Source organism: Flavobacterium nitrogenifigens (assembly GCF_003254565.1).
Classification (GTDB): domain Bacteria; phylum Bacteroidota; class Bacteroidia; order Flavobacteriales; family Flavobacteriaceae; genus Flavobacterium; species Flavobacterium nitrogenifigens.
The window spans coordinates 173,014-214,900 of record NZ_QJRI01000174.1; the positions used below are offsets into that span (position 1 = coordinate 173,014).

Annotated in this window: 20 protein-coding genes (1 of these 20 cut by a window edge); 7 read left to right on the forward strand and 13 right to left on the reverse strand. The window is 35.2% G+C overall.

Features of this window, described 5'->3' with window-relative positions:
- From DM397_RS11850 to DM397_RS11875, 6 genes are all read right to left on the reverse strand, one after another.
- On the reverse strand, positions 1 to 16,143 hold the 5' portion of the coding sequence (locus DM397_RS11850) for a T9SS type B sorting domain-containing protein (protein WP_111377736.1). The gene continues 2,163 nt to the left of window position 1, outside the view; only the first 16,143 of its 18,306 coding nucleotides appear in the window; its start codon is at positions 16,141 to 16,143; its stop codon lies beyond the left edge, outside the window.
- 122 nt (positions 16,144 to 16,265) lie between these two features.
- Positions 16,266 to 20,954, reverse strand: coding sequence for a PorP/SprF family type IX secretion system membrane protein (locus tag DM397_RS11855; RefSeq protein ID WP_111377737.1), 4,689 nt, complete (start codon positions 20,952 to 20,954; stop codon positions 16,266 to 16,268).
- A gap of 1 nt (position 20,955) precedes the next feature.
- The gene (gene sprC / locus DM397_RS11860; protein ID WP_111377738.1) at positions 20,956 to 22,419 is read right to left on the reverse strand and encodes a gliding motility protein SprC; all 1,464 of its coding nucleotides are present in this window, start codon (positions 22,417 to 22,419) and stop codon (positions 20,956 to 20,958) included.
- Positions 22,416 to 22,826 carry a hypothetical protein gene (locus tag DM397_RS11865; protein WP_239457844.1) on the reverse strand — a complete coding sequence of 137 codons (411 nt, stop codon included), beginning with the start codon at positions 22,824 to 22,826 and terminating at the stop codon, positions 22,416 to 22,418. The genes sprC and DM397_RS11865 overlap by 4 nt, the downstream gene beginning before the upstream one ends.
- 100 nt (positions 22,827 to 22,926) lie before the next feature.
- The gene (locus DM397_RS11870; RefSeq protein WP_111377740.1) at positions 22,927 to 24,219 is read right to left on the reverse strand and encodes a hypothetical protein; all 1,293 of its coding nucleotides are present in this window, start codon (positions 24,217 to 24,219) and stop codon (positions 22,927 to 22,929) included.
- Between the two features lie 178 nt (positions 24,220 to 24,397).
- Positions 24,398 to 24,850: a hypothetical protein gene (locus tag DM397_RS11875; RefSeq protein WP_008465732.1), complete on the reverse strand. Its 453-nt coding sequence runs from the start codon at positions 24,848 to 24,850 to the stop codon at positions 24,398 to 24,400.
- Positions 24,851 to 25,298: 448 nt separating this feature from the next.
- Between DM397_RS11875 and DM397_RS11880 the strand changes: the two genes are divergently transcribed.
- The 4 genes from DM397_RS11880 (at position 25,299) to recA (ending at position 28,532) form a co-directional block, all read left to right on the forward strand.
- Positions 25,299 to 26,447, forward strand: a complete 1,149-nt coding sequence (locus tag DM397_RS11880) for a DNA polymerase III subunit (RefSeq protein ID WP_111377741.1) — start codon at positions 25,299 to 25,301, stop codon at positions 26,445 to 26,447.
- A 6-nt stretch (positions 26,448 to 26,453) separates the two neighbouring features.
- The gene (locus DM397_RS11885; RefSeq protein ID WP_111368295.1) at positions 26,454 to 26,837 is read left to right on the forward strand and encodes a DoxX family protein; all 384 of its coding nucleotides are present in this window, start codon (positions 26,454 to 26,456) and stop codon (positions 26,835 to 26,837) included.
- Between the two features lie 32 nt (positions 26,838 to 26,869).
- On the forward strand, positions 26,870 to 27,379 hold the full coding sequence (locus DM397_RS11890; RefSeq protein WP_111377742.1) for an acyl-CoA thioesterase: 510 nt from the start codon (positions 26,870 to 26,872) through the stop codon (positions 27,377 to 27,379).
- Between the two features lie 145 nt (positions 27,380 to 27,524).
- The gene (recA, locus tag DM397_RS11900; RefSeq protein ID WP_111377744.1) at positions 27,525 to 28,532 is read left to right on the forward strand and encodes a recombinase RecA; all 1,008 of its coding nucleotides are present in this window, start codon (positions 27,525 to 27,527) and stop codon (positions 28,530 to 28,532) included.
- Between the two features lie 557 nt (positions 28,533 to 29,089).
- On the opposite strand, the gene DM397_RS11905 is transcribed toward recA, so the two are convergent.
- Entirely contained in the window at positions 29,090 to 29,833 is a 744-nt protein-coding gene (locus DM397_RS11905; protein WP_111377758.1) for a lysophospholipid acyltransferase family protein, read from the reverse strand.
- A 287-nt stretch (positions 29,834 to 30,120) separates the two neighbouring features.
- Here DM397_RS11905 and trpS point away from each other — a divergent pair, with 287 nt between their 5' ends.
- Entirely contained in the window at positions 30,121 to 31,095 is a 975-nt protein-coding gene (trpS, locus tag DM397_RS11910) for a tryptophan--tRNA ligase (RefSeq protein ID WP_111377745.1), read from the forward strand.
- A gap of 245 nt (positions 31,096 to 31,340) precedes the next feature.
- Here trpS and dprA read toward each other — a convergent pair whose 3' ends face one another.
- Positions 31,341 to 32,441 (reverse strand): DNA-processing protein DprA, encoded by a 1,101-nt coding sequence (gene dprA / locus DM397_RS11915; protein ID WP_111377746.1) that lies wholly within the window; start codon positions 32,439 to 32,441, stop codon positions 31,341 to 31,343.
- Between the two features lie 238 nt (positions 32,442 to 32,679).
- Between dprA and DM397_RS11920 the strand changes: the two genes are divergently transcribed.
- Positions 32,680 to 33,651: an HU domain-containing protein gene (locus DM397_RS11920; protein ID WP_111377747.1), complete on the forward strand. Its 972-nt coding sequence runs from the start codon at positions 32,680 to 32,682 to the stop codon at positions 33,649 to 33,651.
- A gap of 121 nt (positions 33,652 to 33,772) precedes the next feature.
- Positions 33,773 to 34,210 (forward strand): hypothetical protein, encoded by a 438-nt coding sequence (locus DM397_RS11925; RefSeq protein WP_111377748.1) that lies wholly within the window; start codon positions 33,773 to 33,775, stop codon positions 34,208 to 34,210.
- A gap of 114 nt (positions 34,211 to 34,324) precedes the next feature.
- Here DM397_RS11925 and DM397_RS11930 read toward each other — a convergent pair whose 3' ends face one another.
- The 5 genes from DM397_RS11930 to mnmG form a co-directional block, all read right to left on the reverse strand.
- Positions 34,325 to 35,086, reverse strand: a complete 762-nt coding sequence (locus tag DM397_RS11930; RefSeq protein WP_111377749.1) for a hypothetical protein — start codon at positions 35,084 to 35,086, stop codon at positions 34,325 to 34,327.
- Positions 35,087 to 35,164: 78 nt separating this feature from the next.
- Positions 35,165 to 37,444 carry a helix-turn-helix domain-containing protein gene (locus tag DM397_RS11935; protein WP_111377750.1) on the reverse strand — a complete coding sequence of 760 codons (2,280 nt, stop codon included), beginning with the start codon at positions 37,442 to 37,444 and terminating at the stop codon, positions 35,165 to 35,167.
- A gap of 103 nt (positions 37,445 to 37,547) precedes the next feature.
- Positions 37,548 to 38,132 carry an OmpH family outer membrane protein gene (locus DM397_RS11940; RefSeq protein ID WP_066033199.1) on the reverse strand — a complete coding sequence of 195 codons (585 nt, stop codon included), beginning with the start codon at positions 38,130 to 38,132 and terminating at the stop codon, positions 37,548 to 37,550.
- Positions 38,133 to 38,369: 237 nt separating this feature from the next.
- Positions 38,370 to 39,218: a class I SAM-dependent methyltransferase gene (locus DM397_RS11945; protein ID WP_111377751.1), complete on the reverse strand. Its 849-nt coding sequence runs from the start codon at positions 39,216 to 39,218 to the stop codon at positions 38,370 to 38,372.
- Between the two features lie 436 nt (positions 39,219 to 39,654).
- Positions 39,655 to 41,526, reverse strand: coding sequence for a tRNA uridine-5-carboxymethylaminomethyl(34) synthesis enzyme MnmG (gene mnmG / locus DM397_RS11950; RefSeq protein WP_111377752.1), 1,872 nt, complete (start codon positions 41,524 to 41,526; stop codon positions 39,655 to 39,657).
- Between the last annotated feature and the right edge of the window lie 361 nt (positions 41,527 to 41,887).

Below are 41,887 nucleotides of genomic sequence, written 5' to 3' on the forward strand. Positions count from 1 at the left end.
GCCTTGAGCGCTTATACGGATTTCTCCGTCATCACTAGTTGAAATACAAGTAATGTCTTTTTTAGACGCTAGAATTTCTAATTCTGTAGCTGGACCATCAATGTTAAATTCAGTTTGAACGTCACAGAAAGGAGAACCTGCTAATGTTGCCACAACAGTATACTTACCTCTTTTCAGATTCGAAAGTTTTAATTCTGTTGTTGTAGTTGCTCCATTTATAACTGTTCCTGATTCATGTGTAATCACATAACTAAATCTACCTGCGTTATCTTTTGGAGTTGGAATATTATCAACTAATGTCAATGTAATTGCTCCATCTTCATCGCTATAGCAAGTAAGGTTCTTAATTTCAGAAGCTACAAATTTGAATGTGTTTGGCTCGTTAACAATATGGAATCTTTCGATACTACATCCTGTTACAGGGTTAGTCACAACAATTTTATAGTTACCTACTTTCAAATTAGTCCATAATCCATCTACACTAGGTGTAAGAGGATATGTATTACCGTCTATTCCAACAATAGTATAAGTTAAAGTTGGCAATGTTCCTGTCGTAGCAATTGCAGTTACCTGAATAGCTTCATCGCTTTTACAAGTAATTTCGGTAGCAACAATTTTCAGATCAGCAATTCCAATATAAGGATCGATTGTTACTGTAGCATAAGAACCCTGACATCCTTTAGAATCAAATACATTTACGATATAGTCACCACCTAAATAATCAGATTCAGTATAAGTGTTTCTATCATCATTTTGTACCTGAACTCCATCTCTCAAGAATTCATATCTGATATAATCATTTGAACCGCCTGTTACAGAACCTGGCGCCACTGTAATTGTAGCATTACCTATATTATTTGTTCCTGTAGAACAAATGTATTGTGTAACTGTAGGTTTGTTAACCACTATAATTGCAGGTTGTCCTACTGTTACAGGAGCTGTTGCACTACATCCTCTTCCAGAAGTTACTGTTACAACATAATTACCAAATGGTAAATCATTGAAGAACGGAGAATCCTGAGGTAATCTGTTTACTGGTCCAGCAAGACTGTACATGTAAACTGGATTATTATTTGATGCTCCGATTGTTACTGAGATACTACCATTAGCATAGCCATTACAAGATGTAGGAGTTGCTGTTGCAACAATTCCTGTAACATCCGTTGGAATATCAATTGTTTCATTAATCTCTATCACACAACCTGTATTGACATCTCTTACTTTAAAAGTATATGTTATTCCAGGAGCTAATCCTGTAAATACAGGACTTGTACTTGTATTTGTCCAATTGTCTCTTGTGTAAACATAACTTGGGGTTGGCACTTTTCCGCCAGAAGCGAATAAAGTGATTGTACCATCGGCAGCATTACAAGTAGGCACTTTTGTAACCTTTGCAAGTACCGCAAGAGGCTCATAAATTATTACTGGAGCCGAAGCTGTAGTTGTACACTTATTAGCATCTCTTACAGTTACAGTGTAATTTCCTGCAGCAGTAACAGTAAAGAAATTAGCACCTTGGAATTGTACTCCGTCTAAACTATATTCTAGAGTACCAACACCATTTGCTGTAACGTCGATTCTGTAACCTGCAGCATTATAACATTGACTCGCAACCGCAACATTTGTAATTGCAGGTTTTGGATCTAATGAAATATTTACTGTTTTAAACTTAGGACAACCGTTACCGTCTTTAACATAAACATCATACGAATCAAACAATGGTGCTACTTGAGTAGTTGCAATTGTTATAGTGTTTGCAGATGAATATTGACCAGCTGTTGGAACTGTTCCTGCTGGTACGAAAGCAAATGTAAATCCTGATCCAGGAGTTCCACCTACAATTGTAGAAGCATCAGCAGTAATAACTGCTCCCGTTGTCCAACAATTTTGGTTTTTAACAGTCACTACCATAGTCGTTAGATCTAATACTGGCGGTTCAGTTATGTTTACATCAGCAGATGTAATATCACAATAAGGATATCCAGTTTCAGTAATTACAACTGTGTACTTAGCGCCCACTGAAAGTCCGAAAGGAATTGTAAACGGATTCGCTGTTGCAGTAGTTCCAGATCCAGAAGCACCTGTAACCGCTATTCCATTGTTGTAAACCTGATATGTGTATGGACCAGTGTAATCTACAATATTAAATGTGATTTTACCATCGCTTAAACCATTACAAGAAACTGACGAAGAAGCATTTGCAATAACCTTAGCAGTATTGAAAACTGGCACTTCATAAGGATCAGTAGTAATAGAACATGATGTTGTCAAGTCAGTTATTTTAAACTGATAGAAATGACCAACAGTTGGAGCTGTATAACTAAATGTATTTCCAGTCACAGCATATGGACCACCACTTAATAAAACGCCATCCTGATATACTTCGTATTGGAAGTTAGCCGGACTTGCTCCACCATTAATTACAACATTAATAACTTCACCAGCGTTGTTGCAAGCTGCTTTTGTTCCTTGTGTAACTGTAGCTTTTTGCAATTTTGGGAATGGATCAACTGTAATCTGAACGTCATCAACACATCCGTTTGCATCTTTAACATAATATGTTAGAGTTTGTGCAGATTCGTTATCAATTACGACAAATGTATTGCCTGTTCCCCAATTTGTTCCGTTATTACTATAAGTATAATTTGGCCCTGCACCATATTTACCAGTAACGGTAACAATTGTTTCATTAATATTTGTTCCTGTACAAGTGAATGGTGTAGCCTTAGCTTCAGCTTCAACTGCAACTGGAGGATTAATCACAACGCTTGTTGGATTATCACACATTCTGTCTGATGTAACATTTACTGCATATGTACCAGCACTTAATCCTGTAAACAACGGATTGTTTACTTGTGTTAATACTAAACCAGTAGTAGGTGCCGTAAGTTGAACAGTGTATGTGTACGGTGGGTTATCATTACTTGTCGGTAAAGTGAATAAGATAGAGCCATTATCAACATTTCCTTGAGTTCCTGAACAGTAAGGAGACGTTGGCGTTGCAGTAAACGTAACTGCAGTAGGCGCTTTCATAGTCACAGATCCCGCCGGCATAGGACAGCTATGAGCATCTAACACTACGAAATCGTATGTATTTGTAAGAGGCGAAACAACTGTATAGTCAGAATATGTTCCGTTTACAAATGTAATTGGAGCAGAAGGTGTGCCACCATTAATGGCTACAGTGTAGCTATAAGGTGCATATCCACCAGATGCTTTTACTCTAATTGTTCCCTCAACAGGAGCCACACAGAAAATTTCTTTTTTAATTTCTGTCGAAGCATAAAGCTGCGATTCAATTGTAGTAATTGTAGTAGTACCAGTACATCCAAATTTATCTCTAACTGTAAATGTATAATCTCCAGGAGTTAAATTAACGAATGTATTGTTATTAATTTGCCATGTCTGACCACCATCAATACTATAATCATAAGTATCTGTTGGCAATGCGAAAGGCGATGTAGATGAAGCAATTACAACAATAGTTGCTTTGTCAGCAGCTGTATAACAATAATCTGTTGCAGGGTCAATAGTAGCTGTAGGAGGAACCGGTGTACTTAAATTAAATGAATCGGTTACCTCACATCCATTAGCGTCTTTTACAGAAACTTTATAAGATCCTGCAGGCCCTACTTGATTAAGATTATCAAACTTACCATCTTTATTTGTTACAACTGTTAAATCTGGCTGAGTTAAAGTATAGGTGTAATCACCCCAACCATCTTTAGCATTTACTACGACAGCTCCCAAAGTAGTACAACCTAATGGTGTAACAACTAATGGATTTAAAGCTAATGCAGCCGCTGGTTCTTTGATAATTACTGCATTTGAAATCGAAGGACATTTTGGATGGCCTGTCTCTTGAATATGTACGGTGTAATTATTTCCTGCAGGTAATCCGAAAGGAATAACAAATGGATTTGAAGTAGCAGTATCATGAGAACCGTTTGCTCCTACCACTGCTGTTAATCCATCAAAAATTTGATAATCATATTTACCTGAATAACCAGCGATGTTGATTTGGATAGTTCCGTTATTATCTGATATACATTTTACATCAGAAGCCGTAGTAGCTGTTACGCTAATAAGATCGAATAAAGGAACCTCATAAATGTTAGTTAAAATCTGACAACTTGTTACATTATCAGTAATTCTAAACTGGTATTTACTACCCGCTGTTGTAGCGTTGTAAGTAAATGGTGTTCCAGCTGAATTTGTCAGAACTATATAACCATTTCCATCAACTGAAACTTCGTATTTGAAATCAGCTGGAGTTGATCCTCCAACTACATCAATTTGAATTAGCTCTCTACCGTTTTGACAATCAATTTGAGAACCTGCTAAAAGAGATCTTTTAGCTGTAGCTGAAATTAATTTTGGTAATGGGTCTAATGGCGTAACTAAACCATTTGTTTTGTAAACACATCCATTAGCATCTTTTACCCAATAGCTAGGGTTTTGAACACTTCCGATTTCAGGCAATTCAAATGTGTATTTATCGTCTGAAGGTATGCTATTACTTGTAAAATAATTAGTACCATCTTTACTGAAAGTAAATGTTCCAGTCCCTGTACCACCCGCAGCAGCGACAACAACTGTAGTTTTAGTAGGGTCAACTACACAACTAAATGGTGTTGCAGTAGCAGTTGCATAAACTGCACTTGGAGCAGGTACATTAGCAGGTACCTCAAATTCACAACCTCTAGAAGAAATAACTTTAACTGTATAATCTCCTGCTGTTAAACCTGTAAAATAATTATTATTATCTTGTGTAATAGCAGGTCCTGCAGGTAAAACAGGTGTTAGGATAAATTTATAATCCGGGTTGTCATTAACAGCTCTTAAATTAACCGTAAGAGTTCCGTTATCGTTTGTTCCTTGTGTACCATTACAATCTACTGGAGTTGTCGTAATATCACCTGGAACTAAATCTACAAGAGTTGGTACAAGTAAATCAACAACAACTGATTTAGAACAATTTGTGTTTAAATCTCTTACCGTTACAGTATAATTGCCCGCTGCCAGACCTATAAATTTTGGATCGCTATTTTGTAAAACATCTGGAGTAACTACTGTATTATTTTTTAAAGTATATTCAAAATTATTTGGTGCAAAACCACCGGTTACAACAGCAGTAATCGTACCATCAGTATCTCTACATGTAGGCTCCGTAGTAAATTTAGCTGTTATGTTTAAAGGTACAGCAATAGGGTTTAATGTTACTTTATTACCGCAACCATTAAAATCTCTAACTTCTACAGTATGATTTCCTGAATGAAGATTAGGTATAGAAAATGATGTTAAAGGCATTGGCATAAAATCAAGACCATCTAAACTATAAGTATATGGAGCAATACCAAATGTTGTCATATTAACATCGATTACAAAAGAATCTTCAGCAGCACAAGCACTGTTTACCACAGCTGTTATCACAGGAGTTGGATCTAATTTCACTTCAACAAACTCAACCTGGATACAACCGTTTGCATCTTTTACATAAACTAAATAGTGACCCCATTCTTTATTAAAAGTACTTCCAGTATGAAGAGCTGGGTCGAAAGAAGCAGAAAGCGCAGCATCGGTCACCGGTTTATCTGAACCATCGATAACACCAGCTACACCCGTATCAGCGAAAATTTGATATAAATAAGGAGCTGGCACCGTAATAGTTTTTGTAGGATCAGATGGATCAACAACTACCTTGGTAACCGTTCCTCCTTTTCCAAAAGCTTCAACTATACCTTGATTATTTCCACAATTATCATTTTTAGGAGAACTAACCGATAATGTTAAAGGAACAACTGATTCACTGATCGTAAAAGTTTTAGACGTATTCATACAAACTACAGTTGACGTATTATCCAACTCTGTAAACAAGATATAATATGTCCCTGGAACCAACGGTCCTACATTGGTCGCCGAATTGCTTGGTAATGTCACAGTGCCACCAACTGAAGGAATAACAAGTGTATTACTTTGCGAATTATAAACGTCGTATTTAACTGCTGTTGTTGTTGGTTGTGTGCCAGTAAACGTGAATGAAACATTTCCGTCTTTGGCTCCCTGACAAGTTACATTAGCAGGTGTTACGTTAGTTTTTAAAGTAGACGAAGTCAATGTCGCAGCTTCTGCTTGTTTAAAGAAATAACAATCTGTTGCTTCATCATAAACGATAAACGAATAGGTAACACCCGGAAGTAAACCGTTGAAAGTTGATTGTGTATATTTCGGATCTGTCGGATCAGTTGAATCTGCATCTTGGTAAGATCCCATATTATCCGCGTATTTATATGGCGGTGTAGAACCTGAATTGATCGGATAAAGAGCAAAATGATAAGCTCCTCCAATAATTGGTGTATTTACAGTCACAATAAGACTTGCTGTTGTACATGATTCTGTTCCTGCTTTAACCTCAATTTTTAAATCTTCTGGTTTTGATGCCATTGGGATCGTTTTGGTAATAGAACAACCATTTTTATCAGAAACCGTTAATTCATAAATACCAAAATTTAAAATATTAAAAGTATAATCACCTCTAACATCTGAGATTGCATGTGGTGCAACTTGCGTTGGCTCTCCAACATTATTTGTCAAAGTATAAGTAAATGGTCCTAATGGAGCTGTATCACTTGAACCTCCTATAAAATTCTTAACTGTAATAGATCCGTAAGAAATTCCACTACCGCTAGAATCACAAGTCATAGGTTTAACATCAGCATCGAATTCAATTTTCTTTGGTTGTACAATAGTTGTCGTTTTCTCAAGATAACAACCTTTATCATCTGTTACTCTTACAGTATAATCGCCAGCTGGAAGACCAGTTGTTTGTGTGCCATAAGAGGTAGATGTTGTTGTATTGTAAACAGAGATCGTATAAGGAGCTGCTCCTTTTGTTTTGTCAATTGTTACTGTAATAGAACCCGTTGCATCTCCGTTACACAAAATAGTTGAATTAGGAGTTAATGCAAAATCAGGATCTGTTCTTGGTCCTACAACAACGGTAGATGTAAGGCTACATTTAGCAGCCGATGCATCCGTTAAAGTAAATACATAAGTTGTATTTCCAACTTGCGGAGGATCTACAGGATCTGTATAAGTAAAGGTTGTACCTGTTACCGGTATAACTGTTGGATCTAATACTCCATTTTTAGTTACAGTATAAGAATAATTAGGTTTTCCTCCTGAAATAGTACCTTTTATCTCAGTATTCTGAGTAAGACAGTTTGCTGATTTACTTAAAGTAGCATTGAATTTCAATTCAGATTCAATATATATTGCTGACAATGGTAAAATACAACCTGTAGCCATATCTTTTACTTTAACAATATAGTTTCCTGGCTCCAAATTAGGGAATGTACCACTAACTTGATATGTACCCTCATTAATATTGTATCTGTAGGTTGGAGACACAACTGTAGGTGTAACTACAATTGTCGCTTTACCAACTGAATCATAACATAAATCTGAAGCTGTTAAATCGATACTCGCACTTGGCAATACTTTTGCACTAACAGTAAATGTATCTGTAACCGTACATCCATTTCCATTCAAATCTGTAACAGAAATACCATAAGTACCTGACTGAGTAATATTGGCAAAAGTTGAATTTGCTTGAGGTCCAACTACAGTTCCATCAGGCTGAGTTAACGTATATCTATTGTTACCCCATCCTCCCGTTGTATTAATAACTATTTTACCATTATTTGGAGAACAAGTAATAGGTGTAATTGATGGTGCTAAAAGAACCAATGGCTGTGCAGGCTCTTTAACTTCAAGAACTTTTGTTGCAGAACAAGTAGTTGTTGAGTTTGTAACTTTAAATGTATAAGTATCTGCAGATAACCCAACATAATCAATAACATTTCCTGTTTTTGTAGATTGAGCAATTGGTACAAGTGCGTTTAAACTGTTTCTTAGTTCGTAAGTATATGTTGCACCTACATTACCAGAAACTGTAAAACTAAGCTTACCATCTGATGCACCTTTACAAATTACATTTGAAATTACTGAACCGTTAGCGATCGGTAATTCAACTTTTTCAATTTTGTAATCTCCAGTCGTTGTACATTTATTAGCATCTGTAACTTTAAAAGAGTAGTTACCCGGAGCTAAATCTTTAAATACATAAGACTGAGCCGTTACACCAGTTGCAACAGTAACTACTGGAGCAGGAACTGCATCTGTAGATGTAATTTCAACTTTGAATGGTCCTACACCACCTGTATAAGATACTGTTAAATCTGTATCTAGTTGTGTAGCCATACAAGAAATAACATTGGCTTGTGAAAAAGCCATATTTGATGGCGGATTCAACGTATTAACCACTGGTGAAACTGGAATTCTATAAGGGCAATTATTTGCATCAAATACATCAACTGTAACTGGACCAGAAGTGCTAGTCGTGTAAGTATTTGATGTTCCCGCTGGTAAAACTCCATTGAAACTGTATCTGTATTTATCAGTTCCGCTATATGGTGTTCCTGGCAATAATACCGTAACTGTAATAGTAGCAGCTTGTGTAGCATTTGATGTTCCACAAGTTAATGGTACAGATACATCAGCTTTAGCGGTTAATTGTGGAGGGTTTGAAACAGTCGTTTTTGCCGTTACAAACTGACATTTTTTAGAATCAGTAACTCTAAACCAGTAATCTCCAGCAGTAGCATTCGAATATGTCTTACTAGTCATAGTAGTAAACGGTCCTGTAGAAGAAACTGTCGAAACTTCATAAGTATATGGTGGCAAACCTAAACTTGCATTTACTATAATAGAACCATTATTTCCATTATAACAAGTAGGATTTGTTGGTGTAGTAGTAGCTGTTGGAGATACTCTCGCCGCGATATTTTGCGTTACAGTAGTTCTACATCCTTTACTGTCAAATATTTCAAATTCATAAGTTGCAGCCGCAGCACCTGTAGTTGTCTGATACGTAAATGTAGTCTTACCAGCTCCTACTGGAATATTAGAACCACTAAATCCACCTCCATTTGTATTTACTCTGTAGCTATAATCTGGATAACCATCTTTTATAGAAACTTCAATAATTGCATTTGGGTTTGTAGCATCACAAGTTAAATCTTTTACTAAAGGATTTAATTTCGCAGATATTGGTGCGTTAATTGTTGGCACAGTTAAATCAGTATAACATCCTGTAGAGGTATCTGTAACTCTAATAGTATGGCTAATTCCAGGAGTTACTCCTGTAAAAGTTCCATTGTTTTGAGCTGTACCGTTATCTAATTTATACATATAGTTAGGAGCACTATTAGGCGATACTACAATTTTTGCTCCACTACCTGTTACACAGAAATCTGAGTTTGTAAGATCAATGCTAGCAGTTGGATTAACTTTATCATTAATTTTAAAAGTTCCTGTTACAATACAACCTTTTAAATCTTTTACAGAAACAGAATAGTCTCCTGCATTTAAATTAGAAAATACATTCGTTGTTTTAGTAATTGCTGACCCTGATGGAGATGTAGGTGTAACTGTATATTCATAATCTCCCCAACCTCCGACAACATTAATTGTCGCTTTTCCTTTATTATCACAAGTTACGTGTTCTAATGATGATGGATTTAATACCAATGCAGTAGACGGAGCCGCAATCGTAACTGTTTGAGATTGTTTACAAGTTGTAGCCGTGTTTGTTACTACAATTGTATGAAGTCCTGCACTTAAATTTGATACAGGAATTTCAAATGAACTTCCCGCTGCAGGAGATGTTCCACTAACTGGTGTTAAAGCATCTACTTTATAGCTATAGGCAACATTGTTTCCTAATCCTGTAACTGTAAAGATCGCAGAACCATCAGTTGAAGTAGAACAACTAATATCATTCTTAGATGTAGAAGATACTGTGAATACCGGTAATGAAGGCACATCAAGTATTTGTTCATACACACAGAAATTAGCATCTCTAACTTCAAAAGTATATGTTTTACCTGCTGCCAATCCAGTAAAAGTATTACTAGTTTGGTAAGTAGAAGTACCCGGTGGTACAGGAAGTTTTATTCTATATTCTAAACCAGCCGTAGGTACAGCAACTCCAGAAGCATTAACAACATTTGTAATCGTTACATCTGTTGTATTGCTTGGACATTTTACTGCCGTTGGCGTAAGTGTCATTCCTTTTGGAGGATTCAACGCATTAATAGTTCCAACAACTTTTGTTATTGGACATGATTTACTGTCTGTTGCTGTTACTTCATAAGTTCCTGCAATAGTTAAATTATTAAATATACCAGTAGTGTTAGTTTCTATAGTAGCGCCAGTAGTTGTATTTTTTAATACATAAGTAAAACCACCGTTTCCGTTACCTGCGCTTGCTGTAATAGTAGCCGCATTAGTGGTACAATTATAAGGCGTTGTAATAGAAGCTGTAAGTGTAACAGCAGCTGGTTGGGTTACATAGAAAGTATATTGTTGTTGACATCCTAAGGCATCCTCTACAATATAAGTATATTTTGTACCGGCACCAACAGAACCTGGTAATAAACTGTAACGCACAGGTGTTGTAGTTACAGCTGTAAAAGCTCCTGTACCATTAAATTGAATCTTGAATGGCGCTACACCATTTTGTGGTGTAATATCAACATAACCATCTCCTTTGCCAAAACAAGTAACCGGATTTACAGAGTGACTAGCAGTAACTGCAACTTTAGCAAGCACTTCTTTTTCTACAGTAATAGGACAACCGTTTTTGTCTTTGATAGCAAATACATAAGTCGCAGCTGTTGTAGCAGAATAAGAGAATGTTGGACCAGCAGTAGTACCATTGTTTACTAGTACCACACCTGTTCCTTTATTTGTAACAGTATAAGTATAAGGTGCTGTTCCGCCGTCTATAGTAACATCTATAGTAGCGTTTGCTGCTGTGCCCGTTTTACAAGATAATGGAACGGTAACATCTGCTTTCGCTGTGATTGTTTTATTAATAGTTTGACTAGCTGTAATCGCATCACATTTATTATCATCTAAAATTAAAAATTGGTATGTACCTGTTCCTTTAGCGATATAATCAAAAGTAGGTCCGTTAAAAGTTGCACTTGGATTACTGTATGTTAGACCTCCGTCTGTACTTACTTGATACGTGTAAGGCTTAAGACCGCCAGATACACTAACTCTAATAGTAGCATTGCTACCATCAAAACACAATCCTACATTAGAAACTATTGATGCCGTTGGTTTACTTGGTGCACTAATAACCAAGTCTTTACTCATAGCAGCGTTACATCCATTTGCATCAGTACCCGAAACAATGTAAGTTCCAGCCGGAACATCATCTATTTTCCAAGTCGTAGTTGGGAATGTTTTTATATATGACGAATTTTTATCTTTAAGTGTAACCACATAATCTGGAGTTCCTCCTGCAACAGTTGCTGTTACAGTTGCCCCTTTACACGTAGCAGCCGATGCACTTGCATTTACTACAAATGCAGCTGGCGACGTAATTTTAGTTGGAATGTCGAAACTACAAGAAGATGCATTATTTGCAAAACGTACTTTAATATTATAGGTTCCTTCACCTTTATCATTAAAGGTAATCGGAGAAGTCGTAGATTTTACCCAAGTTGGATTAGTAGCATTTCCATTTAAAGTATAATAGAAACCATTTACAGTATCGAAATTTTTAGCTACAATACTGAAAGTACCATTTTTATCTCCTTTACATTTAACTCCGTTCACGCCTACTACCTCTGCAGAAAATTCTTGTCCGCTTTTAACTTGTAGATTTAAAATCTTATCCTGCAAACATGATTTTGGCAACTGACGTACCCAAATATCGTCGATCACTAAGTCGTTTCCATCAAATATTTCACTTCCTGAACGTACCACAAAAGTTAAATTGGTATTTGCTCCAGGATTTAGTTTAATGCTAATCGGAACCCATTTTTTTCTATCAGGATGATTTAAACCAGGCGCGATTTCACCAGTATTATCTCTCGCTACTACATTACCTTTAGAATCAATTAATTCAATTCTAATAATTGGAGCCGCACTATTATAAGTAGGCATTAATAAATTTCCTACATAAAAGTCGACAATAACATCTTGATTAGGTATAACATCTACAATTGGCTTACTGTATAAAATACCATATTTTCCAGCAGCATTACCAACATTTACTAATAAATATCTACCATTAGGATCTCCTGTGTTATCTAAATTATTAGGGTTTGTAGTATGATCTTTATAGTGGAACCAAGCTCCAGAATTATTACTACTTGGGTCGTCTCCTCTCCAGAAGAAACTCGCTACAGAATATTGATTATCTTCAACAGATTGACTCGGAACCCCGTAAGGATCCAAACAAGTAAAAGGTTTCGTTGTTCTCTGGTCATTAAAGCAATAAGCAGTCGCAATTCCAGGTGCTGTTGTTGGTGGTCCGCTTCCAAAATCTTCTTTTAATAAATTACTAAAAGTTGGAGCAGATACCAAATTGTATTCTACTTTAATTTTATAATCTCCTACCGGAATATCTTTAAAGATATTAGCCGGAGAATTTGTATTTAGAGTATAAATATAATTAGAAGGGTTTGCTGGATCTGGTTTACCTAAATAGTAAGAATAGCTATAATTTGGGTTTGCATCGGCATTTACCGTTACTGTAGCTGTACCTTCTCCTTTACAATTATAAGTTAAAACAGGCTCACTAAATAAAGGATCAGCTGGTTTTTCTTCTAAAATAATACCTGACATAGGGAAAATACATCCAGCCGCATCTTTAATATATAATGTGATAGGAGTTGGACTTGGGTCTATGTAGGCAAAATTATCTGTAATATACGTTTTTCCTCCGTCAAAACTATAGCGATATAAATTTGGTGCAGGAAAAGGCACACCTCCCTGAGGATTGGTAATTCTCACCATTCCTTGTTTAGTATTCCCTGTCGGACCACAACCAGATAATTCGGCAACACCTGCAGAAGCAGTTAGTGTAGCTGATGGCCCTGTGATCTTAATAATTTTTTCTGGGTCAGTACAATCTACACCGTTTATTGTATATTTTACAGTAACTTTATAATCTCCAGATGGTAAACCTGTTGTTGGCAAAGAGGTATATGCACCGCCAGCAACTCCAGCAATACTATAAGAAACAGTATAACCTGAATCTGCAGGAGTAACTGTTATCGAAATTTCTCCTTCTTTAGCATTGTAACAGCTTAAATTTTTCGAATTTATAGTAACTGTTGGTTTAGCAATTGGTTTTACTGAAAATGTCGGAATTGTATAGCTACAATCATTACTGTCAGTAACTATAATACTGTAGCTGCCTCCTGGATCTTTAACCGTAATTTTATTCTCAGAAACATACGGTTGCCCGTTTATAGAGTAAGAATAAGGTGCAGTACCACCTTTAGCATTTATTGTAATTTCTCCATCTGAACATGCTGTTAATGATTTTACATCATAAGTTGCAGTAAGCTCATCTGGTGCAATTATTTTTACATCACTTACATTGGTACAACCATCATCTGTCGTTACAGTAAGTACATAATCACCTGCAAGCAAATCGAACTTTGCATTATTTTTAGAAGCAGGTCCTACACTTTGAACTGTTGTACTGCCTTGTTTGATAACAAAAGTATAATTTGGGTTGGCATTATTTGCTGCAACTTCTAAACTACCTTTATCACCTGCACAAAGAGGTTGTGTTATTACTTTCTGAACATCAACATCTAGTTTTCTAATAAGAATCTTATCAACTGTAAAATCACATGGGAAAGTAGTTATATTAGTTTGTCTAATATGTACAGTATAAGAACCCTCAGTACTTATTGGAAATATATTACTTGACTGATACGCTCCAATAGGTCCATTAGGATCTTTGCTTATTGCATACTCATATCCGGCTGGAACATCTTCAATGGTAATACTACCATTTGTAGAACAAATAATATCGGTGTGCTTCTCTTTTGGAGTTAATGGGTTTTGATAAACATCAAAATAAAAACGATTGAAACAAACTCCACCTTTATAGGTAACAGTTAATCTGTATCTTCCTTTTGCATTTGCTATATAATCAGATCCTCTTCCTACTTCGTCCCATTTACAAAGTTCACTTGGGTTTCCAGTACTTGCCAATGCTTCGTTCGGACAGTTTTTACCTGTCGATACAGTACAGCTTCCCTCTACGAAACGTTCCCATACTATGCTAGAAGCATCCGTGATACTTGTTTTTATCTCTTTTTTATCGTTACCACCGCACAAATAAATGTTTGGAAATGGTTGACCAGTATCAGCACAAGTTAAGACTTCACTTGCGAAAGGTAACACAGGATTTGTACTTGTACTTTTGAAACGAGTTACCACAAAAGATTGAGAGATAGATCTACATGGTGCTTGTGCCAAGTTGTACACATAATATGTCCCTTCTTTGGTCACATTAAATGGACTTCCTTCGCCTATTTTAATTGTCATTTTAGCGTCACTATACCATGTATATTTATCATATCCTTTTGCTGGAATAAGATCAACACTATCTGTACATAAAGTAACATTCTCTGTATATTGACAACCGTCTACACCTACTAAAAAGTTTGTAGCTTTTGGTGTTACAGCACATCCTTCAGTTGAATTAACACTTCCTTGCGGATCTGTTTCGTCGATTGAAAAGTTGGTGTTTTCCTTTCCTTTGTAAGTAGCAAAAGCCTGGTTGTCGATACTGTTAGAGCAAGCCTCACTTAGTGAATGACAATCAGGAACTACCTGCACCTTGAAAGCAATAGTACTTACGGTAGGATTATTCTTTGTTACTAATTTAGGGTCTGTTACCTCAAAAACAATTTTTCTTGTAACTGGGTCATAATCTTTTTTTACTATTATTCCAGCTGGCAAAGGAAGTAAATCAGTTTTCTGATTAAAAATAACGTTTATTGGCAACTGGTCAGTAATAACCAAAGAAGTTGCATCGTCATTACCTTTGTTTTGAATACTAATTTCATAACGCAATTCCTGACCAAGAGTCACATTCTGTCCTCCGATATCCTTTCCGTCTGTGTCTTTTACAATTTTTGTCAGTGCAATTTGAGGAGCTATAACTTCTACGTTAAAAGCATTAAAATAAACACCATAACCATCTCCGCTGGTGGTTAGCCTTAAATTAGCACTTGTACTGTTATTTGCAATAATTTTATTATCAGCATTATTCAAATTGATAATACCTGCATCAAACCCAAGTGTATTTGTACTGGCTGGCCTTCTTTGGAGATTAATTCCCGAAAGGTCATTAATTACACTACAAAAGAAATTGTCTTTTTTACGCTCGGTTGTGTAGACCTGTGTACCATTAACAGAATAAGTATCATTCGGCGTATTTGCATCACCTTCTAAAGCTGCAAAAGCTAATTTTACTTTTACATTACCTGTTGGAATGGTTTTAAAACCTGAAACTGCATAAGTCAAAGGAGTACCGCTAGCTTTAATCCAACTAAAACCATCATAAGCGGTAATATATTTTGCGCTTGAGTTTGGATCTTCATAAATAACAAATAAAGACCATCCTGCTGCGTATCCTCCATTGTTCAGTCTACCGCGAGCAGAATTAACATTAGCTACCGTATATTCTCCTTCAGGATTTTTTGAAGCTTTTAGTAGGTCTGTTACATTAAAATAATAAGCATATGGTATTTGGTCACCATTTGTTGTTTTTGGATCATTATTATAATAATCGTAAATTAAAGTTCCAGTAATATTATTATAAGCTGTTTCGTTAGCAAGCTTAAACTTTATATTACCTAATTCACTACGCTTTACAGATTTGTCATCTAAAGAAGCTTGCGTATAAACACCAGACCAATACAATCCGGCATACACAATATTATAACAAGCTCTACTCGCATCTGGCACCTTTAAAGTTGCAGAACTTGAACTAAAGGTATCAGAATCATTGTCAATATCGATGTATTGCATGTTCTCATTGTTATTATCTGTACCTCCAGTAAAAGCATCATTTGCATACTCATTGGTTTTACCGTTATCTCTATTAACAATACTATTACCAATAAGCATCATATCTCCTCTAATACTCGTATCAAACCTTGGAGTAAAAGGTACATGATTTTGTGCAAGCATTAGACAACTTTGCAATAAAAACAAAGTCAATAAAATCAATCTTACGTTAGTAGGCTTTCTCATAATCTTCTTTTTGTTTACTTACATTTTATCCTCTAAGGGGCATTAGCGAATAAAAAAATTTGTATTTGATAACATTTATTTTAAAGTCTCTCTTCCCTTTTTAAGAGAGACTACTGCTTTTACTAATTCTCCACTTTTACGATGGCCATTTTACCATTGTATGGTTTACTACCTTTTGCATCTAGTGCTTTTGTTGCCTCTTGTAAACCGTCGTATTTCTCATAATAGATATAGTACTTACTTGTAGCTACATTATAAAAGAAATTAATATCTGAACGTCCTGCAGCCACTGCTTTTGTTAAGAACTCATCGCGTTTCTCTACACTATTGTGAACTGCAACAATTAAATAATAGCCATTATCAGAGTTTTTAATGTTCTTGATAATTTGCATATTTGACTGCTCTTCACCAAAATCAAAATCATTTGCTTTTAATGGTGCGCTGCTCAGTTTTGTTGTTTCTTTTATTCTCTTAAGAGCTGCAACGTCCTGCGCATATCTTCCTTCATCATTCTCATAAGCGGCACGTTTAATTCTACGTTTACGCTCAATTTCAGTCTCTGTTTTGATACGCTCTAAATCGGCAATCAACGCTGCTCCCTCTCTTTCCATTTTTAACTGAGCCGCTTTCAACTCATTAATCTTTTCAAGATATGCTTTATTCAAAGGATCATCTTTAGGGAACTTTTTAAGTCTTTCGTTATAAAGATTAGTCAGTTTTGCAATCTCATTCTTCATACTGTTGTTTGCATCAGCAATCTGAACTTTTAATGCCTCAATCTGGCTATTTTCTGCCGCCACACTCTTAAATGGTTTTGGCTCTCTATAAATACCCTTCTCACTTAAATCATTCTCTTCTTTTAAATCATTCAAGTCTTTTTGCTTATTTGCAACCGTTGCCTTAAACTGATTTAATAAATCTGTTTGAATGTTACTTGTTCCTTCAACAGATTTAGTCAAGCTTTCAATAGCTTTTCCAGTATCATCTTTCGCTTTAGCTGCTAATGCGGCTGCCTCTGCATCTGCTTTTGCTTTTTCAGCTGCTAATTTTGCTTGGCGTTCCTCTTCTTCTCTCAAGCGTCTTGTTTCTTCTTCGGCTTTTAACTTCTCTGTAGCTTCAGCATCGGCTTTGGCTTTGGCTTCTGCTAAAAGTCTAGCTTGTTCAGCTACCATATCCGCTTTTGCTTTAGCATCTGCTGCAAGTTTCGCTTGAAGTGCTTCAGCATCTGCTTTAGCCTTAGCATCTGCAGCAAGTTTTGCTTGAAGTGCTTCAGCATCTGCTTTTGCTTTGGCATCAGCTGCCAATTTCGCTTGAAGTGCTTCAGCATCGGCTTTCGCTTTAGCATCAGCTGCCAATTTCGCTTGACGAGCTTCTTCTTCTACTCTAGCTTTTTCCTCTTCAGCCTGTTTCACTTTTAATGCTTCAGCGTCTGCTTTTGCTTTGGCGTCTGCAGCAAGTTTCGCTTGAAGTGCTTCAGCATCTGCTTTTGCTTTGGCATCGGCTGCCAATTTCGCTTGACGAGCTTCTTCATCCAATCTCGCTTTTTCTTCAGCGGCTTGTTTTGCTTTTAAAGCTTCAGCATCTGCTTTTGCTTTGGCGTCAGCCGCTAACTTAGCTTGGCGAGCATCTTCCTCTTCCTGCAATTTTTTAGCTTCTGCTTCTGCTTTGGCTTTGGCTGTAGCTTCAGCATCGGCTTTTACTTTTGCATCAGCTAATAATTTTGCTTGTAAAGCTTCCATATCAGCTTTCGCTTTAGCATCTGCTGCAAGTTTCGCTTGAAGTGCTTCTGCATCTGCTTTAGCCTTAGCATCTGCTGCTAATTTCGCTTGGCGTGCCTCTTCTTCTACTCTAGCTTTTTCTTCTGCAGCCTGTCTAACTTTTAATGCTTCTGCGTCGGCTTTCGCTTTTGCTTCCGCTGCTAATCTTGCTTGTTCTGCTTCTGCATCGGCTTTAGCTTTTGCTTCTGCTGCCAATTTCGCTTGACGAGCTTCTTCTTCTACTCTAGCTTTTTCTTCAGCAGCTTGTCTAACTTTTAATGCTTCTGCATCGGCTTTCGCTTTTGCTTCCGCTGCTAATCTTGCTTGTTCTGCTTCTGCATCAGCTTTCGCTTTAGCTTCAGCTGCTTGTTTTGCTTTCAATGCTTCTGCATCAGCTTTTGCTTTTGCGTCGGCTGCTAATTTTGCCTGACGTGCATCTTCCTCCTCTTGTAATTTTTTTGCTTCAGCTTCGGCTTTTGCTTTTGCTGTAGCTTCTGCATCTGCTTTTACTCTTGCATCGGCAATTAGTTTAGCTTGTAAAGCCTCCATATCTGCTTTTGCTTTTGCGTCGGCTGCTAATCTTGCTTGTTCTGCTTCTGCATCAGCTTTCGCTTTAGCTTCTGCCGCCAATCTAACTTTTTCAGCTTCCGCGTCTGCTTTTGCCTTTTCATCAGCAATCAATTTTGCTTTTGCAGCAGCTTCTGCGTCGGCTTTCGCTTTTGCATCTGCTACCAGTTTAGCTTGAAGCGCTTCTGCATCAGCTTTCGCTTTTGCTTCTGCAGCTAATTGTGCTTGTCTCGCTTCTTCTGCTTGTTTTATTTTCAATGCTTCAGCGTCAGCTTTTGCTTTTAATTCAGCCGCTATAATTGCTTGTCTTGCTTCAGCATCTGCTTTTGCTTTTGCGTCAGCTGCTAATTTTTCTTTAAGTGCGGCTTCTTCTGCTGCTTTTGCTTTTACATCTGCCGTCAATTTAGCTTTGTTAGCAGCATCAATTGATGCTTTTGTTTTAGCTTCGGCTGCAGTCTTAGCTTTTGCTTCAGCTGCTAATCTTGCTTGCAATGCATCTGAATCTGCTTTGGCTTTTGCATCGGCTGCCAATATTGACTGCATATCTGCGGCCTCTGCTTTGGCTTTAGCATCTGCTTTACGTTTTGCTTCAGTAGCATCTGCTTTTGCTTTATTGTCTGCAATTAATTTTAATCTTGCAGCTTCTGCATCAGCTTTTGCTTTTTCCGCAGCGGCTAATCTTGCTTGTCTTGCTGCTTCAGCGTCGGCTTTAACTTTTTCAGCAGCAGCTAATCTCATTTTTGCTGCAGCTTCTGAATTTGCTCGTGCTCTTTCTATTGCAAGCTGTGCAGCTGTTTTTTGTTGTGTTGGTGCTGCTGCATTTGCTGCGGCCGCTTTTGCTTTTGCCGCTTCTGCATCGGCTTTGGCTTTATCTGCTGAGGCAACTTTTGCTTGTAAAGCTTCTGCATCGGCTTTAGCTTTAGCATCAGCAGCTAATTTTATTTTTAAAGCTTCTGCATCTGCCTGTGCTTTATCTGCTGCTAACTGTTCTGGTGTTTTTTGTGCAACTTCTCCAGATTTATTTGCTGCGGCTTTCGCTCTTGCTGCAGCTGCAGCGTCAACTCTTGCTTTATTATCAGCAGTCAGTTTTATTCTGCGCTCTTCAGCATCTGCTCTAGCTTTATCAGCTGCTAGTTGTGCTTGTGTTTTTTGTGTCTCAGCTACTGCTTTGTTTGCTGCTGCAACTTGTGCTCTTGCTGCGGCTGCGGCATCTGCTTTTGCTTTTGCTTCTGCAGCTAACCTTATTTTAACAGCCTCGGCATCTGCTTTAGCTTTATTGTCTGCTTCTAGTTTTGCTTTTGCTGCTGCTTCGGCATCTGCTTTTGCTTTATTATCTGCTTCTAATTTGGCCTTCGCTTTAGCCTCTGCATCTGCCTTAACTTTTTCGGCAGCTGCTAATCTTGCTTGTTTTGCTTCAGCATCGGCTTTCGCTTTGGCTTCTGCGGCCAATCTATTCTTTTCAGCAATCTCTGCTCTGTTTACCTGAGTAGCTTCCGATTGTGGTTTTGCCGGCACAGATTTTGGTTTTGAAGGGTCAATCAATGAACCTTCATCATCATCTCCATAATAGTAATTTCTATTTTTGAATTTGTAAGCAATAGCAAATTCATGAGAACCACCCAAATTAGAGAAATTGCCCATTCCTCTTTCATAATTATATTCAATAGCAATACTCGGAGTAATGTTAAATCCGAGACCTGCAGAAACACCATATAATGTATTATATCCAGCCTGCGCCCAAACTCCTTGTTGAAGTGTAAGCATTCCTAAACCAGAAATAACTGTTTTATCTTTTTTGATTTCTGTTCTAACAATTCCAGAGAATTTACTTCTATCAAAAAAACCATAACTGTCAATATATCCAGTATACATTGCATGCAATTGAATGGCTCTTTCTGGATCTTCTTTTACCATTCCGGATCCGAAATTGTAAAGCACTAAATTGTTAATTGCTAATCCGAAATCTAAAAATTCTGTACCGTAGTTAATTCCAGGATTTACTGTCAATAATGTACTTTTTGGAAAATCTCCGGTCAAAATAGTAGTATCATCTGATATAATTTTTCCTGTATTGATACCACTTTGATAGATTCCAACATTTAATCCAAAAGTCAAATTACTATCCTCTTGTAAAGCTATGTTGTGAGCAAAATTGGCAACTCCACCAAAAACAGTCATCAATCCGTAATTCTGTTGAAATAAACCTACAGCAAATGCTTCATTCTCTCTAAATCGTCCAGAATAATTAGCCAAATAAGTCTGTGGAGCATTATCAAACTGCACCCATTGTCTTTTATTATAGAAACTTGCGTACGGGTTAGATTCCCTAACAAAACTGAATGTTGGGTTAATTAAATATCTATTAAACTTTAAAGAATTTCTAATGGGTAATGAAAACGAAACAACTCCATCCTCAGAAGCTTCTTGAGAATAGAGTACATTTGATAAACCGTAAAATAACGTGATGAATAGTAAAAGTTTCTTCATATTATTTTATAACAGTTATCGATCCTTTTTTTTCACCTGCATCGCCTTGAATGACATAGTAATAAACGGGATTTACATTCTTAAAATCTACATTGTTTTGAGGCCAATCGCCTTGGTAATTCACTACATCCAAAACTTTATCGCCGTTTGAACTAATGATCATCACCTTTGTATTTGCATTTTTATATTCATCCGGAATATTCCAATAAGGATTCATTCCACTTAATTTGATGATGTTTGGAATAACACTTGATGGGCCAGACTCACCATTTATTCTAAATGAAAATTCTTTGCTAGAAATACAGCCAGATGCTTGAGAAACTTTTGCTTTATAATTACCTTTTACAGCTACAACATAAGAACTTGACGTTGCATTAGCAATTAAATTATTGTTTAGATACCATTCATAAGTTGGAGCAGTAGCGTCTGTGGTAATAGTTACAGTGACAGTCTCACCTTCGCTTAACTTGTACCCATCCTCAGCATCAATGCTTGCATTGAAACTATTGCTCTGAAGATTAATTGATCCTGTGGCATTACAACCTCCAAAATCAACATCAACAGAATAAACTCCAGATTCGTTTGTAGAATACGTACGATTTGTTGCTCCTGCAATTAGATTACCATCTTTCTTCCATTGATAACTATTTCCTGAAGTTGCCGTTAAAACTGTTCCTGAACCACTAGCACAAAATGGGTTTCCTAAAGATGAGTTTATTGTAACTCCAGAACCCGAAGATGATGAAGAAACCGTTACTCTATTTGAACTAAAATTGACATTCGAACATTCGCCATAATCAAGTTCTGCAAAATAAACACCCGCTGAATTTACTGTTAAAGAAGACGAATTCTGTCCTGAAATTTGAACGTCATCCTTATACCATTTATATTTAATATTCGGATAGTTTGCAGGTGATGATTCTGCTACTTCAGGAGTAAGATTATCGACTGATAAAGTAAAACTGCCTCCGGCACAGAAAGCAGCAGTATTTCTATTTTGATTTATTAAAAAAGAAGATACATAGTCTTTATAATAGGCTGAAAAAGAGTATGACCCAGAAAAGTTTTGTGCTCTAGGACTATTAACTCCATTACTGCTTACTATTCTTAAACTGTAAGCATTAGAACCTTTTAATGTCGTAGGAATTGCGAATTTAATTGTTTGTTCGGTACTTGATAATTGAATAACACCAAGGGTAGTAGTAGATGTTGGATTGGTAAAACTACCAAATTCATCAGACAATTGAACAGAAAAAGTAATATCTGAAGCAAAATTTAAATACGAAAAAGTTGCCGAATATTCATTGAATTTAGCACCATCAACAATATCTCCGGCACAAATATCTTTAAAAGGTAATTGTTGTGGAGATATTGATGACTGCGCATAAGTACTCGATCCAGTAAAGAAGATTATGCTGAATAATAGTAAAACTTTAAAAAAAGATAAAGTAATTTTTTGAATCATATAGTGCGTGTTCTTGCTAGATCTATACGCTCAAAAAACAGGATATCTATAACTGTTTCAGAGAAATCATACTTGTAGTTTTCAATTACTTCTTTTGCAAGAATTGAAGTTGCTGCAAGTGCTGAGTTCTGATCACAATCGCTAGATACAGTATTTGACTCAGCCGCTATAGTAAGGCCATCCTTGGGGGTGGACATCCCTACTATAGACTGATTTAAATTACTTGATTTGCCGTTCTCTATAACAGCAATATTATTGTTGTTTTGGTTGTTATTAGCCAAAGTTAAACCACACCCAGAAACAGCAGCCTTAGTAGGATTTTCTGCTGTATTCTGTGCATATAGAGTTAACGATATAGGCGAAACCAAAAATATTATATATATAAAATATTTTTTCGTAGATACCATTATGTCTTGATCTTTATTTAGGCCCGTAAGACGATACATAAATTGTGTCTGGGGACTTAATTAATAAAATTTACGCGTGGGAAATAAAAATCGAAACTATTTATCTATTACCGCTAGAAGCTGTGATTTTTCCTAATTGTAATCTGAAATCTGGTTTTTTAGGATTGAAGATGTCAATGAAAGTTTCTTTGTTGTCGCTTTGTGAGTAAACGTTAAAGAAAACACTGTTTCCATACCAACTCTCTAAATCTTCGTTGTTTGAATTGTATTCAGTAAAGATGTTTCCTTTACATAAGTTGAAATACATTTCCTCAAATTTGATTTTTTTAAGATTAGCATCATTGATTTCAGTTTTGCTGTCTAATAATACTGCAGGGTTGAATCCAGAGATTACACTTCTTTTCATTTCAAGAGAAGCATTTTCAGCTACATATACAGCCTCTTTTACTAAACCTGCTTGAATGTCAGCGTTAATGTTTTCACTGTCATTAACCATTGTAATATTGCTAGCAACAACTAAAGTTTGTTTTTTAGTGAAATCTGTTTCACTTTTCTTCTCATAAGATCTTACCTCCATACAACGAGATCCATCTTTTGTACTTGAGAAGTAAGAAGATCTAACTGCTAAAGAGTTGAAGAAACGACATTGAACTCCTTGAGAGAATTTAAAGTCATCATTAACTGATTTATAAGAAACGAATTTTGTAGCATTTATGTCACCACCCAAGATTCCGAAAGAATCTCCTCCTGCGTAGCTAATCATAATATTTTCTAAAATTGTTTTGTTACCAAGACCAGCCAAAGTCAAAGCATTGAAAGTATCTGCTCCTTTAACTTTTTTACCTGCAAACTCGATTCTAACGAATCTTAAAATTCCAGAGTTTGAAGCTACATTGTCTCCACCGTAAGTAGTCATTGTAGGATCAAGGTCTAGGTTATAAGAACCTACATTTCCAAATTTGTTAATTGGGGCATCTCCAAGGATTACGATTCCTCCCCAGTCTCCCGCTTTTTTCATGCTGCGGTTTGAAGTAAATACAATTGGATCTGTTTCTAAACCATCAGCCACTAATTGTGCACCTTTTGTGATTACCAATGTTCCTTTTGTTTCGAAATCACCGATAATTACAGTTCCTGGTTCAATAGTTAAAACAGCATTGTTTGTAACATAAACGTTTCCTTGTAAAACGTAGATATTTCTTTTCAGCAATTTGGTATTAACAGAAATGTTTCCTGCCAAAATTTGGTTTGCTTCTCCATAATCAACTTTGTTAGGCTTAAACTCAGTCCAGTTGTTTAACCAATTGGTGTAGCCCATAATTCCTTTCTCTTGTTGAGCATTCATACTCGCAACTGTCAAAAGAACGCAGATCAATTGAGTAATTTTTTTCATGATAAGGGGGGTATTACGGTTAATAATAAATTTGGGTATGCGTATATGTAAAAACTCCTCTCGAGTTTTCTGATATCTCAGAACCCTTGAGAGTGAGTTTTTTTTATTTTGTTTTTCTAGAATGTCAAAGCTGGTATTCACTTAGACTTTCCAAAAAAGATTTTAAAAAAATGCTTTATTACATTTCATTCAAATCGTTGAACTCGTGTAATGATTTCAATGTACTTTCGTAGAACAAAATTGCCGCAATTAGATTTCCTTTATCAGAGTAAGGCATCATTTTTCTTTGGAATTCTACAGTTGTATCCAAGAATGTTGATGTACCTACTGCCTGAGCATCTAATACTTTTTTGTGTTCGTTATCGTCTGGAATACCAAGGTCAGCCATAGTAACTCCAGGTTTTGTAACCAAAGCAATGTAAGGGAGAGTTTTAACTAATACTTTGATACGCTCGATGTATAATTCCAAAAGTTCTCCTTTTTGCATACCACTTAATTCTTTTTGATCATGGTATTTTCTGATAAGAGCAGTTGTACTGATAATACTTCTCGGTGCGTTTTTAGCTTGTGCTGAAACAGCCGCAGTAGTTAAGATAAAAAAAGCACTAAATAGAATAATTTTCCCTTTCATAGATTCTTATTTTATAATTGGTTGTTGATAAAAACAAAAATATATAAATTAACTTAAATTACAACTGTAATGAATTTTTTTTTCAAAAAATTTCCTTAAAAAAACCTTAAAAACCAGCGTTATGTCGAGAAAATGTGCGTTTTAACGTGCATTTTGTTAAAAATGTTAATTAAAAAATCGTAAGAGATTAACTATAAAAAACTTAAAATTGACTCAATAAATACCCAAAAAAAACATACGTTTATCGGTTTTTGAAAAAAAATATTAACAAAAACATCTTGATATTTACTAACTTGAGCATATTTATTAACAAAATTCTATCGAAAGTATTCCAAAAAAAAATCAAAAAATCACTCGTAAACTTCAAATCTAAATTTGAAAATTAGAACGAATAAATAATCTTACTTCTTAAAATTTTTGACTACACATTTTCTTCTATCTTTGCGCCATGCAATTTTCTCAAATTTTAGGTCAAGATTACATCAAAAGCCACTTGATAAAAAGTGCTGCTTCTGGTAGAATCCCTCATGCCCAATTATTCGTTGGCCCAGAAGGAAGCGGCACATTAATAACTGCCATTGCTTATGCCCAATACATTTTGTGCAGCAATACTGGCGATGAAAATTCAAACGGAAATGATTCATGCAATCTAAAGTTTGATCACATTTCTCATCCTGATCTGCATTTTATATACCCAACCGTTACCACCGAAGATGTAAAAACAAAACCAAAAAGTTTAGATTTTATTCAGGATTGGCGCAGTTTCATTCAAGAAATGCCTTACGGAGGTTTGTTCGATTGGTATAAAATTCTCGGTGTTCAAAATAAGCAAGGAGAAATTCGTGTAGAAGATGCACAGGAAGTTTTAAAATCGCTTTCGCTAAAATCTTACGAAGGCGGATATAAAATCATGATTATCTGGATGGCCGATAAAATGAACATCGCTGCTTCTAATAAACTTCTGAAACTTTTGGAAGAACCATCAGACAAAACGATGTTTATCCTGATTTCCGAAAACGAAGAAGATATTATCCAAACCATACGTTCGCGATGCCAGGTAATTCATTTTAACGGACTGCCGGAAAAAGTTATTGCCGATGCTTTGGTTCGCCAAGAAAACATAGACGCAGGTTTAGCTAAAAAAATTGCACATCAGGCACAAGGGAATTTTAATAAAGCATTGCATTTATTAAAAGAAGACGATGACGATCTTCCGTTTGAACAATGGTTTGTCAATTGGGTTCGTGCTGCTTTTAGAGCAAAAGGAAATGCTGCTGCCATTCAGGACTTAATTTCTTGGAGTGAGCAGATTGCTGCATTGGGACGCGAAAGCCAGAAAAAATTTATCCAATACTGCATCGAAATGTTCCGACAAGCTCTTATGCTAAATTATCAGGCTCAAGACTTGGTTTATATAGAACCAAAAGTAGATAAGTTTAAGTTGGAAAATTTTGCGCCTTTCGTAAACGGAAATAATATACACGAAATATTCAAAGAACTTTCTGATGCGATGTATCACATTGAAAGAAACGGAAATGCAAAAATAATCCTTACCGATTTATCGATCAAATTGACTCGTTTAATTCATAAAAAATAATTCAAAATGAACAATGTTGCCTCAATTTTACTTTTGGCTTTTCTAGCTTTAACTTTTCTACAATCCGGTTACGAAAAAATTTTTTACTGGAAAGACAATGTTACCTGGCTTAAAGAACACTTTGCCAAAACGCCTTTAAAAAATCAAGTTCCGCTTGCTCTTATGCATTTATTGATTTTAGAATTGATTTCAGGAATTTTATGTGTTGTGGGCGGAATACAATTGTTTACAAATAATGGCAGAGAATTTGGTTTTTATGGAGCTATCTTTTCTTGTATCTGTTTGCTAATGATGCTTTTCGGACAAAGACTTGCAAAAGATTACGATGGTGCGAGAACCATTGTTATATATTTTATACCAGCTGTAATGGCTGTTTATTGGTTAAATTAACCAGTACAATTTTTAAATTTTAGATTAAAAAAATGAATCCAAAACATCCTTCAGAATCCCTAACTATTTTAACTGATTTAGTTTTACCGAGCGAAACAAATCCTTTAAACAATCTATTTGGTGGCGAATTGTTAGCCAGAATGGATCGCGCGGCAAGTATTGCGGCACGCAGACATTCGCGCCGAATTGTAGTAACGGCATCTGTAAATCACGTTGCTTTTAATAGAGCTATTTCGCTTGGAAGCGTTGTAACCGTAGAGGCAAAAGTTTCAAGATCATTCAAAAGTTCGATGGAAGTTTTTATTGACGTATGGGTAGAAGACCGCGAATCTGGAAACAGAACCAAAGCCAACGAAGCCATTTATACTTTCGTTGCCGTAGATGATACTGGAAGACCTGTTGAAGTTCCGGCAATTGTACCAGAAACCGAATTGGAAATTCAGCGATTTGAAGCAGCACTTCGTCGTAAACAACTGAGTTTATTACTTGCTGGTAAGATAAAACCAACAGATGCAACAGAATTAAAGGCTTTGTTTGTATAGAACGATTTTGTGACAATTTGGAACAATCAAACTTCAAAAAAAGAAGTAATTTTACAAATTATAAAACTGACTAATAAAAATATGGCAGAATTTTCTTATTTTTATCCAGCAAGACAAAATAATAATTTAAGACATTTAGAAAAAAATGAGTTCAGAGAAAGAAGCCAAATTAAAAGCGCTACAATTAACGCTTGATAAACTTGACAAAACCTACGGAAAAGGAACCGTAATGAAAATGGGCGACAGAGCCATTGTAGAAGTAGAAACGATTTCTTCTGGCTCACTAGGTGTAGACTTAGCTCTTGGAGTAAACGGATATCCAAAAGGAAGAATTATAGAAATATATGGTCCAGAATCTTCTGGAAAAACAACTTTAACACTTCACGCAATTGCAGAAGCTCAAAAAGCTGGTGGTATCGCCGCTTTTATCGATGCAGAGCATGCTTTTGATAGAAACTATGCAGAGAAATTAAATGTTGATATTGAGAACTTAATCATTTCTCAGCCAGACAACGGAGAGCAAGCTTTAGAAATTGCTGAAAACCTAATTCGTTCTGGAGCTATAGACATCGTTGTAATTGACTCTGTTGCGGCTTTAACTCCAAAAAGTGAAATCGAAGGTGAAATGGGTGATTCAAAAATGGGTCTTCACGCACGTTTGATGTCTCAAGCTTTAAGAAAACTTACTGGAACTATCAGCAAAACAAATTGTACAGTTTTCTTTATCAACCAGCTTCGTGAAAAAATTGGTGTTATGTTCGGAAATCCGGAAACTACAACTGGAGGTAACGCACTGAAATTTTACGCTTCTGTTCGTTTAGATATTCGTCGTTCTGCTCAAATTAAAGACGGTGAAAATGTAATTGGTAACAGAACTAAAGTTAAAATTGTTAAAAACAAAGTAGCACCACCATTTAAAACTGCCGAATTCGATATTATGTACGGAGAAGGAGTTTCTAAAACTGGAGAAATCTTAGATTTAGCTGTTGAATTTGACATCGTAAAAAAAGCAGGGTCTTGGTTTAGCTACGGCGATACAAAATTAGGACAAGGACGTGACGCTGTTAAAACTTTAATTAAAGATAATCCTGAACTTGCTGAAGAACTGGAAATCAAAATTAAAGAACACATGAAAGAATTGGCCAATGCCTAAAAAATAAGTCTAAAAAAAAGACTCTTTAAAAGCCGAGTGATTACACAAAAATCACTTGGCTTTTTTTATTTTAAATTAAAATTGAAATTTTCACGCAACCTTTTTACTAAACTTTCATCTATATTAAAAAGCAGTTTGTAATTGATACTGCCATATATCAATTTCGGTTTTTTTTTAGAATTTACGTTGATTGGTTATTTGAGTAAAAACCCGTTAGTTTATTAAAACTGACGGGTTTAAATCATTTTTTTTCAATTTCGACGCAACCTTTTAAACTTTTCTTTATCTATATTAGTGTGAAATTAACTTGAGTCATTAACCAAACTCTTTATTATCAACCATTAATATTTTTGATTATGAAAGAAAAAATAGAATTGTTGTACAATAAAAACCGAAGAAAAACCAAATTGAAGTTGAAGAAAGTATTACGTTTTATTTCAGAAAAGATAATTCACAGATAATAACTTTTGAATAAAAATAGGGGTTTTTAATTCAAAGGAAAGCCGGTAGATCGTTAATCTAACCGGCTTTTTCTATTTTACATAATGTTGGTTTGTTTATGATTTTTCAAAATCAATCAAACTATTGTAAATTAAAGTTCTAACTTGTTCTTTCAATTCCTTTCTATGATCGCTTGTCAAACCCTTTGTTTCTACAAATGGCAGAATTTTTACTCGCATTTTTCCAGGACTTCCGCTCATAAATGTATATGAAAAGCGTTCTTTGTTGTCAGGAAAAACAATGGGTACAATCGGAATCTGGTGATCTATCGCCAATCTGAATGCGCCATCTTTAAACTCGTCCAGCAAAATACTTTCATCATCTGGAACTCCACCCTCAGGAAAAATGCAAATGCTCAAACCTTGGTTTAGACGATTCTGGGCTCTTTTGAAAACTTCATTTTTACTTTTAGAAGAACTCCTGTCAACCAAAATACAAGTTCGTTTGTAGAAAAAACCAAAAAGCGGAATCTTCACTAATTCTTTTTTTCCAACAAAAACAAACGGATTCTTAATCAAGACCAACATAAGCATAATATCGGTCATAGAGGTATGATTGGCCACAATCATGTAACTTTTTCCCTTAATGAGCTTCTGTTCGCGTTTTACGGTATAATAAAAACCCATTCCAAAAAGGATAAATCTTGCCCAAATGCGAGCCATTTTAAAGAAATATGGATATCCTTTCTCAGAAAGGATAGAAACGACCAGAAAAGGGAACATAATGAGTATTGGAATAGCCATCAAAACGTAAAACCAAACTCTCCAAAGAATCCAAAAAGCAATTTTAAATATTTTCATAGCTTCAAAAGTAAGAAAACAGAAATGAATAATTAGCAACAATTTATGATGTGAATAATTCAACCGCAAAGCACACAAAGATTTTACGCAAAGACCGCAAGTTCTTAGCCACAGATTTAAATGATTAAATAGATTTAAAAATCTGCGAAAATCTTTTTAATCTGTGGCAGAACATTTAAATCTTGGAAAAAACATAGTAAAAAATCTTTGCGTGCTTTGCGTAAAATCTTTGCGTGCTTTGCGGTTATAAAAAACTTCACGAACTTTGCGTCTAAGAAAAAACTAGAATGGCAAAAATACTTACTGGTGTTCAAAGTACAGGAACACCGCATTTAGGAAATTTATTAGGCGCAATTATCCCGGCAATCGAATTATCAAACGATCCAACAAATGAATCTTATTTGTTTATTGCTGATTTACATTCAATCACTCAGATTAAAGACGGAAAAACTTTAAGAGAAAACACTTATAGCACTGCCGCAGCTTGGCTTGCTTGTGGTTTAAATCCTGAAAAAGTGACGTTTTACAGACAATCTGATGTGGTTCAAACTACTGAATTGACCTGGTATTTAAGCTGTTTTTTTCCCTTTCAAAGATTGACTTTAGCGCATTCTTTCAAAGATAAAGCAGATCGTTTAGACGATGTTAACGCTGGACTTTTCACGTACCCAATGTTAATGGCGGCTGATATTCTGTTGTATGATGCTGAATTTGTTCCTGTTGGAAAAGATCAATTGCAGCATTTAGAAATTACTCGCGATGTTGCAGCTCGTTTCAATCACCAAATGGGCGAAACTTTTGTACTTCCTGAAGCAAAAATTCAGGAAAACATCATGCTGATTCCAGGAACAAACGGAGGAAAAATGAGTAAGTCTGCCAACAATATCATCAATATTTTCTTGGATGACAAAACATTACGTAAACAAGTAATGAGCATTGAAACAGATTCAACACCTCTAGAAGCTCCAAAAAACCCAGATACTTGTAATGCTTTTGCTATTTATTCATTGTTAGCAAATGAGGAACAGACTGCACAAATGAGAGCAAACTATTTAGGCGGAAATTACGGTTATGGTCACGCGAAACAAGCTTTATTTGAGTTAATTACTGAGAAATTTAAAACAGAAAGAGAAAAATACAATTACTACATCAACAACCTTGAAGAAGTAGATGCTTTATTGAAAAAAGGCGCTGCAAAAGCTTCTGTAATTGCTGATGGTGTTTTAGCAAAAGTTAGGGAAGTTTTAGGATTTCAGAAATAATTTAAAACAAACTCTTTATAGAAACGCTGATCATTCTAAAACTGGTCAGCGTTTTTTTTATAATATATTCTAACTTCAAATATATTAAACTCTTAAAACTAAAAAAGATAGACAAGTATATTGAGGATTATAATATTTCGTCATTAAGTATTTCAAATTCTAAATATACTTTTTGAACCCTTGCTGATTTAAGTTTTATACAGATTACACAATTTTTTTCAATATAATATATAAGATTTTCTGCGTTAAATTGATTCAAAAAGTTTTCCAGGAAGTGGTCTTATAACGCCTTTTAATTCCATACCAATCAGAATTCCAGAGAGTTTAAAAATTGGAATTTCACATTCAATTGCAATGATGTCTAATAATTCCTTTCCATTCTTTTGAAGGAAATCGTAAACCTTTTGTTCTTCAGGTTCCAACTCCACAAAAAGCAGTTTCTGAATGTTTTTTGGTTTTTCTTTAATATCCCAATTCAGCATATAAATTAAATCTGCTGCACTTGTCAACACATTGGCTTTTTGTGTTTTAATTAAGTTATTACAACCCTGACTGTATTTGTCCGTCACTCTACCAGGCACAGCGAAGACATCTCGATTGTACTCGTTGGCCATATTTGCTGTAATTAAAGATCCTCCTCTATCGGCAGATTCAATAACAATTGTAGCCTCTGTCATTCCAGCCACAATGCGGTTTCGACGGACAAACTTCTCTTTATCAGGATTCGAATCGCTCCAAAATTCTGTAATAAATCCGCCGTTTTCTTCCATTCTGGCCATGTACTTTTTATGAGTTCTCGGATAAATTTGATTTAAGCCATGAGCCAAAACACCAACAGTTTGCAAACTAAAATCCATTGCGGCTTGATGCGCTACAATATCAACTCCGTACGCAAAACCGCTTACAATTACAGGATCTAACGGAGCCAAATCTTCAATTAACTTTCTACAAAAATCAGTTCCGTAAGAGGTAATTTGTCTTGTGCCAACAATACTAATTATTTTCTTGTTTTTGAAATCCAAATTCCCCGCAGTAAAAATCAAAATTGGTGCATCAATACAATGCTTGAGACGTTCTGGATAATTTTCGTCCTGAAAAAAAGAGACCTGAATATTATTGTTTTTTATAAACGAAAGCTCTCTATCTGCTTTCTCGAAAACACTTTTATCTTTAAGATTTTTTAATAAAACAGATCCAATTCCGTCAACTGCAGCTAATTGAGAACTTTTAGCTTTAAAAATAGCTGTAGCATCACCAAACGAATTAAGTAATTTTTTGCCCATTATATCTCCCACTCCATCAACCTTCAATAAGGCAAGCAAACTAAATAATTCCTGATCTGTCATTTGATTTTAACATTATGTAAAATAGAAAAATTAAATCTACTTTTTTTGAAGCGCAAATATCAATAAAACAAAGTAATTTCCTAATAAAACAATAAAATATTTTTGAAGTGCCTTACTTCAGCTCAAAAACCAAAAAGTTAATATCCTGAAAACGAATTGTCTAAAAATAATCCTGAATTGTTAATAAAAATTGTGAATAAAATTTTGATAACTATACGCGTTGGCTAACTTTGTTAATATGAAAATCGAAGTATATATCTCACAGTTATTGTATCGTTATCAGTGTGTAACGGTTCCAGGATTTGGTGCATTTTTAACCGAAACTCATTCGGCGCAGCTAAATGAAAGCACTAATTCGTTTTTTCCTCCCAAAAAAACCATTTCTTTCAACAGCCGTATCAAAAATAATGACGGATTGTTGGCAAATCATATTGCACAAGCTGAAAAAACATCTTATGGTTTTGCAGTTAGCGCAATTGCTTTTGAGGTTTTGAACTGGAAAAAAACATTGGAAGAAGAAGGTGTAATTCTTTTAAAGAACATTGGAGAACTGCGTTTAAATTCTGAAAGCAATATTATTTTCAAACCAAACGATCAGACCAATTTTCTATCTACTTCGTTTGGATTGAGCCCTTTTGTTTCTCCGATGGTGAAAAAAGAGGCATTCGAGAAAAAAATCGAAAAAATTGCAGCAAAAGAAAAAGATGCTGTTTTATTATACGAAAACGAAGAGGAAACCAAATCTTCAAATCCGTTCTTGCGTTATGCAGCCATTCTTGTTTTAGGACTTGGCATTACAGGAAGCATTGGTTACCCATTATATCAAAATCAAATTGATAATCAAACACTTGTTGTAGAACAAGCTGTTCAGAAAAAAGTACAGAACAAAATTCAAGAGGCTACTTTCTTTATCAAAAGTCCGCTTCCAGCTGTAACACTTTCTGTAGATTCTGCTAAAGTTGAAACTGTTGAAACAACAATGCCTTATCACATTATGGCTGGTGCTTTCAGAAGTGAAGCAAATGCAAAAAAAGCTTATAACCAACTAATTAAAGATGGTTACAAAGCAAGAATGCTGAAAGAAAACAAACATGGTTTATTTCCTGTTTTGTATGGAAGCTATGCTACAATGAAAGAAGCTGAACAAGCTCAAAAAGAAATACAAAAAGGCGAAAATCCTCAAGCCTGGATCCTAGTCGAAAATCTATAAATCAAAAAATTCCCGTTTCGAAAGAACGGGATTTTTTTTGTCCTATTCTGTTATTTAAAAAAATTTGACTGGCAATCATTGAAAATTTCTTCAGATAAATTAGCCTCAAAAAATAAACATTATGGACAAACTTTATAAAACATTAGTTTTCTTACTATTACTAAGTTCACAATCTTTTTTTGCTCAACAAATTTCAAACACTGCACAAGAATTGGAGCGACAGAAAACTGAACTTCAAACCCAAAAAAATTTAAAAGAGAATTATAAAAAGCTTGATGATAAACTCGATCAGCTGAAAAAAGAACAAAAAGAATTAGAAAGCAAAAGAAAAATTCTTTCTAAAGCTGAAAGCAATTTGAATTCGACAAAAGAAAAAATCAGCAAATTGGAACTTGCCAATCAAAAAATTGAGAACAAAATAACCACATCTTCAATTTCTGATGAAGAAATTCAAAAACAGAAAATTAAAACCAAAGAAAATGAGGTCAATATTCAGAAATTGAAACTAACTCAGATTACACAAGAAAAAGAGCTAGAAAAAGCAATGTCAGCAATATAAAAACTGTTTCAAAAGAACAGATTCTTTTTTAAGCTTCGAAGAAGCGAAATATTTATATATTTCTATGGCATATCTTGTAAAAAAGACCTTTTCAAAACAGCTTCTTTCCAATGTTTATCGTGAAACAATTTTTGCATCTTGAGATAAAATTTCTTTTCCGGACTGATATACTAATAACGCCGCAGGCGCCGAATTTTTTTCGCCCAAAACAGTAAAATGGCATTCATACTTAAAATTACCCTTTTTGAATTCGTAATGATGATTCCCTCCTGTTCCATCTGCGACAAAAACTCCCTTCTCTATTACAAGATCTGGAGTATCCGTCATTTTATTTTTGATTCCCCAAGAAACATAACGATAATTGTTATTTCCTAAATCATCAATTCTTATTCTGAATTTTGAAGTTTCGAGAATAGCAACAGGTTCTTTAAAATTTGAAATTGAAACATTTACATTTTTCTTCTGTGCAGCAATCAACGAATTTTTCATTTTCAATTCTTCATCAGATTGATGATTGATACTAATAATTCTTCCATCGGTATCAATCCACAAGTCACCTTGATTGAGCATAATCCCACGCCACCCCACTTCTGACCAATCTTTTGCAGGATCAGATTTTGCTATTTTTTCAATCAAAACTTTATCAAAAATTTGATTATATCTTTTTACAAAATCTGCTTTATCTTTCACTGATGGAATTGGATATTCTCTCTTGAACGGAAATTTTATTCGCTTTGCAATTGCTTCTTTATCGCTGTTTTTCACTTCCAAAATAAATTTCGAAATGAACTTTTGATATTCCGGTTTCAAATCCTGAGCAATCAAAAATGAAGAATTAAACACCAAAATTGTTAGTAATATTTTAAATGTTTTCATGTCAAAAATAATTTAATACGTTAGAAATTAGGTTTTTGAAATACAGAAAACAGTGTTTCACGTAGGACGCTCCAAAAATTAATTGATGCTCGCTTTGAACATTTTCAATTCGTCCCAAGTAAATTCATCACCATGCTTTTCTTTCAAACCGCTCAAAGATACTTCTTGATAAAACTGAAAAGCTTCTCGCAAGGCCAAAATTTTATCATACGGCAGAACATCGGTAATTTCGATTTTCTTCGACTGAATAAGTCTTATCAAATGGCCTTCGATAGTTTGAACGTTTAATTTACGCATTCTCGCAATATCTTCAACCGAATTTTTATCCATCCACAAATCGTACGTTTCCTCGACTGTCGTTTTTTTAGCCGTTTTAAGCTCACTTTTCTCTGTCTTAGCTGATTTGTATCGAACAACGGGCTCTTCTGTTCTAAAAATGTCTGTATTTGTCGTTTTCAGCTCTTCTCTAATCCTATCTGCTTTGTTGATTTTATAATTTTTAATATTTGGCGACGAAAGCTTTTCTTTACTGATTTCTTCACCGGCAACAACCACTTCGATCAATAACTTGGCTTTCATCAATCTCAAAACCGCTTTGGTCTGAAGATCTTCCAAAAAGTTAAGCTCTTCGTAGAACTCTTTTACTTTTTTAAATTTTTGAATTTCAGCCATTTTATAAATCAAATCATCCACCAATTTGTCCATCGCTTTGAAAAAATAATCGTAGGCCGCATCTACCCTTTCTTTCACAAAAAACAAATCAACCGTTTCTTTGATGAAAATTTTATTGAGCTGCGAAATGAATTTCTGCGAAGGATCTAAAAGCTGCTCCATAATTTCCATTCGTTTGTGAGCCCAAACTGCGTGTTTCGATTTTTCGGAACCCGCCGCATTTTCGTTATAACTGAAACGATGATTTCGCCATTCTTGCGCCAACTCTCCCCAATTAAAACTGTTTATCAAATAGTTATGAATAAAATTTTTAGTTTCGAAGTGAAGTGCTTTCTCCAAAGTTTCTTCCGTTGCTCTGTTCAAAGCATAGTCCATCACATCTTGGTCGTTGGAAATACCATTCATCTGCATCGGAGAAAGTAAAATAAGCCCGTTTAACGAACGCAAACGCGAAAGTGCTACATAGGCCTGCCCAGGCAGAAAAACTTGCGATACATCGAGCGCTGCTTTGTCAAAAGTTAAACCTTGACTTTTGTGCACTGTAATTGCCCATGCCAGCTTGATCGGATAATGTGCAAAAGTTCCCAAAACCTCTTCTTCTATTTCTTTCGTCTGTTCATTGACTTTGTAACGGATATTTTTCCATTCGTACTTTTCCACTTCGAGTGTCATGTTCTCTTCTGGAAAGTGAACAAAGATTTCTTCATCTGAAAGCGATTTGATAACTCCCATCTTTCCGTTGAAATATCTCTTTTCAAAAGACAAGTCATTTTTGACGAACATGATTTGCGCGCCAACTTTTAATTTTAGTTCTTCCTCGACAGGAAATATTTTTTCAGGAAAATCACCCACCACAAATGGCGTATAAACGTATTCTTTACCGTCTAAATCACTGATTGACTGTGAGTTGATAGAATCAGCCTTGGCATTATGGGTTGTCAGCGTGATATATCCTTTGTTCTCTTTGAAGTCAAAATCTGGCTTAACATACTGATTTAGAATAGCTATGTCTTCTGGCGTGATTTGATTGTTTCGCAAATTATTCAAGACCGAGATAAAAGCATCATCGGTCTGGCGATAGATCTTTGACAATTCAATGTAAATTGGCGGATACGTTTGGAGAACATGAGAATGAAAAAAGAATTTCCCGCGGTAGTAGTTTTTCAGCGTTCGCCATTCTTCATCACGAATAACCGGCGGCAATTGAAGTAAGTCGCCAATAAACAAAACCTGGACTCCTCCAAAGGGCTGTGTATTTCTTCGAACAGTCTGCATCATGAAATCGACCGCGTCTAGCAAATCGGCACGCATCATACTCACTTCATCAATCACAAGAAGTTCCATGTTTTTGATTACATTTCGCTTGATGTTATTCATTTTGAAATGACGTCGCAATGATTCTTTGTTTTCAAACTTCACCGTTTCGGTAAATTGAGCACTTCCTTCGTACGACGGAATAAATGCAGCAAACGGAAGTTGAAACATGGAATGGATTGTGACACCACCAGCATTCAAAGCTGCAATTCCCGTAGGTGCAACGACCACAGTATTTTTATGCGTTGTCGCGATAATCTCGCGTAAAAGCGTAGTTTTTCCAGTACCTGCTTTCCCCGTAAGGAAAATAGATTTCTGAGTCTGATTAATGAATTGCAAAGTATAAGCTGCCGCTTCTGAAACGTTCTGCATTGGGCTTGTATTAAATAATAAAATTACCGCATTTTTATAAAAAGAAAAAACCTAAATCTTAGTGGATTTAGGTTTTCAGTAATTTAGTTAGTTTGGTAGTTTTTTATTTTTTTGCTTCGCCTTCTTTTGTTTCAGCTGCTGGTTTTGCATCTGCTTTTGGCTCTGCTTTGTATTTATCATTTAAAGCTTTGATAATTTCTTTTGTGATATCGTATTTCTCTTCAGCATACAAAATTGTTGCAGCATCTCCTGTTCCGTAGATGTAAGAGTAACCGTTTTTCTTTCCGTAATCTTTAATGAATTTTTTAACTCCACTAACAAGAGAATCCATCTCAACACCACTTTCTTGTTGTAACTGTTGAGCTAATGCTTGTTGTGCATAACCTAATTGCTGCTCTCTTTTTTGCAATTCAGCACCTCTTTGCTGTGCCCAAGCCTGACCATTTGCTTGCGCTTGACTTTGAAAATTAGCGGCGTCTTGTTTAAAACGTGAAATCTCAGCTTGTAATTGTCTACCTTTTTCTTCCGCTTGAGCTTTGTACTTTGCCTCTAAATCTTTTGCCTCAGTGTATTCTTTCATCAAAACCGAAGTATCCACGTAAGCTGTTTTTACTTCCTTTACCTCTGCTGTTTTGTTACAAGAAACTGCGAAAACTGAAAGTGCGATAATAACTAATGCTTTTTTCATTTTTTTTAAATTCTATTTTTTTAAGTATTGAAGACAAAAATATAAAAAAATCAATAGCATCAACATAAAGTTTAAAAAATGCGCAAAATTTATGATATTGTTTTTATTTATAGAAAAAAATATAGCCATAAACCAATGTTATCGCAATATTTTAGTTACTTTTTGTCTTGTTTTATATCAACTAAAAAAGCCATCTTGTCTTTTAGGGGCAAAATGGCTTTAGATGCTTTTTGTAATTTATTTGTTTTTCAAAACGTAAATATGCGATGAATACTCTTTTGTGTTTTTCGCTTTTAAATTTGATTTTAATCCAATGAAAAATGCTTTGATGTAATTCATCTTTCCTGTTTTGTATTTTTCGGATAAAAGGCTCACGTAAAATGAATCGAACTTCATTGGAAGTATCTTTTCTAATTTCATATCTACTCTTTCGAATAGCAATTGAATAGATTTTTTAGAAAAATGCCAAAAGTGAATTGGCACGTCATAAGCGGCCCAAAAAGTTTCATAATGACCCGCATCGAATGATTTGTAATTTGGAACCGCAACAATTAATGTTCCAGTTGGTTTTAATAAACGCTTCAATTCTTGGATCTGATGTTCTAAATTTGGAACGTGTTCTAAAACATGCCACATGGTAATTACATCCAAAGAATTACTTTCTAAAGCGCTAGTTTCTTCTACAAATGAAATTCCTTTTTCTTTAGCAATATTTTTAGCACGATCGCTTGGTTCTACTCCAATGGTTTCCCAACCGTCATTTTTTGCTGTTAAAAGAAAATCTCCAGTTCCAGCACCAATATCCAAAAGTTTTCCTTTTTTTGGTTGCTGGCTATTGATTAGATTCAATTTATTCTTAAGCGCAATGTTTTTTACAAAATGATATGCTTTTTCAAATAACGAACGTTTGTTATCTGTATGCGAAATATAATCTTCGCTTTCGTAATATTTACCCAAATTTTGAAGTTCAGGTTGTGGTGAAGTAATTAGCATGTCTAATTCTTCATCATAATACAAATCAAAAATTTCTTTTGAAACAGAATGGTCTTTAACCGTAAGAAAGTGTTTTTTGTTTAAAACGTTCATTTTTTAATTTTATAGATATTTGGGTTTAATTTATAGCAAATCCTAAAAACGAAATTTTATCGCTTTTAGGATTTTTGTTTTTTCTTTTATTCTTCTAAACTCTTTTTGATTTCTTCAAAATTGATAATTCAATACAATTGCAAATTTAATTTATTCATCTCTTTGCAAAATAATATCCTTTTCAAATTTGATTTTTCTTTACATCTGAAACGGCTAATAATTCAAATTATTTCGAAAAAATCATTCTTATTTCAGCAAAACGTTTCACGTGGAACAGCAAAAATTTTAGATTTCTGACTTTAGATTTTAGATTTATACTGTATTCTTAAAAAAGAAAGTCAAAAAATAGTTTCACGTGGAACACTTAAAAGTTTTCAGTCTCAGTTTTCAGTCTCAGTAAAAACTGGAAGTTGAAAACTGAGACTGCAAACTTTTTTTACCTTCCCATATAAATCAACAGCACGGAAATATCACTTGGTGATACTCCGCTAATTCTTGACGCTTGAGAAATGGTTACAGGACGAATCTTGCTTAATTTCTGTTTTGCCTCAATCGACATTGATTTAATTTTGTTATAATCGAAATTGTCTGGAATTTTTACTTCTTCCAAACGATTCAACTTATCTGCATTATTTCTTTCTTTTTCGATATAACCAGAATATTTTACCTGAATTACGGCTTGCTCCACAATTTCTTCATCCAAATCATTTTCTTTGATATATGCTTCAACCTTTTCAAATTTCAACATATCTTCTAATTCAATTTGCGGACGAGAAAAAATCTTAAACATTTTATCTCCCTGAGAAATTGGTGCAGATTCTTTTGCTTCCAAAATCGGATTTGTTTCTGCAATCGTCACACTAGTTTCTTTGAAGAATTGAACCATCTTTTCAGATTCGTTCAATTTCTTTTCCATTCTTCGTAAACGGTCTTCAGAAGCTAAACCAATTTCATATGACATTGGAGTCAATCTGAAATCGGCATTATCCTGACGCAACAAAGTTCTATACTCCGCTCTTGATGTAAACATACGATATGGCTCTTCAGTTCCTTTCGTAATCAAGTCATCAATTAGAACTCCAATATACGCTTCATCACGTTTTAAAATCAATGGATCTTTTTCGTGTACTTTCAAGTGTGCATTTATTCCAGCCATCAGACCTTGAGAAGCTGCTTCTTCATATCCGGTTGTTCCGTTAATCTGTCCAGCGAAATATAAACCTTCAACTAACTTCGTTTCCAAAGTATGTTTCAATTGTGTCGGCGGAAAGAAATCATATTCGATTGCATAACCAGGTCTAAAGAATTTTACATTTTCAAAACCTGCTACCGAACGAAGCGCTTTGAACTGGATATCTTCTGGAAGAGATGTTGAAAACCCATTCACGTAAACTTCGCAAGTATTCCATCCTTCTGGCTCAACAAATAATTGGTGACGCTCTTTATCTGCAAAACGATTTATTTTATCTTCAATCGATGGACAGTATCTTGGTCCTAAACTTTTAATTCTTCCGTTGAACATTGGAGAACGATCAAAACCTTCTCTCAAAATATCATGAACGTTCAACGAAGTGTACGTCATGTAACAAGAACGCTGATGCGTTAATGGAGAAGTCACATCTGAATAAGAAAACTTAGCTGGCTTTGCATCTCCTTTTTCTTCATTCATTTTAGAATAATCCAAAGAACGTCCATCTACTCGAGGTGGCGTTCCTGTTTTCATTCTTCCAGCTTCAAAACCTGCTTTGATCAAATCTTCGGTAATTCCGGTTGCAGCGCTTTCTCCTGCTCTACCACCTCCGAATTGTTTTTCTCCGATATGAATTAAACCGTTCAAAAAAGTACCATTTGTCAAAACCACAGATTTGGAACGAATCTCCACACCAAGCGAAGTTCTAATTCCTTTTATTTTTCCATCTTCGATTATCAACCCTTTTACCATCTCTTGATAAAAATCAAGATTTGGAGTTGCCTCCAACATCATTCTCCATTCTTCAGCGAAACGCATTCTATCACTTTGAACTCTTGGCGACCACATTGCAGGTCCTTTTGATTTATTCAACATCTTGAACTGAATCGCAGTCTTATCAGAAACAATTCCTGAATATCCACCAAGCGCATCAATTTCACGAACGATCTGTCCTTTTGCAATTCCTCCCATCGCAGGATTACAAGACATCTGTGCTATGTTTTGCAAACTCATTGTAACCAATAAAGTTTTCGATCCCAAATTTGCAGCCGCAGCCGCAGCTTCAGAACCAGCATGGCCTGCACCAACCACAATAACATCGTATTCTTCTAAAAACATTTTGTTTTATTATTCTCCAAAAACCGCTAACGCGGTTTCTAGAATTACATTTATATTTTTCTTGTTCCACGTGGAACGCATTTTTTTCAATCTTCAATTTTAAAAATTCCAAATTCCAAAAAACTGGAATCTTTAAACTAAAATCTTCAAATCAAAATGTTTCACGTGAAACATTTTAAACTTCCAAATAGAACTTCCAAATTAGAACTTTCAAATTAAAACTTTCAAATTAAAACTTTCAAATTAAAACTTTCAAATTAAAACTTTCAAACTAGAACTTTCAAACTAGAACTTTCAAACTAGAACTTCCAAACTAGAACTTCCAAACTAGAACTTCCAAACTAGAACTTCCAAACTAGAA

Bases quoted from the DNA above. Each gene is read 5' to 3' on its own strand.
- DM397_RS11855 (WP_111377737.1), bottom strand. From the start codon at position 20,954: ATGAAGAAACTTTTACTATTCATCACGTTATTTTACGGTTTATCAAAT.
- DM397_RS11930 (WP_111377749.1), bottom strand. From the start codon at position 35,086: ATGAAAACATTTAAAATATTACTAACAATTTTGGTGTTTAATTCTTCA.
- DM397_RS11890 (WP_111377742.1), top strand. From the start codon at position 26,870: ATGAATCCAAAACATCCTTCAGAATCCCTAACTATTTTAACTGATTTA.
- DM397_RS11885 (WP_111368295.1), top strand. From the start codon at position 26,454: ATGAACAATGTTGCCTCAATTTTACTTTTGGCTTTTCTAGCTTTAACT.
- trpS (WP_111377745.1), top strand. From the start codon at position 30,121: ATGGCAAAAATACTTACTGGTGTTCAAAGTACAGGAACACCGCATTTA.
- DM397_RS11865 (WP_239457844.1), bottom strand. From the start codon at position 22,826: ATGGTATCTACGAAAAAATATTTTATATATATAATATTTTTGGTTTCG.
- DM397_RS11945 (WP_111377751.1), bottom strand. From the start codon at position 39,218: ATGAACGTTTTAAACAAAAAACACTTTCTTACGGTTAAAGACCATTCT.
- sprC (WP_111377738.1), bottom strand. From the start codon at position 22,419: ATGATTCAAAAAATTACTTTATCTTTTTTTAAAGTTTTACTATTATTC.
- DM397_RS11880 (WP_111377741.1), top strand. From the start codon at position 25,299: ATGCAATTTTCTCAAATTTTAGGTCAAGATTACATCAAAAGCCACTTG.
- DM397_RS11935 (WP_111377750.1), bottom strand. From the start codon at position 37,444: ATGCAGAACGTTTCAGAAGCGGCAGCTTATACTTTGCAATTCATTAAT.
- DM397_RS11905 (WP_111377758.1), bottom strand. From the start codon at position 29,833: ATGAAAATATTTAAAATTGCTTTTTGGATTCTTTGGAGAGTTTGGTTT.
- DM397_RS11920 (WP_111377747.1), top strand. From the start codon at position 32,680: ATGAAAATCGAAGTATATATCTCACAGTTATTGTATCGTTATCAGTGT.
- DM397_RS11870 (WP_111377740.1), bottom strand. From the start codon at position 24,219: ATGAAAAAAATTACTCAATTGATCTGCGTTCTTTTGACAGTTGCGAGT.
- recA (WP_111377744.1), top strand. From the start codon at position 27,525: ATGAGTTCAGAGAAAGAAGCCAAATTAAAAGCGCTACAATTAACGCTT.
- dprA (WP_111377746.1), bottom strand. From the start codon at position 32,441: ATGACAGATCAGGAATTATTTAGTTTGCTTGCCTTATTGAAGGTTGAT.
- DM397_RS11925 (WP_111377748.1), top strand. From the start codon at position 33,773: ATGGACAAACTTTATAAAACATTAGTTTTCTTACTATTACTAAGTTCA.
- DM397_RS11940 (WP_066033199.1), bottom strand. From the start codon at position 38,132: ATGAAAAAAGCATTAGTTATTATCGCACTTTCAGTTTTCGCAGTTTCT.
- mnmG (WP_111377752.1), bottom strand. From the start codon at position 41,526: ATGTTTTTAGAAGAATACGATGTTATTGTGGTTGGTGCAGGCCATGCT.
- DM397_RS11875 (WP_008465732.1), bottom strand. From the start codon at position 24,850: ATGAAAGGGAAAATTATTCTATTTAGTGCTTTTTTTATCTTAACTACT.